Origin of the sequence: Kitasatospora sp. NPDC001540 (assembly GCF_042894345.1) — a bacterium.
GTDB classification, from domain to species: Bacteria; Actinomycetota; Actinomycetes; order Streptomycetales; family Streptomycetaceae; genus Kitasatospora; species Kitasatospora phosalacinea_C.
In genome coordinates this window covers 1-42,321 of sequence record NZ_JBIAVO010000055.1, presented here as the reverse complement: position 1 = coordinate 42,321, position 42,321 = coordinate 1, and the positions used below count along the sequence as shown (strand labels likewise).

The 42,321-nt window shown below is 75.3% G+C and carries 36 protein-coding genes and 3 pseudogenes; 24 read left to right on the top strand and 15 right to left on the bottom strand.

Translation table 11 applies throughout. From position 1 onward, the window contains the following. Positions 1-139: 139 nt before the first annotated feature. Positions 140-394, bottom strand: coding sequence for a hypothetical protein (locus ACFY00_RS36150; RefSeq protein ID WP_388037958.1), 255 nt, complete (start codon positions 392-394; stop codon positions 140-142). Between the two features lie 104 nt (positions 395-498). Here ACFY00_RS36150 and ACFY00_RS36145 point away from each other — a divergent pair, with 104 nt between their 5' ends. The 7 genes from ACFY00_RS36145 to ACFY00_RS36115 all read left to right on the top strand — a co-directional run bounded on the left by ACFY00_RS36145 (position 499) and on the right by ACFY00_RS36115 (position 7,970). Beyond that, positions 499-1,158: a cupin domain-containing protein gene (locus ACFY00_RS36145; protein WP_388037956.1), complete on the top strand. Its 660-nt coding sequence runs from the start codon at positions 499-501 to the stop codon at positions 1,156-1,158. Positions 1,159-1,376: 218 nt separating this feature from the next. Beyond that, complete coding sequence (locus ACFY00_RS36140; protein ID WP_388037953.1) at positions 1,377-2,555, top strand: hypothetical protein; 1,179 nt, start codon at positions 1,377-1,379, stop codon at positions 2,553-2,555. Beyond that, positions 2,552-3,367: a hypothetical protein gene (locus ACFY00_RS36135; RefSeq protein WP_388037950.1), complete on the top strand. Its 816-nt coding sequence runs from the start codon at positions 2,552-2,554 to the stop codon at positions 3,365-3,367. The genes ACFY00_RS36140 and ACFY00_RS36135 overlap by 4 nt, the downstream gene beginning before the upstream one ends. 19 nt (positions 3,368-3,386) lie before the next feature. After that, positions 3,387-3,983, top strand: a complete 597-nt coding sequence (locus tag ACFY00_RS36130; protein ID WP_388037947.1) for a hypothetical protein — start codon at positions 3,387-3,389, stop codon at positions 3,981-3,983. Further along, complete coding sequence (locus ACFY00_RS36125; RefSeq protein WP_388037945.1) at positions 3,976-5,784, top strand: asparagine synthetase B family protein; 1,809 nt, start codon at positions 3,976-3,978, stop codon at positions 5,782-5,784. The genes ACFY00_RS36130 and ACFY00_RS36125 overlap by 8 nt, the downstream gene beginning before the upstream one ends. 13 nt (positions 5,785-5,797) lie before the next feature. Continuing rightward, positions 5,798-7,120 carry an aldehyde dehydrogenase family protein gene (locus ACFY00_RS36120; protein WP_388037942.1) on the top strand — a complete coding sequence of 441 codons (1,323 nt, stop codon included), beginning with the start codon at positions 5,798-5,800 and terminating at the stop codon, positions 7,118-7,120. A 52-nt stretch (positions 7,121-7,172) separates the two neighbouring features. Further along, positions 7,173-7,970, top strand: coding sequence for a phosphotransferase (locus ACFY00_RS36115; protein ID WP_388037939.1), 798 nt, complete (start codon positions 7,173-7,175; stop codon positions 7,968-7,970). 51 nt (positions 7,971-8,021) lie between these two features. Here ACFY00_RS36115 and ACFY00_RS36110 read toward each other — a convergent pair whose 3' ends face one another. The 4 genes from ACFY00_RS36110 to ACFY00_RS36095 all read right to left on the bottom strand — a co-directional run bounded on the left by ACFY00_RS36110 (position 8,022) and on the right by ACFY00_RS36095 (position 11,942). Continuing rightward, the gene (locus ACFY00_RS36110) at positions 8,022-8,510 is read right to left on the bottom strand and encodes a GNAT family N-acetyltransferase (protein WP_388037936.1); all 489 of its coding nucleotides are present in this window, start codon (positions 8,508-8,510) and stop codon (positions 8,022-8,024) included. Positions 8,511-8,583: 73 nt separating this feature from the next. Continuing rightward, positions 8,584-9,918: an amidohydrolase gene (locus tag ACFY00_RS36105; RefSeq protein WP_388037933.1), complete on the bottom strand. Its 1,335-nt coding sequence runs from the start codon at positions 9,916-9,918 to the stop codon at positions 8,584-8,586. 78 nt (positions 9,919-9,996) lie between these two features. Beyond that, complete coding sequence (locus tag ACFY00_RS36100) at positions 9,997-10,662, bottom strand: response regulator (protein WP_388037930.1); 666 nt, start codon at positions 10,660-10,662, stop codon at positions 9,997-9,999. Beyond that, a complete protein-coding gene (locus tag ACFY00_RS36095; RefSeq protein WP_388037928.1) occupies positions 10,659-11,942 on the bottom strand; it encodes a sensor histidine kinase in 1,284 nt (427 codons plus the stop codon). Before ACFY00_RS36095 ends, ACFY00_RS36100 begins: the two co-directional genes overlap by 4 nt. A gap of 228 nt (positions 11,943-12,170) precedes the next feature. Here ACFY00_RS36095 and ACFY00_RS36090 point away from each other — a divergent pair, with 228 nt between their 5' ends. After that, entirely contained in the window at positions 12,171-13,655 is a 1,485-nt protein-coding gene (locus ACFY00_RS36090; RefSeq protein WP_388037925.1) for an alpha/beta hydrolase family protein, read from the top strand. Here the strand turns inward: ACFY00_RS36090 and ACFY00_RS36085 are convergent. Then, positions 13,652-14,041: a DUF2071 domain-containing protein gene (locus tag ACFY00_RS36085; RefSeq protein ID WP_388037922.1), complete on the bottom strand. Its 390-nt coding sequence runs from the start codon at positions 14,039-14,041 to the stop codon at positions 13,652-13,654. The genes ACFY00_RS36090 and ACFY00_RS36085 overlap by 4 nt on opposite strands. Before the next feature lie 103 nt (positions 14,042-14,144). Here ACFY00_RS36085 and ctaD point away from each other — a divergent pair, with 103 nt between their 5' ends. Together ctaD and ACFY00_RS36075 are read left to right on the top strand one after the other, a co-directional pair. Then, a complete protein-coding gene (ctaD, locus tag ACFY00_RS36080) occupies positions 14,145-15,854 on the top strand; it encodes a cytochrome c oxidase subunit I (RefSeq protein WP_388037919.1) in 1,710 nt (569 codons plus the stop codon). Next, positions 15,851-16,231 carry a hypothetical protein gene (locus ACFY00_RS36075; protein WP_388037917.1) on the top strand — a complete coding sequence of 127 codons (381 nt, stop codon included), beginning with the start codon at positions 15,851-15,853 and terminating at the stop codon, positions 16,229-16,231. The genes ctaD and ACFY00_RS36075 overlap by 4 nt, the downstream gene beginning before the upstream one ends. A gap of 55 nt (positions 16,232-16,286) precedes the next feature. Here ACFY00_RS36075 and ACFY00_RS36070 read toward each other — a convergent pair whose 3' ends face one another. The 5 genes from ACFY00_RS36070 to ACFY00_RS36050 all read right to left on the bottom strand — a co-directional run bounded on the left by ACFY00_RS36070 (position 16,287) and on the right by ACFY00_RS36050 (position 24,274). Continuing rightward, positions 16,287-17,285, bottom strand: a complete 999-nt coding sequence (locus ACFY00_RS36070; RefSeq protein WP_388037914.1) for a helix-turn-helix transcriptional regulator — start codon at positions 17,283-17,285, stop codon at positions 16,287-16,289. 278 nt (positions 17,286-17,563) lie between these two features. After that, entirely contained in the window at positions 17,564-18,904 is a 1,341-nt protein-coding gene (locus ACFY00_RS36065; protein WP_388037911.1) for a PP2C family protein-serine/threonine phosphatase, read from the bottom strand. Continuing rightward, positions 18,904-19,707 carry an alpha/beta fold hydrolase gene (locus ACFY00_RS36060; protein WP_388037908.1) on the bottom strand — a complete coding sequence of 268 codons (804 nt, stop codon included), beginning with the start codon at positions 19,705-19,707 and terminating at the stop codon, positions 18,904-18,906. The genes ACFY00_RS36065 and ACFY00_RS36060 overlap by 1 nt, the downstream gene beginning before the upstream one ends. Positions 19,708-19,793: 86 nt before the next feature. Beyond that, positions 19,794-20,099 carry an STAS domain-containing protein gene (locus ACFY00_RS36055; protein WP_388037905.1) on the bottom strand — a complete coding sequence of 102 codons (306 nt, stop codon included), beginning with the start codon at positions 20,097-20,099 and terminating at the stop codon, positions 19,794-19,796. Further along, positions 20,099-24,274 carry a SpoIIE family protein phosphatase gene (locus ACFY00_RS36050; protein ID WP_388037902.1) on the bottom strand — a complete coding sequence of 1,392 codons (4,176 nt, stop codon included), beginning with the start codon at positions 24,272-24,274 and terminating at the stop codon, positions 20,099-20,101. The genes ACFY00_RS36055 and ACFY00_RS36050 overlap by 1 nt, the downstream gene beginning before the upstream one ends. A 170-nt stretch (positions 24,275-24,444) precedes the next feature. Between ACFY00_RS36050 and ACFY00_RS36045 the strand changes: the two genes are divergently transcribed. The 3 genes from ACFY00_RS36045 to ACFY00_RS36035 all read left to right on the top strand — a co-directional run bounded on the left by ACFY00_RS36045 (position 24,445) and on the right by ACFY00_RS36035 (position 26,877). Beyond that, complete coding sequence (locus ACFY00_RS36045) at positions 24,445-25,767, top strand: PP2C family protein-serine/threonine phosphatase (RefSeq protein WP_388037900.1); 1,323 nt, start codon at positions 24,445-24,447, stop codon at positions 25,765-25,767. Further along, positions 25,764-26,126: an STAS domain-containing protein gene (locus ACFY00_RS36040; protein ID WP_388037897.1), complete on the top strand. Its 363-nt coding sequence runs from the start codon at positions 25,764-25,766 to the stop codon at positions 26,124-26,126. Before ACFY00_RS36045 ends, ACFY00_RS36040 begins: the two co-directional genes overlap by 4 nt. Before the next feature lie 250 nt (positions 26,127-26,376). Next, entirely contained in the window at positions 26,377-26,877 is a 501-nt protein-coding gene (locus ACFY00_RS36035; protein ID WP_388037895.1) for an ATP-binding protein, read from the top strand. Between the two features lie 215 nt (positions 26,878-27,092). Here the strand turns inward: ACFY00_RS36035 and ACFY00_RS36030 are convergent, their stop codons facing one another. The 3 genes and pseudogenes from ACFY00_RS36030 to ACFY00_RS36020 form a co-directional block, all read right to left on the bottom strand. Continuing rightward, positions 27,093-27,770, bottom strand: coding sequence for a cellulose binding domain-containing protein (locus tag ACFY00_RS36030; protein WP_388037963.1), 678 nt, complete (start codon positions 27,768-27,770; stop codon positions 27,093-27,095). Between the two features lie 3 nt (positions 27,771-27,773). Beyond that, positions 27,774-27,932: pseudogene (locus ACFY00_RS36025) on the bottom strand (glycoside hydrolase family 66 protein); the annotation flags it as partial. Between the two features lie 72 nt (positions 27,933-28,004). Then, positions 28,005-28,563, bottom strand: a pseudogene (locus ACFY00_RS36020) (glycoside hydrolase family 66 protein); the annotation flags it as partial. 310 nt (positions 28,564-28,873) lie between these two features. Between ACFY00_RS36020 and ACFY00_RS36015 the strand changes: the two are divergent. The 8 genes and pseudogenes from ACFY00_RS36015 to ACFY00_RS35980 all read left to right on the top strand — a co-directional run bounded on the left by ACFY00_RS36015 (position 28,874) and on the right by ACFY00_RS35980 (position 35,919). Beyond that, positions 28,874-30,075 (top strand): annotated as a pseudogene (locus ACFY00_RS36015) (PP2C family protein-serine/threonine phosphatase). 176 nt (positions 30,076-30,251) lie between these two features. Beyond that, positions 30,252-30,440 carry a DUF1508 domain-containing protein gene (locus tag ACFY00_RS36010; RefSeq protein ID WP_033218853.1) on the top strand — a complete coding sequence of 63 codons (189 nt, stop codon included), beginning with the start codon at positions 30,252-30,254 and terminating at the stop codon, positions 30,438-30,440. Positions 30,441-30,639: 199 nt separating this feature from the next. Next, on the top strand, positions 30,640-31,719 hold the full coding sequence (locus ACFY00_RS36005) for an NUDIX domain-containing protein (RefSeq protein WP_388037892.1): 1,080 nt from the start codon (positions 30,640-30,642) through the stop codon (positions 31,717-31,719). A 130-nt stretch (positions 31,720-31,849) separates the two neighbouring features. Further along, positions 31,850-32,230 (top strand): DUF6188 family protein, encoded by a 381-nt coding sequence (locus ACFY00_RS36000; protein WP_388037890.1) that lies wholly within the window; start codon positions 31,850-31,852, stop codon positions 32,228-32,230. Positions 32,231-32,297: 67 nt separating this feature from the next. Further along, complete coding sequence (locus tag ACFY00_RS35995; protein ID WP_388037887.1) at positions 32,298-32,753, top strand: GNAT family N-acetyltransferase; 456 nt, start codon at positions 32,298-32,300, stop codon at positions 32,751-32,753. A 133-nt stretch (positions 32,754-32,886) separates the two neighbouring features. Next, on the top strand, positions 32,887-34,089 hold the full coding sequence (locus tag ACFY00_RS35990; RefSeq protein ID WP_388037884.1) for a DUF5685 family protein: 1,203 nt from the start codon (positions 32,887-32,889) through the stop codon (positions 34,087-34,089). 116 nt (positions 34,090-34,205) lie between these two features. Then, positions 34,206-34,736: a GNAT family N-acetyltransferase gene (locus tag ACFY00_RS35985; RefSeq protein WP_388037882.1), complete on the top strand. Its 531-nt coding sequence runs from the start codon at positions 34,206-34,208 to the stop codon at positions 34,734-34,736. Between the two features lie 400 nt (positions 34,737-35,136). Further along, the gene (locus tag ACFY00_RS35980) at positions 35,137-35,919 is read left to right on the top strand and encodes a DUF4232 domain-containing protein (protein WP_388037879.1); all 783 of its coding nucleotides are present in this window, start codon (positions 35,137-35,139) and stop codon (positions 35,917-35,919) included. Positions 35,920-35,954: 35 nt separating this feature from the next. On the opposite strand, the gene ACFY00_RS35975 is transcribed toward ACFY00_RS35980, so the two are convergent. Beyond that, complete coding sequence (locus tag ACFY00_RS35975) at positions 35,955-37,838, bottom strand: amino acid transporter (protein ID WP_388037960.1); 1,884 nt, start codon at positions 37,836-37,838, stop codon at positions 35,955-35,957. Between the two features lie 435 nt (positions 37,839-38,273). On the opposite strand from ACFY00_RS35975, the gene ACFY00_RS35970 reads away from it, so the two are divergent. The 3 genes from ACFY00_RS35970 to ACFY00_RS35960 form a co-directional block, all read left to right on the top strand. Further along, the gene (locus ACFY00_RS35970) at positions 38,274-38,735 is read left to right on the top strand and encodes a hypothetical protein (protein WP_388037876.1); all 462 of its coding nucleotides are present in this window, start codon (positions 38,274-38,276) and stop codon (positions 38,733-38,735) included. A gap of 197 nt (positions 38,736-38,932) precedes the next feature. Further along, the gene (locus tag ACFY00_RS35965; protein ID WP_388037873.1) at positions 38,933-39,613 is read left to right on the top strand and encodes a response regulator; all 681 of its coding nucleotides are present in this window, start codon (positions 38,933-38,935) and stop codon (positions 39,611-39,613) included. Positions 39,614-39,721: 108 nt separating this feature from the next. Continuing rightward, on the top strand, positions 39,722-42,321 hold a 2,600-nt coding region (locus ACFY00_RS35960; RefSeq protein ID WP_388037871.1), incomplete at its 3' end, for a WGR domain-containing protein.

Below are 42,321 nucleotides of genomic sequence, written 5' to 3'. Positions count from 1 at the left end.
CAGGCCTTCCGGTTGTACTGCAACGACCCCGGGGGGGGGGGGGGCCGGGGGGCGGGGTGGGGGGGGCGGCGGGGGGGGGGGGGGGGGGGGGGGCGGGGGGGGGGCCCCCCCCGCCCCCCCCCCGCCCCGTCACCGCAGGTCAAGCGGCACGGGCGTGCGGGTGGGCGTGTTCGTGGCGGCCGATGAACTGGGCGACGAACGCGACGATGGTGACGGCCCACACCACCGAGAACACGATCAGTAGCCAGAGCTGGTTGATCTGCGCCGCGACCAGGCCGAGGCCGAGCGACAGCCCGAGCAGGAGGACCAGCGAGGAGTTGTGCTTGGCGGTCAGCAGGGCGACCAGCCGGTGGAACGGGCCGGGACGCGGCGTTCCGGCAGCGATCGTGGACATCGCTCTCACCTCCGCAGAGTTCGGCGTCCGTTCGAGTATCCCGCTGGTCAGCGCCCCCGGCAGCCCGGGTAGCATCACGGCGAACACCGACCGGGGGGACGTTGATGGCGAAGCACGGGGGGCTGCGGGCCCTGGAGCGGCTGGCGTCCGGGCTGCCGGACGGCGCGGAGCTGTACCGGCTGCGCCCGGACGGGCGGGTGCTGCGCGCGGACCGCACCGGCGGGCGCGAGCTCGGCCCGCAGGACCCGGACAGCGGGCTGCTGCGCTTCATCGACGACCGGCAGTGGGCGCACTACTTCATCGGGGACGCCGCGACCTCCCCGGAGCGCCCGTCGAACGCCACCTACAAGCTGGGCCTGGTCGCCCCGCACAGCGCGTTCACCCCGCACGCGCACGGCGGTGAGCACCTGGTGCTGGCGCTGGGCCCGGCCTCCTGCGGCCTGTACGACGCGCGGCGGCGCCGGGTGGTGGAGGTCCGGCTCGTGCCGGGCACGCTGATCCGGATCCCCGAGCTGATGCCGCACTCCTTCGGCAACCGGGGCGGCGAGCGGCTGGCGATCCTGGCGGCGAACACCGGCTACGGCATCGACCACGAGGACTACGCGATCACCGCGGAGGCCGCCGAGCGGCGCGGCGACCCCGAACTCGCCGCCGCGCTGCGGGAGGTGACGGCCGCCCGGCGGCCGGGTACGGTCACCCTCCGGGAGCGGGTCGCGCACCGGCTGCGGCTGGCGGCGGCCGCGCTGGAGGACGGGGGCCGGTGAGGCGGCCGCCGAGGCGTCCGGGGGGAGGCGCAGGTGGCGCCCGCGCCCGCGTCCGGTGCAACGCTCCGGCTGTCGTCCGCGTCTGAGCGGGTGTCCGACCACGGCGCTCCCGCCCGTCCACCACTCCCCCGCCCGTTGCGCCGCCCGCTCCGTCGCCCGCTCCGCCGCCCCGTTCCCTTGCCCGACCGAGGACGCCCGTCGACCTGGGAGGACGCCCGATGATCTGCCCGCACTGCCGCCGCAACCGCCGCCAGCGGGAGCGCACCGGCCACACCTGCTCGCACTGCCGGAAGGTGTTCGCACTCGACCCGAAGGTCGAACCGGGGCGCCTGCACGACCTGAAGTTCCGCGAGCTGGTGGCGAAGTCCGCCCCCGACGGGCTGCGGATCACCGTCGAGCAGCTGTACTGGATGAACGAGCGCCGCCTGTACCGCTTCCCGACCGGTCAGGAGCGGAGCGGCAGCGTGACCGCCGGAACGGTGCTGGGGGTGCTCACCGTCGTCACGGCCTCGCTGGCCGTCGGCATCGGCGGCCTCGCCCACCTGCTGCTCGGCCTGCCCGCGCTCTTCTTCGGCTGGCGGTCCTACCGGCAGTTCCGCAATTCCGGCCGCTACCGGCCGCCGCAGCCGTTCCGGCACTCGATCACGCTCACCACCTTCCGGCAGCGGGTCGTCCCCCGCTGGCTCCGGGTGTACGGGTCGCTGCCGGACGGGCTGGTGGACGGCGCCCCGTCCGCGGCCGCCTTCGCCCGGCCGAAGGATCCCCGGGTCGTGGTGCTGTGCGAACTGCCGGGCGTGGTCGCGTTCCTGCGGGCCAACGGCTTCGCCGAGCGCCACGGGGTGCTGCTGCTGCAGGAGCCCGAGCAGGTTCCGGACGGGCTGCCCGTGGTGCTGGTGCGCGACCTGTCGCTGGCCGCGCTGGTCCGGGCGGTGGAGCTGCGGGCGCAGTTCACGGGCCACCGGGTGGTGGACTGCGGGCTGCTGCCGCGCTCCGTCGAGCCGCCCGCGCGGATGGTCCGGCTGCGCGACGCGAGCAGGCCGCGGCAGGAGCCGTCGGCCGCCCTGGCCGACTCCCGGGCGTGGCAGCGCCTGCCGGAGAAGGAGCGGGACTGGCTCTGCGACGGCTGGTCCTCGCCGCTGATCGCCCTGCCGCCCGTGAAGCTGATGGCGCTGCTGGACAAGGCCGTCGAGCGGGCCCTCGCCGCCCCGCCGGTCGCGGCCGCCCCGCCCGTCGCGCTGACCAAGGCGACGAGCCCGGCCGAGCGTCCGGCCGAGAGCGCGGCCGAGACCCGGCGACGGGCCGAGCGGATCGGCTTCCTCACCTGGCCGCAGGCCGTCCCCGCCCCGCGCGCCGCCTCCGACGCCCCGGCTCCCCACCCGAAGGACGGCGGTCGATGATCCCGATCCCTGAGCGGCTGCTCGACCGAGCCCTGCGGCAGGCCGCCGAACGCTGCGCCCGACCAGGCCAACTCGCCTACACGGCAAGGCAGTTGTACTACGAGACGGACCGGGTGCTGTTCTCGCTGCACCGCGGCCCGCACCGGCTGCGGTACACCACCCGGCCGTTGCTGTCCGAGGCCCGGTTCGCGGCCGCGCTCGCCCGCCGCCCCGAGCTGGACGTCCTGCCGGACGCCCCGGCCGCACCGCCGCACCGGCCGGGGCCGGAGGGCGACCTGTACGACTACGCCTTCCCCCGGCTGCTGGTCTGCCAGGACCCGGGGATCGCGGGCATGCTGCTGGCCAACCGGCTGCACCTGGAGGGGGCCTGCCCGGTCCTGACCCCGGAGCGGTTGCCGCTGGACGAGCGGCTGCTGGCCGCGGTGCGGCGGGCCGACGGGGCGGTGGTGCACGTGCTGCACGACGCCTCCCCGGCGGGGCTGGCGCTGTTCCTGCGGGTGCGCGAGCACGCCGGGCCGCGGCTGCAGGTGCGCACCGCAGGGCTGCTGCCGCGGCACGCCGCCGCCCTGCACCTGGCCGCGCTGTCCGGCCACCCCCGGTGCGCGGTCGGGGAGTTGCCCGCGGAGCTGCCCGACGCCGAGCGGCTCTGGCTGGCGGGCGGGCGGGTCGCCGAGCTGGCCGCCGTCCGCCCGGCCCGGCTGCTGCGGACCGTGCTGCGCACCGTCCGCGGCGGCGGCTTCGCCCCGCCCGCCCGTCCGGCCGCGCCCACCCGGGCCCGTGACACCGGCTTCCTGACCTGGCCGACGCCCTGACCCCCCGAGGACGAGGACGATGACGCAGCCACCCGAAATCACCTACAGCGACGAGCTGTTGGCCGACGACACGGTGCACCGCAGGTACTCCGACGGCCGCAGCGAATGGCGCAGCCGCGGCGGCGACGGCCGGATCCACTGGCGCGACGACCGGGGCGACTCCGGCACCGACGAGCGGCTGGGCCGCGACCTGGTCAAGCGCGTCCACGCGGACGGCCGGGTCGGCTACGGCCGCGACATCGGCTACGGCCGCACGGTGTGGGGGCAGGGCCGGTACGTGCTGGTCAACCGCAGCTCGTTCCCGGGCCGGGTCGGCGTGGTGCTCGGCGCCCTCGGCCTGGGCGCGGGCATCGCCGCCGCGCACTACGCGCCCGAGTTCCTCTCCGACGACGAGGAGGAGGAACTGCGCCGCCAGGCGGCCGAACGCGCCCGCTCCGGGGGTGACGGCGGCGGGGACGGCGGCAGTGGCGGGGACGGCGACTTCGACGACGGGGACGACCGGGACGACCACCGGGGCGACGACGGGTTCGACGCGGACGGGTTCGGGAGCGCCGGGGACGGCGCCGACGGCGGCGACCCGCTGGACGACGGCTGGGACGGGGACGACTTTGGCTGAGCAGCGACCGGAGACGACCGTCCGCACCGCCGACCACCGCCGCGCGGCCCCGCACCGTCCGGCCCGCTACGCGGTCAGTTCGCTGCCCGCCCCGGCCCGCACCCCCGAACCCGGCCTGGTGGCCGGGCCGTTCGAGGCGGCGGGGCGGCAGGTGTCGGCGTCCCTGCTGGCCGGGGTGCCGGGGTACGCGGACGGGCCGTTCACGGTGGACGGGCGCACCGCGGTCGGCGAGGTGACGCTGCACAACCGGGGCGAGCTGCTGGCCGCGCTGTCCGCCGCCGGGCGTCCGGCCGAACCGTCCTGCCCGGACGGGGAGTTGCTGCTGCGCTGCTGGCTGGCGCTGGGCGCGGACGGGCTGCGGGCCGCGGACGGGATGTTCACCCTGGCGGTGCTGGACGGGCCGGACCTGGTGCTGGTGCGCGACCACGTCGGCGCCCGCACCGCGTTCCACTGCCGGACGGGCGACGGTGGTTGGGCGGCGTCCAGTTCGCTGCGGGCGCTGCGGAAGCGGCCGGACGTGGACACCGGGCTGGACCTGGCGGCGGTGCGCTCCTTCCTGACCTTCGCCTACCTGCCGGGCGAGGAGACCCTGCTGCGCGGCGTCCACGAGCTGCTGCCCGGCCGGGTCACCCGGCTGCGGCCGGACGGGCGGGTGGACGTGGAGGTGTTCTGGGAGCCGCGGGCCGGGTCGGTGGGCGGCGAACTGACTTATCGTCAGTATGCCGACTTGCTCCGGGAGTTGCTGGAGCAGGCGGTGTCCCGACGGCTGCCGGAAGGCGGGCGGGAGGTGGCGGTGCTGCTGTCCGGCGGGGTGGACAGCTCGCTGGTGACGGCGCTGGCCGCCCGCCTGCACCCGGGGACGGTGCGCACGTACTCGATCAGCTTCGGCTCCGAACTGCCCAACGAGCTGGGCTACTCGGGGCTGGTGGCGGCGCACTGCGGGACGGCGCACCGGGTGCTGACGGTGCCCGGGGAGCAGGTCGCGGCGCGGCTGGCGGACACCGTGGCGCTGCTGGACAGTCCGGTCGGGGACCCGCTGACGGTGCCGAACCTGATGCTGGCGGAGGCGGTGGCGGGCGACGGGATCGCGGTGTCGCTGAACGGCGAGGGCGGCGACCCGGTGTTCGGCGGGCCGAAGAACCTGCCGATGCTGGTGTTCGAGCTGATGCGGGAGGACGGTGCGGCGCGGGCCCGGGCCGACGCCTACCTGCACACCTACCGCAAGTGCTGGGAGGACCTGCCGGTGCTGCTCACCGGGGAGGCGCTGGCCGCGCTGGAGGCGGCCCCGCACCCGCGGCGGCACGTCGAGCCGTACCTGTCGGACCACCGGATGCCGTCGCTGCTGGACCAGTTGCTGCACTGCAACCTGCGGACCAAGGGCGCGCACCACATCCTGACCAAGGTGGAGCGGCTGACCGCCTCGCAGGGCGTGCAGGGGCGCTCGCCGCTGTTCGACCGGCGGGTGGTGGACCACGCCTTCGCCACCCCTCCCGCGCTCAAGCTGCACGGCACCGAGGAGAAGTGGATCCTCAAGGAGGCGGTGCGGGACCTGCTGCCCGGCACCGTCACCTACCGGCCCAAGAGCGGCATGCGGGTGCCGGTGCAGCAGTGGCTGCGCGGCCCGCTCAGCGAACTGGCCGCCGACCTGCTGCTGGGCCCGACCGCCCGGGCCCGCGGCCTGTTCCGGGCCGACACCGTGGAGACCTGGATGCGCGGCGGCGGCCTGCTGCTGCCCCGCCAGGGCGGCAAGCTGTGGCTGCTGCTCACCCTCGAACTCTGGCTGCGTGCCTACGACTTGTGACGGAGAACTGCTGATGGAACTGATCGACCCCCGCACCGGCGAGGTGCGCGGCACCCGGCGGCCCGGCCGGGACGACGAGGTGGCGGCCGCGGTGTCCGCCGCCCGGTCCGCCCGGACCGGGTGGGCCGCGCTGACCCCGCGCGAGCGGCAGCGGCGGCTGGCCGCGCTCGCGGAGCTGATCGAGCGGCACGCGGACGCGTACGTGGCGGCCGAGTGCGCGGGCACCGGGAAGCCGTCCGCCGAGGCTTCGGACGAAGTCGCCGAGGTGGCCGACCTGTTCCGGTTCTACGGCGGTGCGGCGCGGGCCGCGACCGCGCCCGCCGCCGGTGACTACCTGGCCGGGCACCAGAGTTGGGTGCGCTGGGAGCCGGTCGGCGTGGTGGCGGCCGTGGTGCCGTGGAACTACCCGCTGCTGATGGCCGGTTGGCGCTGCGCGCCCGCGCTGGCCGCGGGCAACCCGGTGGTCCTCAAGCCCGCGGAGACCACCCCCGACAGCGCCCTGCTGCTCGCCGAGCACGCCGAACAGGCCCTGGGGCCGGGCGTGTTGACCGCGCTGCCGGGCGACCGGGAGACCGGCCGCCTGCTGGTCGGCGCGGGCTGCGACCTGATCGCCTTCACCGGGAGCCCGGCGGGCGGCGCGGACGTGGCCGCCCGCGCCGGGCTCACCCCCGTCAGCCTCGAACTGGGCGGCAACAGCCCGGTGCTGGTGCTGCCCGACGCCCCCGCCGACACCTGGCGGCAGCTCGCCGCCGCCTGCACGTACAACGCCGGGCAGAGCTGCGCGGCGCCCGCCCGGGTGATCGTGCTGGGGCCGGGGTACGAGCGGGCGGTGGCCGAGCTGGCCGCGGCGATGGCCGAGCGGCACTCCGGACGGGACTTCGGGCCGCTCAACAACCCCGACCAGGCGGCCCGTTACGACCGGATCGTGGCCGCCTCCGGCGCGAAGGCCGTGCACACCGCACCCGGCCGCGGTGACGGGCTGTGGCGGCCCGCGACCGTGCTGGCCGACCTGCCCGACGACGACCCGGCCGTGGTGCAGGAGGTGTTCGGCCCGCTGCTGACCGTCCAGCGCGCCGAGACCCTGGACGCGGCCGTGGCGCTGGCCGAGTCCGTCCCGCAGGCGCTGGCCGCCTCCGTCTGGACCACCGACCTGTCCACCGGCCTGGCCCTCACCGACCGCCTCTCGGCCGGCGAGGTCTGGCTCAACTGCCACCTCGCCCAGTCCGCCGAACTCCCGCACAGCGGCCGCCGCTCCTCCGGCGCGGGCACCGACCTGTCGGTACTGGCGCTGCGCGAGTACCAGCGTGCGAAGACGGTCACGGCCCGGCTGGTCTGAGCAACTCCCGCGCGGAGGAGGCTGATCGGGGATGACCGGGGATGATCGGGGGATGGACGACGAGGAGTTGCTGACCGGCGGCCTGGCGAACGCGGGCGCCGTGCTGCGGCGCGGGCGCGCGGTGGAGCGGCCCGCGCCGCCGCACGCCGGGGCGTTGCACGGGTTCCTGACCCGGCTGCGGGCGGGCGGGTTCGCGGGGGCGCCGGTGCCGCTGGGGCCGGTGGCGGACGGCCGGGAGCGGCTGGAGTTCCTGCCCGGGGAGGTCGCGGTGCCCCCGTACCCGGGGTGGGCGCTGGGCGAGGACGCGCTGGTGTCGGTGGCCCGGCTGCTGCGCCGCTGGCACGCGGCGAGCGCCCGGACGCCGTTCGACCCGGCGGCCGACTGGCCGACGGAGTTCGCCGACCCGGAGGGCGGGCCGCTGCTGTGCCACAACGACGTGTGCGCGGAGAACGTGGTCTTCCGCTCCGGTGAGGCGGCCGCACTGATCGACTTCGACTTCGCCGCCCCCGGCCGCCCGCTCTGGGACGTCGCCCTGGCGGCCCGCTACTGGGTGCCGGTGCTGGACCCGGCGACGGCCGCCGAGACCGACCGCGCCCACCTCGAAGTACCGCACCGGCTGGCCCTGTTCGCCGACGCGTACGGCCTGCCACCGGGTGACCGGCTCGCCCTGCCGTCCGTCCTGGAACAGGCCACCGCGGTCTGCCGCGGCTTCGTCGCCCGCCGGGTCGCCGCCGGGGACGCCGCGTTCACCGCCTATTTCGAGGCGTACGGCGGCTGGTCCCGCTGGGACCGGTTGCAGTCCTGGCTGGCCGGTCAACGGCCGCTGTTGGAGCGGCGGTTGAGGGCTTGACGGAGTCGCCCGGGCGGGCGGCGGCCAAGGCGTTCCGGGTGCGAGGAGCCGTCAGGCCAGGGATTTGCGCATCAGGGTGCAGACCGTCTCGTACCGGCGGAGCGTGCCGTCCTCGTCCTCGACGTCCCAGCCGTCGGGGGCGTGGCCGAAGGGACGGTAGCCGAGGCGTTCGTAGAGGGCGCGGGCGCGGGGGTTGGAGTCCTCGACGGCGAGTTCGGCGGTGGTGAGGCCGCGGGCGGTGATGCGGTGTTCGGCGGCGCGGATCAGCAGGGTGCCGATCCCGCAGGACTGCAGGGCGGGGTGGACGCCGAGCTGCCAGAGCGTGCCCGCGCCGGGCGCGGGCACGTAGTCGACGCCGCCGATCGCGACGGGGAGGCCGACCGGGGTGCACACCGCCAGGTAGTCGACCTCGCCGGCCTCGGCGCGGCGGATCTGGTGGACGAGCTCGCGCACGTGCTTGGGCGAGCCCGCCCAGCCGCAGGAGGGCAGGTCGGCCTCGGTGAGGTCGCGCACCGACAGGCGCAGCGTGACGTCGTCCATCCTCGCCCTCCCGGTTCGCGGCGGTGGCCGGCTCCCATTGCAGCAGGTGAACTCCCCCGGTGTCCAAGGAGTTTCAGGAGTCGGTGGCCGGGACCAGTAGGCCGTTCAGGTGGTCGACGGCGAGGTGGGCGTGCAGCCGGACGCCCACCGGGAGGGTGTCGTCGTCCAGGTAGAAGCGCGGGTTGTGGTTGGGGACGAGGCCGCGGCCGCCGGGGGTGGGGACGGGGGTGCCCGCGGCGTCGAGTTCGGTGTCCTGGGCGCCGAGCATGACGTACAGGCCGCCGTGGGCGTTGACGAACTCGGAGACGTCGTCGTAGCCGAGGGTGGCGGAGGTCTCCAGCACGCGGTCCGCGCCGACCACCCGGCGCAGCGAGGGCAGCGCGGCGTCCAGCCACTCCCGGCGGTTGTTGACGGCGGGGACGTCCTGCAGGTGTTCGACGGTGGCGGTGCAGCCGTACGCCTCGGCGGTGTGCTCGGCGAGGCGGGTCAGGCGCCGCTGGACGTCGGCCATGTCGGACTCGACGGCGCAGCGCACGGTGCCCCAGAGGGTGACGTGCTCGCCGATGATGTTGAAGCGCCCGACGTCCTCGACGTGGCCGATGGTGACGGTGACGGGGTGGTAGGCGTCGAGCTGGCGGTAGAGCTGGCCGATGCCGGTGACGATCGCGGCGGCGGGCGGCATCGGGTCGACGCCCTGCCAGGGGGTGGAGCCGTGCACCTGGCGGCCGGTCACGGTGATCTTGACCAGGCAGGAGGCGGCGTACTGGTTCCCGACCCGGTAGCCGACGTGGCCCTTGGGGAGCGGGGTGAGGTGCATGCCGAACACCATGCTGGGTTCGGGGTCGGCGAGGGCGTGTTCGGCGAGCATCCGGCGGGCCCCTCCGGTTTCGCCGACCGGCGGGCCCTCCTCGGCCGGTTGGAACACGAACAGCACGGTGCCGGGCAGCCGTTCGCGCACCCCGGCGAGGACGGTGGCGGCGCCGAGCAGCATCGCGGTGTGACCGTCGTGGCCGCAGGCGTGCGAGACCGGGAACGGGCCGCCGGGGTAGTCGCGGTCCACGGTCGAGGACGCGAAGTCGGTGCCGCACAGGTCGACCACCGGCAGCGCGTCGGTGTCGGCCCGCAGCGCCACCACCCGCTCGCCGCCCCGGCCGCCGCGCAGCACCCCGACCACGCCGTGCCCGGCGATGCCGGTGCGGACCTCGTCCAGGCCGAGCGCGGCCAGGTGCTCGGCGACCAGCGCGGCGGTGGCGCCCTCCCGGTTGGACAGCTCGGGGTGGCGGTGCAGGTGGCGGCGCCAGGCGATCACCTGCTCGGCGGCGGCCGCGCTGCGGCGGTCCAGCTCGGCGTACAGGTCGGCGAACGGCTCGACGGACGGCGCTGCGGACGGGTCGGCGGTCTCTGCCACGGGTCTCCTCCCGGTCGGTGTCCCCCCGTTGCGGCCCCACCCCGGTCGAGCGTACGCCGCGCGCCGCCCGGCGGGGCGTCACCGGGCCGGGGGGACGAGGCGGTTGTGGTGGGCGAGGACCACCGCCTGGATCCGGTCGCGGAGTTCGAGCTTCTGCAGGACCCGCCCCAGGTGGGACTTCACGGTGGCCTCGGCGAGGTGCAGGACGTCCGCGATCTCGCCGTTGGACAGGCCGCGGCCCACCTGGACGAGCACCTCGTGCTCGCGCGGGGTGAGGCGCCGCAGCCGCGGGTCCGGGCCGGGGGCGTCGGGGTCGGGCAGGTGCGGACGGGCGTTCTCCAGCAGCAGGCGGGTGACCCGCGGGGAGAGCGCCGCGTCGCCCGCGGCGACGTTGCGCACCGCGGCGAGCAGCTCCTCCGGCCGGGTGTTCTTCAGCAGGAAGCCGGAGGCCCCGGCGGCCAGCGCGGCGTACGCGTACGCGTCGAGGTCGAAGGTGGTGAGCACCAGCACCCGGCTGCCCGGGGCGGCCCGCAGCAGTTGCCGGGTCGCCTCGATGCCGTCGGTGCCGGGCATCCGGACGTCCATCAGCACGACGTCGGGCCGCAGCTCCCGGGCCAGCCGGACGGCCTCGGCGCCGTCCGCGGCCTCGCCGACCGGGGTCATGTCGGGCTGGGCGTCCAGGATCGTGCCGAAGGCCAGCCGGAGCAGCGCCTCGTCGTCGGCGACCAGGATCCGGATCGTCATGCGTCCGCCGCCGCGCCGTCGTCGCCGCCGGGACCGTCGCCGTCGCCGAGCACGAGGCGGGTGTGCACGCCCCAGCCGCCGCCCGGGAGCGGCCCGGCCCGCAGCTCGCCCCCGTGGGCGGCGGCGCGTTCGCGCATGCCGGGCAGGCCGTGGCCGGACGCGGAGGTGCCGGACGCGGGGGCGCCGGGGCCGTCGTCGGTGACGTCGACCGTGACGGCCCCGGGCGAGCAGTGCACCCGGACCTCGGCGCGGGTGCCGGGGGGCGCGTGCTTGAAGGTGTTGGTCAAGGCTTCCTGCACCAGGCGGTGGACGGTCAGCTGCGCGGTCGCCGGGACGCGCCCGGGGTCGCCGCGGAGTTCGAGGCGGGTCGGCAGCCCGGCGGCGGACATCCGGTCGGCCAGGGCGGCCAACTGGCCGAGCCCGGGCGGCGGGTGGCGCTCCGCGTCCGGCTCCACGTCCGGCTCCGCGCCCAACGCCGCGCCCGGCGGCCCGGCCCGCAGCACGCCCAGCGAGCGCCGCATGTCGGTCAGCGCCTGCCGTCCGGTCTCGGCGGCCCGCAGCACCATCTCGGTGGCCCGCTCCGGCGACCGGGGCTGGGCGAGGACGGCCGCGTCGGTCAGCGCGACCATGACGGACAGGTGGTGGCTGACGATGTCGTGCACCTCGCGGGCGATCCGCGCCCGTTCCTCGGCGACGGCCAGCCTGGCCTGCTGCTCCTGCTGCCGCTCCAGCCGCTCGGCCCGCTCCCGCAGCACCGCGAGGTGGGCCCGCGCGGTCCGCGCGTTCACCCCGAGCAGGGCGGCGACCAGGGCCGTCGCGGTCACCGCGACGAAGAGCACCGGGAACGCCCCGCCCGCCGACCAGCGCAGGCAGGCCAGCAACGCCCCGCCCACCACCACCGCCCCCGCGACCGCCGCGGCCCGCCGCCCCGCGTACCCGGCCACCGCGTACAGCGCCACCAACAGGGCGACGTCCGCAGGCAGTTGGACGTCCAGCAGCCACTGGACGAAGGCAGCGGCCGCCACCACCCCGAACACCGCGCGCGGGGCCCGGCGCCGCCACGGCAGCGGCAGCACCAGCGCCACCGTGAGCGCGGCGGCCACCGCCCGCTCCCCCGGCGGGTACGCGGTCGCGACGTGCAGCAGGAGCAGCGCCGGCAGCAGCGCCTCCGCCGCCGCGCGCGGCAGCCGGGCCCGGGCCCGCACCCCGTCGGGGCGGCGCAACGGGCGGCTGCCGCCGGCTCCCGCCGGTCCCGCGAGCTGTTCGGCGATGCCGCGCACGTTCCCCCGCCCTCGTCGATCCGTTGCCCTCCGCGCGGGCGCCGTCCTGCCACCGTAGGCGGCGGGCCGGGGACCGCGCATGGGCCCGGCGTCGGAGCGGCCCGGGCCGGGGTACGACCGCAGGAGGAGGGCGGTCACCTCCCCGGGTCGCAGGGCGGCGGCCGGTCCGGCGGGCGGGGCTGCGACCGGGGGTGGAGCGGTGGGCGGGCGGGTGGCGACCGCAGGGCGATGTGGCGGCGCCGGCCGCGCGCCGACGATGGCCGGGTGACCGAGATCGTGCCGGGACCGCAGCTGTCCCCCCTGGAGTTCCTCGTCCTGCTGAGCGCCCTCGCCCTGGTGGTGGCGCGCTGGCTGCCGCCCGCCGCCCGGCCGCCGGTGACGGTCGCGGCGGGGGCGCTGTGCGTGCTGTCGGCGGGCGGGCTGGGGGTGGTGGGGGTGCGCTGGCAGCTGTGGCCGGTGCTGGCGGGGGCCGCGCTGGCGCTGCCGTTCGCGCTCGTCCCGCTGGTGCGGGGGCGGGCGGGTCGGCCGGTGCGGCGGGCCCGGTGGTGGGTGGCGCTGCCGGGGTCGCTGGCCTGTGCCGGGCTGCTGGCGGCGGGGCCGGTGGCGGCCTGGGCGTTCCCCGTACCGGAGTTCCCCGCGCCGACGGGCCCGTTCGCGGTCGGGACGAGGGTGGTGCAGTGGACCGACCCGGACCGTCCCGAGACCGCCACGCCCGACCCCGCGGACCGGCGCACCGTCGTGGTGCAGCTCTGGTACCCGGCGCAGGACGCCCCCGCGGACGCCCGGCGCGCCCGGTACCTCGGCCGCACCGAACAGGAGGCGCGCACCGTCTCCGCGGCGCTGGCCCGCTACGCCGGACTGCCCGGGTTCCTGGTCGACGGCGTCCCGTCGGCCCGCAGCCGGGCGGTGCCGGACGCCCCGGTGGCCCGCGACGGGGGGCGGTTCCCGGTGGTGCTGTTCTCCCCCGGGCTGGGCGGCGTGCGGACGCAGAACACCGCCTGGGCGGAGGAGCTCGCCAGCCACGGCTACCTGGTCGCAGCCCTGGACCACCCGTACGACTCGGCGGCCGTCGTCCTCGCCGACGGCCGCACCGTCGGCACCCGGGTCGCCTCCACCGGCGACGACGCCGCGGACGAGGCGCGGGCCGTCGAGGCGGCGGACGTCCGGGCCGCGGACCTGGGCTTCGTCCTGACCCGGCTGGGCGACCTGGACCGGGGCGCGGGCGGCGACCCGCTGGCCGGACGCCTGGACACCGGCCGGGCCGCGGTGACCGGCCACTCCCTCGGCGGGGCCGCCGCCCTGTGGGCCGCCCGCCGGGACCACCGCTTCGCCGCCGTCGTCGACCTGGACGGCTACCCGCGCGACCCCGACCCGCGCCCCTTCCCGCAGCCGGTCCTGGCCCTCACCCAGGACCTCGGCCCGGCCACCGACCCGCGCTACCTGCCGCGCCTGACCGGGGTGCTCGCGCTCGGCACCGCGACCGGCTACCGCCTCACCGTCCCCGGCGCCGCCCACCTCACCTTCACCGACGCCCCGCTCTACCTGCCGCCCGTCCCCTCCCTGGTCGGCTCCCTCGGCCGCACCGACGGCCCGCGCCGGACGGCCGCAGCCACCCTCGCCTTCCTGGACGCCACCCTGCGGCACCGACCCGGCGACCTGTCCGCGGCCCTGTCGGCGTACGGCGAACTGACCGTCCACCGCCCGGGTTCCTAGGTCCCGGCCCGGCGGTCCCGTGCGGGGCGCGGGGGGCCGAAGCGCACCCGGTGCACGCCGTTGGAGAAGTGCGCCAGCGGTGGTCCGGCGGGGGCGGGCAGGCCGGCCGCGGTGGTGAGGTCCTGGACGGCCTCCTCGCAGGTGGCGGCGCGCAGCGGCCACGGTTCGTGGTCCACGGAGGTCTCCCAGAGCAGGCCCGCGTGACGGGTGTAGGCGCGCCAGCGGGAGGTCAGCCAGAGCTCCAGGTCCGAGGGGCGGACCGGCTCCCCGGGGCGCAGCCGCACCCGGTAGCCGGCGGTGCTGCCGGTGCGGCGTCCGGTGTACCGGCCCGCCCGCGCCGACCGGTGGGCTCCGGAACCGCTCGGCCAGCCCGGAAACGAAGACACCGGCCCTTCCGGCGAGGAGTCCCCGGACACGCTGCCGCGCGGCCGGGGGCGGACGCGGGGGCGCTGCTAGAGGTGGTGGGTTCACCCCGACTAGGAGTCTCCCTTGACCGTCCTCGCCGACAACGCCCCGCCGCCCGCGCCCGCACCCGCACCCCGCTCACCGGCCCGTCCCGGGCACGCGATCATCCGCTGGATCACCACGACCGACCACAAGACGATCGGCAGTCTGTACCTCGGAACCTCGTTCGCGTTCTTCCTCGTCGGCGGCGTGCTGGCCCTGGTCATGCGGGCCGAGCTGGCCCGTCCGGGAACGCAGATCCTGTCGAACGAGCAGTTCAACCAGGCGTTCACCATGCACGGCACGATCATGCTGCTGATGTTCGCCACCCCGCTGTTCGCGGGCTTCACCAACTGGATCATGCCGCTCCAGATCGGCGCCCCCGACGTCGCCTTCCCCCGGCTGAACATGTTCGCCTACTGGCTGTACCTGTTCGGCTCGCTGATCGCGGTGGCCGGCTTCCTCACCCCGAACGGGGCCGCCGACTTCGGCTGGTTCGCCTACACGCCGCTGTCCGGCCCCGACCACAGCCCGTGGATCAGCGGCGACATGTGGGTGATGGGTCTGGCCTTCTCCGGCTTCGGCACCATCCTCGGCGCGGTCAACTTCATCACCACGATCATCTGCATGCGCGCGCCCGGCATGACGATGTTCCGGATGTCGATCTTCACCTGGAACGTGCTGCTGACCTCGGTGCTGGTCCTGCTGGCCTTCCCGGTCCTCGCGGCCGCGCTGTTCGCCCTGGAGGTGGACCGCAAGTTCGGGGCGCACGTCTTCGACCCGACGAACGGCGGGCCGATCCTGTGGCAGCACCTGTTCTGGTTCTTCGGCCATCCGGAGGTGTACATCATCGCGCTGCCGTTCTTCGGCATCGTCTCCGAAGTCCTGCCGGTGTTCTCCCGCAAGCCGATGTTCGGCTACTCCGGCCTGATCGCCGCGACCATCGCCATCGCGGGCCTGTCGGTCACCGTCTGGGCGCACCACATGTTCGTGACCGGGCAGGTGCTGCTGCCGTTCTTCTCCTTCATGACCTTCCTGATCGCCGTGCCCACCGGCGTGAAGTTCTTCAACTGGATCGGCACCATGTGGAAGGGCTCGCTGAGCTTCGAGACCCCGATGCTCTGGTCGATCGGCTTCCTGGTCACCTTCCTGTTCGGCGGCCTGACCGGCGTCCTGCTGGCCTCGCCGCCGATCGACTTCCACGTCTCGGACTCGTACTTCGTCGTCGCCCACTTCCACTACGTGGTGTTCGGCACCGTCGTCTTCGCGATGTTCGCCGGCTTCCACTTCTGGTGGCCCAAGTTCACCGGCAGGATGCTGGACGAGCGCCTCGGCAAGATCTGCTTCTGGACGCTGTTCGTCGGCTTCCACACCACCTTCCTGGTCCAGCACTGGCTGGGCGCCGAGGGCATGCCGCGCCGCTACGCCGACTACCTGGCCTCGGACGGCTTCACCACCCTGAACACCGTCTCGACCATCGGCTCGTTCCTGCTCGGCCTGTCGATCCTGCCGTTCCTCTACAACGTCTGGAAGGCCGCCAGGTACGCGCCCAAGGTCGGCGTCGACGACCCCTGGGGCTACGGCCGCTCGCTGGAGTGGGCGACCTCCTGCCCGCCGCCGCGGCACAACTTCACCACCCTGCCGCGGATCCGCTCCGAGTCCCCGGCCTTCAACCTGCACCACCCCGAGGTCCCCGACGAACTCCAGGACGCCGCCCACCAAGGCGGCCCCGGCGGGGAGAGCGCGCAGCGATGAACGACCGACCCGCCACCGGCAGGACGCGGCGCCTGCCCGCCGAAGCCGCACCCGACACGGAGGCGGGCCTGCGCAGACTCGAGGGCTACCTGTACTGGCAGGCCCAGACCCGGATCGCCCAGGAGGCGGCCGGCGAGTTCTCCGCGCTGCTGCCGTGGCTGACGGACGGCCAGCGCGCGGACGTGGAAGCCAACTTCGCCCGGATCCACACGGCCGCCACCCGACGACGACTCGAACAGTTCCGGGAGGACCGCGACCGCCTGCGGGAGCAGTACCGGGACCGCTACCGCCGACTGCGCCGCCGGTGCGTGCTCGCCGCCCTGCTCGCCACGGGCACCGTCTGCGCGCTCCTGAGCCTGGCGGCCGGGCCGCACTGATCCGCCGTCCGCGCCCGCCCGGCCGCCGGCCGACCGGTGGTCGGGCGGGCGGACGTCAGGTGCCGAGGGTGGTGCTGGGCGCGCAGTGGTAGGCGGCCCGGTAGCGGGCGGCGAAGCGGCTGGGGTGGGGGAAGCCCCAGCGGGCGGCGATGCGGTGGACGGTGTCGCTGCAGGGGTCGGCGTCGAGGAGGTCGAGGTGGGCGCGGTGGAGCCGCACGTCGCGCAGGTGGGCGAGGGGGGAGGTGCCGAGGTGGTGGCGGAAGGCGTACTGCAGGGCGCGGGGGGTGAGGTGGACGTGGGCGGCGATGTCGGCGAGGGTGATCGGTTCACCGGCGTGCTGCTCGACGAAGGCGGCCGCGCGGCGCACGGACGGGGGCAGGTGCGGCCGCTGCGTGCTGCCGGGGGCGGTGTGGGTGTTGGGGAAGAGGGTCAGGACGGCGGCGGCCAGCAGGTGGCCGGCGCCCGCGGCGAGGTGGTCGGTCAGGAAGCCGGGCCCGGTGCGCAGCAGGCCGGTGAGGTAGTCGGTGGTGGCGTGCCAGTGCAGGCGGGCGGCGCCGGTGTCGGCGCGGCGGGTGTGGAAGACCAGCGGGCCGGGACCGGCGCTGGCGCGGGCGGCGTGGTGCAGCAGGGGCATCGGCAGGGCGAAGGAGCGGGTGCGCAGGTCGCGGGTGCAGTGGGTGAACGGGATGCCGGGGACGGCGGCCAGGACGACGTCTCCCGCGGTGCACGGGCCCGGCCCGGTCCCGTCCTGGGCGGGGACGAGGCAGTGGACGCGGCCTTCGAGGACCTCGGTGACGATCAGGCGGTCCGGCGTGCCTTCGAGCAGCCAGCGGCCGGGCAGCCGGGTCTCGCACACGTCGAAGGCTCCGGCGGCGGTGTGCTCCAGGCCCAGCGGGCCGGTGGACGGGGGCCCGGCGGTGCGGCGGGCCGGGGCGGTGAGGCACAGGGTGGCGTGGAGGGCGGAGCGGGCGGAGCGGGCCCAGTGCTCGGGGTCGCTGGTGGCCAGGGCGTTTCGTGTCGGGTCCTGTCGGCCGGGGGCCGTGGCTGCGGACACGGGCTTCCGCCTCTTCTCTAGGGGGTGGAGGTGCCTCGGGGCCTCGACCGTCGTGCGCGGTGAAGGGGGAGCTGTCGGACCGGGCGCGTCCGATCCGGGCAACCTACTGCGTCCGGTCGCCCGTCCAGGGCCGTCGGTCACCCGCAGGAGTGTCGGCGGCCACGGATCCTTCGTTTTGCGGCCAGCGCACGGCCGCCGCCGGGGCGCGCACCCACCGGCGCGCGCCCCGGCGGCGGTGGGCGGGCGGATGGTGAGGGCCCGGTCGAGGCCGACGACGGTCAGGAGGCCCGGCGTGCGGGGTCGGGGACCGGACGGGCCGGGCGGGTGGGCTTCACGCCGAGGGCGAGGAGGGCGGTGTCGTCCTCCAGGCCGTCGCCGAAGCCCTTGAGCAGGCCGGTCAGGGCTTCGACGAGACGGCCGGGCGTGGTGGGTGCCCGGTCGGCGGCGAAGGCGAGCAGGGCCTCGTCGCCGAAGAGGCTCTCCCGGGTGGGGCCGGTGCGGGCCTCGGTGAGCCCGTCGGTGTAGAGCAGCAGGGTGTCGCCGGGGGCGAGGACGGTCGTCGCGGTGGTGAAGGGCGCCTCGGGCAGGATCCCGACCAGGAGGCCGCCGGGCGTGGGCAGGAACTCGCTGCGGCCGTCGGCGCGCAGCAGCAGGCTCGGCGGGTGGCCGCCGGAGGCGACCTTGACGGCGACGTGGCCGTCCGCGCTCTCCTCCAGCAGGCCGTAGACGACGGTGCAGTACCTCGGGTCACCCGCGGCGGTGTAGTGCTCGTGCAGGACCGCGTTCAGCGTGCGCAGCGCCGCGGCGGGTTCGGGGTCGTGCAGGGCCGCGGCGCGCAGGGTGTAGCGGGTCAGGGAGGTGAGGGAGGCCGCCTGGGGGCCCTTGCCGCACACGTCGCCGAGGAAGAACGCCCAGCGCCGGTCGCCGACGGGGAAGAGGTCGTAGAAGTCGCCGCCGAGCCGGTCGGGTGAGGCGGTGTGGTAAGAGACGGCCGTCTCCAGGCCGGGAACCGCGGGTAGCGCGGAGGGCAGGAGGGACTTCTGCAGGACGCCGAGGGCCTCGGTCAGCCGCTGCCGGTCCGTCTGCGCCTGCCGCAGGGCCGCGTCCGCCTGGGCGCGGGCGCGTTCGGCCTCGGCGCGGGCCTGCTCGGCCTCCTGGCGCCGGCGCAGCAGTTGCGCTTCGTAGGCGCGCCGGTCGGAGGCGTCGAAGACGGTGGTGCGGATCAGCAACGCCTCGCCGTCCTCGCCGTGCTTGACGGCGGAGGACACCAGGGTCGGCAGCCGCCCTCCGCCCCGGACCTTCATCTCCAGGGCGATGCCGTGCACCTGGCCCTGCATGCGCAGCAGCGGGGCGTAGTGCGTCTCGTGGTACAGCTTCCCGCCGACGGTGAGCAGGTCGGTGAAGCGCATCCGGCCCACCACCTCGGCGCGCTCCAGCCCGAGCCAGCCCAGCAGGGTGGCGTTGATCTTGGCGACGGTGCCGTCCATGAGCGTCGACAGGTAGCCGCAGGGCGCCCGCTCGTAGAGGTCCTCGGCGCTGTCCTCCAGCAGGGCGGCGAACGCCGCGTCGGTGGCCGCGCGCCCGTCGGGCGGGCCCGCGTCCTCGCCGACCCTGCCCATCAGCGCAGGCCGTCCAGGAACGCCAGGACGGCTTGGGCGGTGGCCTCGGGGGCGCTCAGCTGCGGGCAGTGGCCGGTGGCGTCCAGGGTGACCAGCCGGGAGCCGGGGATCGCGGCGTGCACGTACGCGCCCACCTCGCGGGGTGCGATCACGTCCTGCGTGCACTCCAGCACCAGCGTGGGGACCGTCACCTTCTTCAGGTCCTCGCGGCTGTCGGACAGGAACGTGGTGCGGGCGAAGACCCGCGCGATGTCGGGGTCGGTCGCGCAGAAGCTGTTGGTCAGCTCCCGGCCCAGCTCGGGCCGGTCCGGGTTGCCCATGATCACCGGGGCCATGGCCGAGGACCAGCCCAGGTAGTTCGACTCCAGCGTGGTCAGCAGCTCCTCGATGTCCTCGGCGCTGAACCCGCCCCGGTACCCCTCGTCGTCCACGTAGCACGGCGAGGGCGTCACCAGCACCAGCGCACCGATGCGCTCCGGCGCCGCCTCGGCCGCCAGCACCCCCACCATCGCGCTCACCGAGTGCCCCACGAACACCGCCTCGCGCAGGCCCAGCTCCTCGCACACCTCCACCGCGTCCTGCGCGTAGCCGTGCAGCGAGGAGTACCGCCGCTGGTCCCAGGCCGCCAGGTCCGACCCGCCCGAGCCCACGTAGTCGAACAGCACCACCCGGTGACGCTCCGCCAGGGCGGGCACCACCGGACGCCACATGTTCTGGTCACAGCCGAAGCCGTGGGCCAGCACCACCGCGGGCCCGTCGACGGGCCCGAGAAGCGTCACGTTGTTCCTGCGCAGAACGTCCATGGTCACCATCCTCCCACCCCGCCCGTCCGCGCCGGGAGGGGCGGGGGTGGTCGTTGCGGAGGCTCACGACGGAGCGGGCCGGGGGTTCAGGGCGCGGTTCCCTCCCCGGTGATGGACACGGCGGCGAGGTCGGCCAGGCCCGAGACCGAGAGGATCGGCGCCAGGAGGGGGTTGGCGACGAGTTCGATGCGGTCGGCGTGGGAGAAGAGCACGCTCAGCCCGGCGCTGTCCAGGTACTCGACCGCGGTGAGGTCGAGGACGACGGGACCGGCCGTCCCTTCGAGGGCGGCGGCCAGGTCGTGCGTGTTGCTCATGTCGATCTCGCCGATCGCGGTGAGCACGGGGGTGCCGTCCGGCCGCCGTCCGGGGGTCAGGGTCAGGAGCGTGGTCATCAGGCGATCCTCGTGTGCATGTCGACGGTGGTTCCGGTCGGGCCCGGGGTGACGGTGACCTGCTGCATCAGGGCGTGCATCAGACCCATGCCCCGGCCCCGGTGGGCGTTGCGCTCGGGCTGCGGGGTCTTCCAGCGCCCGGTGTCGGCGATGGTGAGGTGCAGCTTGTCGACGAACGCCTCGGCGCGGAAGTGCACCGTGTTGCCGGGGGTGTCGCGGTGCCCGTGCTCGATGGCGTTGGCACAGGCCTCTCCGGCGGCCACCAGGATGTTCTGCACGGTGGTCGGCGGCAGGTCGCACTGGTTGAGCCAGCCGCGCAGGGCCTTGCGGACCGGGGCGAGCTGGGACGACTCGGCGGGGAAGGACATCTCCAGCGGCGCCGGGTGGCGGTACAGCAGCAGGGCGACGTCGTCGTCGTAGCCGTCGGCGGGCGCCAGGCGGGCCATGACGTCGGTGGCGAGGTCGTCGACGGCGGTGTTCCGGCCGTCCTTGAGCACCTCGCCGGCCTGGTCGATGCCGGTGGTGAGGGGACGGCGGCGGCGTTCGACGAGGCCGTCGGTGTACAGCAGGAGGGTGGAGCGGGCCGGGATGGTGCAGGTGCCCTCGGAGCGCTCCCGGCCGGGGCGGACGGCCAGCGGCAGCGAGCGCCCGTCCTCCAGGAGCTGGGTGGTGCCGTCGGGATGGGCGAGGATGCCCGGCGGGTGTCCGGCGCTGGAGTAGGTCAGGTGGCCGGTCCCGGGGTCGAGGACCCCGCAGAAGACGGTGGTGCACCTGCCCCCGGGCACGCCGGCGGCGAACTGGTCCAGCGCCATGAGGACCTGGGGGGGACTCGCGTCCTGCAGCAGGAGCGCGCGGCAGGCGCTGCGCAGCTGCCCCATGACGCTGGCGGCCTCCAGCCCGCGGCCGACGCAGTCGCCGACGACGATGCCGATGCGGCCGTCGGGCAGGGCCACGGTGTCGTACCAGTCGCCGCCGACCTCCAGGGGCTGGGTGGCGGGCTCGTAGCGGACGGCGAAGCCGGCGGGCAGGTGGGAGGGGCCGAGGATGGCCCGCTGCAGGGCGATGGCGGTCTCGCGCTGCTGGTCGATCTGGTGCGCGCGGGCCAGGCCCTGGGCGAGCTGGCCGGCCAGCAGGGACAGCAGGAGCTGGTCCTCGCCGGTGAAGGGGCGCTGTTCGCCCAGGTCGATCCAGAGCGCGAGCGGGCCCTCGGGGTGCTCCAGCAGGATGCCCGCGCCGCGCCGGTCGGCGACGGGGGTGAGCGGGGGCCGGTCGCGCAGGTCGGCGAGGAACTCTTGGTGCTCCGGGGGCAGTTGCTGCCAGGTGAGGGCGGGGTCGGTGGCGGTGAGGACGGGCTCGGTGTCGTGGCCGAAGACGGTGGCCGCGACGTGCCGGGCGCTCCACAGCCGCTTCAGCTCGGCCAGGCTGCCGGTCACGGCCTCGGACAGGCTGGTGGCCCGGGACAGGCACGCCCCCAGGGCGGCCAGGGCGCTCTCGCGCTGGATGGCGTAGTGCTCGGCGGTCACGTCGCGGAAGGTGCCGACGATGGCGGTGCGGCCGGTGGTGGGGTCCTTGACCTGGTTGTAGGTGGCGCTGGCCCACAGCCGGTGCCCGTCGCGGTGGGTGACGGGGACGGTGTAGCTGCCCCGGTTGCGGTCGATCAGGTGCGCGAACGCCTCGGCGACCTGGCGGTGGGCCTCGGGGTCGGCGGCGGCGTCGGGCCACCAGGGGTGGACCGGCCGGTAGGGGAGGTCCTCGGGCCCGTAGCCGAGGATGGCGGTGAACGCCGCGTTGATCTCGGTGACGGTGCCGTCCTCGTCGCAGACGAAGAACGCCTCCTGCAGGGAGTCGACCAGCGCGGTGCGCCACCGGGCGTGGTGGTTGCGCAGCCGGGAGAGCTCGATGTTGGCGCGGGCCCGGGCGAGGAGTTCGGCGGCGGCGAACGGCTTGACCAGGTAGTCGTCGGCGCCCGCCTGCAGGCCCTCGATGGACGCTTCCTGCCCGGCGCGGGCGGACAGCAGCAGCACCGGCACGGAGGCGGTCCGGGGGTCCTCGCGCAGGGCGCCGACCAGGGCCAGCCCGTCCAGGTGGGGCATCATGACGTCGCTGATCACCAGGTCGGGCGCGTCGGCGCGGACGGCGTCCAGCGCCTGGCGGCCGTCGTGGACGGAGCTGACCTGGTAGCCGGCGCCGCGCAGCAGCCGGGTGAGGTACTCCCGCATGTCGGCGTTGTCGTCGGCGACCAGCACCCGGGCCGGGAGCCCCTGGCCGGGCGGGGACGGGTCGGCCCCTCCGCTCGGGGTGACGTCGCGGACCTCGACGGGTGCCGGGCCGGACCGTTCGTCCGGCAGCCAGCGCATCGCCTCCTGCAGGTACGGGTCCGCGGCGCCGCCGGGTGCGGTGCTCGTCCCGCCCTCCGGGAGGACGGAGCCGGCGGGCAGGTGGGCGGAGCCGAACGGCAGGCGGATGGTGAAGCAGGTGCCCCGGCCCTCGGTGGAGGTGGCGCTGATGCTGCCCCCGTGCAGCTCGACGAGCTCCTTCACCAGGGCCAGGCCGATGCCGCTGCCCTCGTTGGAGCGGGACCGGGCGTTCTCGATGCGGTGGAAGCGCTCGAACAGCCGGGGCATCTCCTCGGGGGCCACTCCGATCCCGGTGTCGGCGACGGTCACCACGGCCTCGCCGTCGCGGGCCCGGACCGCGACCCGGATCGACCCCTCGAAGGTGAACTTCAGCGCGTTGCTGAGGAGGTTGAGGACCACCTTCTCCCACATGCCCCGGTCGATGTAGACCGGAGCGGGCAGCGCGACGCAGTCGACGTGGAAGTCCAGGCCGGCCCGGTCGACGGCGGAGCGGAACACGCTGGCCAGCTCACCGGTGGCCGTGGAGAGGTCGACGGGCTCGTAGCTGGCCTGCATCCGGCCGGCCTCGATGCGGGAGAAGTCCAGCAGCGTGTTGACCAGCTTGCCGAGCCGCAGGCCGTTGCGGTGGATGACGTCCAGTTCCTCGCGCACCTGCGGGTCCGCGTCGGCGAGGCGGTGCTGGAGCTCCTGGAGCGGACCCATGATCAGGGTCAGGGGGGTGCGGAACTCGTGGCTGATGTTGGAGAAGAACGTCGTCTTGGCCCGGTCCAGTTCGGCGAGCTCCTCGGCCCGCCGCTGCTGGGCCTGGTAGCTGCGGGCGCTGGCGATGCCGCTGGCGACGTGGCCGGCGACCAGCTCCACGAACCCGCGGTAGCCCCCGTCCAGTGCGCGGTAGCGGTTGAGGCCCGCCACCATGAACCCGTACGGGCGGTCCCCCTGCTGCAGCAGCGGGACCACCAGCGCCTCCGCGGGCCCCTGCTCCCAGACGCCGGTCGGCAGGTCCGCGAACCGCGGCCCCTCCAGGGGCACGACCACGCTCTCCGCGCGGGCCACGGTCTCCAGCGGCCACAGCGGCTCGGCGTCCGCCCGCAGCGAGGTCGGCGCGGCGGGGTGGCCGGCCGGTATCCCGGTGGACGCGGCGAGGCGGGCGCCGCCGTCGCCGTCGAAGAGGTAGGTCAGGGTGAACGGCAGGTCGTGCGGGTTGCGGCCGAGCTGTGCGGCGGCGAAGTCGAGCATCTCCTGCTCGGTGCGCACCACGCTGGGGTCGGAGCCGAGGTCGCGCAGCGTGGCCATCCGGCGCTCGCCGATGACCCGTTCGGTGTCCTCGCTGACCACGCACAGCATGCCCGTCGGGCGGCCGTCGTCGTCGCGCAGCGGGCTGTAGGAGAAGGTGTGGTAGCTCTCCTCGGTGTAGCCGGAGCGCTCCAGGAAGAGCAGCAGTCCCTCGTCCCAGGTCGCCTCTCCCGTGGTGAGCACGGTGTCGATGCGCGGGCCGATGTCCCCCCAGATCTCCGCCCACACCTCGCCGGAGGGACGGCCCAGGGCCCAGGGGTACTTCTGGCCGAGGGTGTCGCGCCGGTAGGCGTCGTTGCAGAAGAACGTCAGCTCCTCGCCCCAGGCCATCCACATGGAGAACTTCGACGACAGCAGGATGCTCACGGCCGTGCGCAGGCTCTGCGGCCAACTACCGGGCTCACCGAGGGGCGTGGCCGACCAGTCCACCCGGGCCAGGTCGCCGCCGATCTTCGCGTCGGCGGTGAAGACCCCGGCCCCGGCCGCCCCCAGCACGGCCCGCTCGCCGTCGTCCGCCTGCGTCACTGGGCACCCCTTCGTCCGTCCGAACCGTCTGCGCGGGGCGTTCCGTCCGCGGCCCGACCGAGCCGGGCGACCGCGGTGGAGGAAATCCTTGACGCTGTACGTAGGATAGGACAACCGTTTCTCGGGTCCGTGAGGGCGGTGGGTCTACGAGGGGCGGAAGCGGAACAACGGTGCTCTCACACCCCCTCCCCGACCAGCGACCCGCCGGGACCGGCGAATCCCGGCGCCTGGCGGCCCTGCGCCGCTACGAAGCGCTGAACCTCCCGTCCGACCGCGCCTTCGACCGGATCGTGGCGCTCGCGGCCCGCATCTTCGACGTGCCCATGGCCGCCGTGGCGCTCGTCGACGGCGACCGCGTGCGGTTCCAGGCCACCCACGGGTTCGACGGCCTCCACGAGGCCCTCCGCGACAGCAGGCCGTGGGCCTGCGCGATCACCCACCCCGGGCCGTGCGTCGTCCCCGACGTCCTCGCCGACCCGCGCACCGCCGACGGCACGGCCCTCGGCCCCCTCGGCGCGCGCTTCTACGCCGCCGCCGCCGTCACCACCGCGGACGGGCAGCGGCTGGGAACCGTCGGCGTGCTCGACACCCGGCCCCGCACCCCCACCGCCGACCAACTGCGGGCGCTGGAGGACCTGGCCGCCCTCGTCATGGACGAGCTGGAGCTGCGGCTGTCCGCCCTGCACACCCTGGCTGCCGAACGGCGGCGGCGCGCCGAGGCCGAACGCCTGGCCCGCGCCCTGCAGCGCAGCCTGCTGCCCCCGGCCCTGCCCACCGTTCCCGGGCTCAACGCGGCCGCCGCCTACCACACCGCCTCCGCCGACGAAGTGGGCGGCGACTTCTACGACCTCTTCCCCCTCGACGACGGCCGCTGGGCCTTCTTCCTCGGCGACGTGTGCGGCAAGGGGGCCGAGGCGGCGGCGCTGACCTCGCTGACCCGCTACACCCTGCGGGCCGCCGCCATCTACGACCCCGACCCGCGCGCCGCCCTGGCGAACCTGGACGCCGTCCTCAAGGGCGAGTACCAGGGGGAGACGCCCCGCTTCTGCACCGCCGTGTTCGGGGTCCTCGACGCCGCCCCGGGCGGAGCCTTCGACGTCACCCTCGCCGGCGGCGGCCACCCCCCGTCCCTGGCGGTGCGGGCGGACGGCCGGATCGAGCCCATCTCCACCGCCGGCGGCCAGCTCATCGGACTGCTCCCCGGCCCCCGCTTCGTCCAGACCACCACCCGCCTGCGCCCCGGTGACGCGCTCCTCCTCTACACCGACGGGCTCATCGAGGCCCGCACCGCCCGAGGGGGGCTGCTCGGCGAGGACGGACTGGTCCGGCGCCTGACCGCGCGCGCACCGCGGAGCGCGGACGAGGTGCTCGCGGTGGTGGAGGAACTCGTCACCGAGCTGGGCCCCGGAGTCAGCGACGACACCGCGCTCCTCGTCCTCTCCGTACCGCCGGACAACCTCAGCATCCCGTCCCACTCGCAGGAGACCAGGTGACCGACCGCACCCTCATCGTCGACCGACTCCAGCACCCCTCCGGGGTGGTCGTGCTGTCCGTGACGGGCGAACTCGACCAGCACACCGCACCGGAGTTCACCCGGGTCGTGGAGGAGAGCCCCTTCGGTCCCGACCGTCCCGCCGTCATCGACCTGACCGAACTCACCTACTGCGACTCCACCGGGATCACCGCCCTGGTCGTCGCCTACAACCACGCCCAGGACGCCCGGGCCCCCTTCGTCATCGCGGGCCTGAACAGCGACCTGACCCGGGTCTTCCAGATCGTGGGCCTCGACCAGCTGTTCACCTTCCGTCCCACCCTCGCCTCCGCCCTCGGCTCCCTGGAGCGCTCCGGCTAGAAACCCGAACCGCCCGCCGGAAGGCGGGCGAGACCGCCTTCCGAATTCCGGTCGACCTCGAAGCCCCCGGTACGACGGCCGCCCCGGCGGCGGTCCGCCACGGCGGGCGACGCGTCTCGACGGGACGGCGCCCGGGTGCGATCCGCGAGGGAATGTCCTTTTTGTGCGGGGGCAGCCGACCTGTGGACCGGGTCCGCCGGAGGGTCCCCGTCGCGCACCAGGAGAGCCGCACGTCCGAGGAACCGCTGCCATGACCGACACCCGCACCACCGTCTTCGACCCCGACCCGCCCTCCCCCGGGTCCGCTGCGGCCCCCGACGGCCCGCCACCGGCGGCGCCCCTGCGGGAAAGGGCCCCGGACGCGCCGGTGGCCACCGCCGCCCAGGCCCGCCGGTTCGTGCAGCAGCTCCTGCACGAGGCCGGCCCGGTCACCGCCGCGGGCGAGGCGAACGCGCTCCTGGCCGTCAGCGAACTCGTCACCAACGCCAACCGGCACGCCGGCGGCGTCACCGCCTTCAGCGCCCGCACCGAGACCGCCCACCCGGCCGACGGCCGCCCACCCGGCCTGCGGCTGCGCATCACCGTCGAGGACGCCGACAGCCGCCTGCCGCACTCGCCCCGGCGCGCCCTGCTCGACCCCACCCGGCCGGGCGGTCGCGGCTGGGCCCTGGTGGTGATGCTCGCCACCACCTGCGAGATCTCCGTGCTGCCCGGCGGCGGCAAGCGGATCAGCGTCACCCTCCCGCTGTAGCGGCGGAGGCGGCCGGGGCGGGGGGCCACCCCGGGCAGTGGGCGGTGCTCAGGCGGTCCCCGGACAGTAGGCGCCGAGGGCCTGGCGGGTCGTCCCCCTCGGCACTCTCGTAGTCCCAGACGCCCCTGGCCACAGCAGCCTCCCTTCCCGTCGATGCACGGCTCACCACTGCTCCCGGGCCCCGCCGTGCTGGCGGGGCCCGGTGGTGGGGTGGGTCAGCCAGTGATGGCGGGGTCGCCGTTGACGGTGAAGGCGGTGGGCGGGCTGTTGGTGCCGGTGTAGGTGCCGGAGAACCCGACGGTCACGGACTGGCCGGGGGCGAGGGTACCGTTCCATCCGGCGTCGCTCGCGGTGACGTTGGAACCGGACTGGCTCCAGGTGCCGCCCCAGCCGCTGGTGACGCGCTGGTTGCCGGGGAAGGCGAAGGCCAGGCTCCAGTGGTCCAGGGTCTGGGTGCCGGTGTTGGTGAGGGTGACCTGCGCGGTGAACCCGGAGCCCCAGTCACCGGTGGTGGCGTAGGCGACCTTCGCGCTGCCGGTAGGCTGGGCGCTTTGGGTCGTCACCGACACCGCGGCCGACGCCGGGGAGACCAGCCCCGTACTGTCCTTGGCCTTCACGTAGAACCGGTACGCCGTGGCCGGGGACAGACCGGTCACCGTCGCCGACAACGTCCCGGCGCCGGTGCTCGCGACCACCTTGTCGGGGCTGCCGACCTGGTACACGTCGTACCCCGCCAGCGGGTTGGACCCGGCCGGAGCCGCGGTCCAGTCCAGCTTCACCGAACCCGACGTCACACCCGACGCCACCGGAGCACCCGGAGCGCCGGGGGCCGTGGTCTGGGTGCCGGGGAGCTGGGGCGCGTCGCCCGGGCCGGTCTGGCTGGTGTAGACCATGTCCCAGTAGGTGAGGCTGGGCAGGGTGAACTGCACGTACGGGCCGTCCGCGTCGGTGCCGGTGGTGAACGGGACCTGGTAGGTGGTGCCGTTGTTGTAGTCCGGGGAGGCGAACAGCAGGGCCTTGGGCAGCGTGCGGTAGTGGTACTTGACCGGCACGTCGGTGGTAGACGCCCCATTCCGGGCTGATGCCGAGGCCCTGGGTGTGGTAGTCGGATGCGCCGCAGCACTTTCCGTTGTCGGCGGAGAAGATGGCGTTGTACGGCATCGCCACGGCGTTGGCGTCGTGGGCGGCGTTGACCAGGTTGGTGACCGCGGAGGCGTAGACGGTCTGCTGGTTGCCGTCGTCGGTCCACGACGAGCACGGGGAGGCGACGGTGCCGCACAGCGGCTGGTCGTGGTTGTACTGCCAGTCGTGGAACTGCAGGCCGTCGATGTGGTACTTCGTCAGCGCGCTCATGGTCGCGGCGGCCTGGGCGGGCGTCAGGCCCGCCTTCCCGAAGGAGTTGCCGGTGAAGTAGCCGTAGCGCGGGAACCGCGTCCAGTTGGAGGAGACGTCCACGGCGGTGTTGATGGAGTCCACCGCCTTTCCGGAGGCGTCCGTGACCACCGCGCTGACGAGGTAGCCCGTGAAGTCCTCGGACGGGGCCGTCCAGTGGAAGGTGAGCGTCGCCGTGGCCCCGTTGGCGACGGTGAGCGGCTGCGACACCGGGGGGCCGGCGGCCGACTGCAAGGTCATGAAGTACAGCGTCACCGCTTCGCCGTTGATGTCCTTGCCGCTCTGGTTGGCGATGGTAGCCGTGAAGGTGACCGAGTCGCCGGGGGCGTAGCGGGACTTGTCGGTGGTGAGGTCGGAGAGGACCTGTCTTTTGTTGCTTATTGAACGAAAGAGACGGACGAGGCGAGTCTCCTGACCGGTCGATGCGCGTACTGCCTGCCTGCGCGTCTGCGAAGGCCGCAGCCCGCTCCGGATCCCACCCCGACGGGGATCCGCAGGAGAGCGGCGGTGCGGCCGCAGCGCGGGGAGCTGGAATTCTCCGAGCGATCGGGGGAATGTGGGAACCCTGTGGATCTCCGAGGAGGCTGGTGTGGCACGGGAGCGAATGGTCCTGGGAGAAGTGCTCGCGGCGGCCGAGGCGGCAGCGCCGGTCGACTCGCTGGACGTGGTGGCGAACCACCTGCGCGAACGGTTCGGCGCGCGGTACGTCTCCTTCCTGTTCCTCGACCTGGTCGGCCAGAGCGTGGTGCGGGTCGCGGAGGACGCCACCACCCTGGACGGGCGCAGTGCCGAACGGATCCGGCTCGACGGCAGCCTCTACGAGGAGGTGCTGCGCACCCAGCACCTGGTCCGCGCCCCGGAGGACGCCGACGGGCACGGGCACCGCGTGATCGCCCCCGTCACCAACCGCGGCGACGCCATCGGCTTCCTGGAGCTCTCCCTCCCCCCGGTGCCCGAGGTCACCGGGGACACGCTGGAGCAGGTGGAGCAGGCCGCCCACGCCCTCGCGTACATCGTGGTCACCGACCGCCGCTTCACCGACCTCTACCACTGGGCCCGGCGCACCGCCCCCGTCAGCCTGGCCGCCGAGATCCAGCGTCAGCTCCTGCCCGACGCCCCCTGCTGCGAGGCGGCCCAGTTCACCCTGGCCTGCGCCCTGGTGCCCGCCGAGAGCGTCGCCGGGGACACCTACGACTACGCCCTGGACCGCGAGACGCTGCACCTGTCCCTGACCGACGCCATGGGCCACGACCTCAACGCCGCGCTCATCGCCACCCTCCTCGTCAACGCCTCCCGGGGCGCCCGCCGCGTCGCGGCCTCCCTGGACGAGCAGGCCGAGCACGCACACCGCTCCCTGCTCGAACAGAAGCCCGGCATCCTGGCCACCGGCCAGCTCCTGCGGATCCCCCTGGACGGAGGCCGGGCGCAGCTCGTCAACGCCGGCCACCCGCGCCCGCTGCGACTGCGCGAGGGCACCGTCGAAGAAGTACCCCTGCACGCCGACCTGCCCTTCGGCGTCCCCGGGCAGGACCGCTACCGGGTGCAGGACATCGACCTGCGGCCCGGTGACCGGCTGCTGCTCCACACCGACGGGATGTGCAGGAGCGCCGCGCGAAGTCCGTCGACCTGCCCGCCCTGCTGGCCGCCACCGCCACCGACCACCCGCGCGAGGTGGTGCGCGCCCTGGTGGCGGCCGTCACCGACGCCTGCGACGGCAGGCTCCAGGACGACGCCACCGTGATGTGCCTGGACTGGCACGGCCCCACCGCCGGGGGCCGCCGGGCCCACGCCGGCGCCAACGCCTGAAACGGCCGCCTAGGGTGATCGGGCCGGTGGGCGGGCTTCGAGTGCAACGTCGGCCCGGGGGCTGTCTCGCTGCGGGTCCGGCCGCGCACTCGAATGGCACATCCGGGAGGCGTGCAAGGGCAGTTGACCCTACGTTGACTGCCGGGGGGCAACCCGAACGAGAGGTGTGCATTTCCATGGCTGGGAAGTTCGAGCTGTACGTGGACGAGTCGGGCAACCACCGCTTCCGCCTCAAGGCGAGCAACGGTTCGGTCGTGGTGACCGGCGAGCCGGAGGAGTCCCGCGAGCAGTGCCTGAAGAACATCGAGTCGATCCGCAAGCTCGCGCCGTACGCGCAGCTGCTGGAGGCTCCGGCGAACGCCTGACGACGCGTCGGCCGCCCACCGGCCCGGCAGGCCCGCGACGGGCCGTGACGCGCCGGGGCCGACGGGCCCGTGACGACCTTCCCGGTCCGTCACGGGCCCGTCGGCCGTCGCGGTACCGGTTCGGGCGGGGGGCGGTGGAGCGGGGGCCGGGTGGGGCATGCTGGGCGGGAGCGGGCGGAGACGGACGAGGGGGTCGCGGTTGAGCGGGCGGGAGATCATGGCGGCGGCGGGGGTGCTGTTCCCCGACGCGGACGGCCGGGTGCTGGTGGTGCGGACCTCCTACCGGGCCAAGCACCCGATCGCGGTGCCCGGCGGCGGCTGGGACGCGGCGGACCCCTCGCCCCGGCACACCGCCGTCCGGGAGATCCGCGAGGAGCTGGGCGTCACGCCCGTCCTGCGCGAACTCGCCTGCCTGGACTGGTCGCGGGACCACGACCGGCCGCCGATCGCGGCCTTCCTTTACTGGGCCGAACCGCTGACCGCCGAGCAGCGGGCCGCCGTCCGGTTGGAGGCCGCGGAGCTGGACGCGATCGTCCACCTGCCGCCCGAGCTGCTGCTGTCGGCGGTGCCGCCGCTGCTGTCGCGCCGGATGGGCGCCTGCCTGCGGGCCCCGCGCTCGGCCGCGCCGCTGGAGCTCGCGGACGGCCTCCCCGTCGGCCACTCGGCCCTGCACCTGCCGCCGCGCCCCGCCCCCGCGTACCTCGGCGCGGCCGCGCTGGCCGGACTGCTGCCGCCCGCCGGCGGGCGGGCCGCGCCGCCACCGCCGATGGACAAGCAGACGTACTACGCCAGCCGCCCGCGGATCCGGGTCAAGGCCCGGATGCTGTTCACCGACCCGGACGGGCGGGTGCTGCTGGTGCGGCTGAAGCCGTGGCGGGGCGAGTCGCCGTGGGTGCTGCCCGGCGGGTCGGTCGAGGCGGACCGGGAGCTGCCCCGGGAGGGCGCCCGGCGCGAGGCCCTGGAGGAGTTGGGCTGGCGGCGCGAGCCGGGGCGGCTGCTCGGCATCGACTGGGTGGCCGCCCGCCCCGACGAGCAGCCGTACCTGACGCTGGTGTACGACGGCGGGACGGCCGGGCCGGACCTGCTGGCGGCGGTCCGCGTCCAGGAGGAGGAGATCGCCGAGTGGCGGCTGTTCGCCCCGCAGGACGCCGCGCCGGTCCTGACCCCGTCCTCGGCCCGGCGGTTGGCGGCCTGCCTCGCGGTGCGCGCCCTGCCGCCGACCGCCGGGCCGGCGGAACTGGTGAACGGCGCGCCCGCGGCGGGCCCGGCACCGGCCTGAACTCCTCCCCCGCTCGCGCCCGTTCCGCCCCGGTCGGCGGTTCGCGGCGGGTACCGGGGGTCGCGCCGGGTATGAATAGGCAGGTGGGGACGGTGTCCGCCGGTACGGCGCGAGGATCGGGAGGTGCGGGGTGGCGCGGTCGGTCGGGTCCGAACTGGACGGTCGTGCGGTGCGGTCGCTCGGCATCAGCAACCGGCTGCTGCTGCACCTGGACGGCGAGTTGCTGCTGACGGTCGAGAACGACTTCCGGCTGCGGCACGGCGCGGAGGTCGAGCACTTCTACCCCGCGCTCGGCCTCTCCCCCTCCGGCGCGCTCGGGCGGCTCGCGGACGCGGTCATCACCGCGACCGCCGTCACCCCGGCCGGCGGCCTGCAACTCGCCTTCGACACCGGCCACGTCCTCGCCGTCGCCCCCGATCCGGCCCCTGGCGGCCCGGCCCACCCCTGGCAGCTCTCCTCCCCCGCCGGCCTGCTGTGCACCGGCGGCCCGGACGGCTCCTTCGCCCCCTGAGGGCGGTCGCCCGCCAGGATGCGGCACCCGGGTGCGGAAGCCGTTCGGCGCGGTGAACAATGGCCGGATGGAACTGATCGCGAAGGACGTGGACGTCCCAAGTCCGGCACTGAACCGGGATGTTGAGCCCCTGCTCCGGTCCCTGCGCCCCGCCCTGACCGGGCCCGGCTTCACCGCGTTCGCCACCGAAGCGGCGGGCCAGGGGCTGGTGTTCACCGCGGCGTACGACAACTCCGCCGCCGGGAAGGGCCGTTGCGTGGGCGTGGCGACCCACCGGACGCTGGCGACCAGCCGGGGCCGGGTGCTGTTCGTCGACGACCTGGTGACCGATCCCGCGCTCCGCTCGCACGGCGTCGGCGCCTGGCTGATGGCCGAGTTGGAGCAGCGGGCGGCCCGGTCCGGCTGCGCCCGGGTGGAGTTGGACTCCGGCGTGGTCAACCAGGGCGCGCACCGCTTCTACCACGCGCGGCGGATGTCGGTGGTGGCCTTCCACTTCGCCCTGGACGTGCCGCAGCACCGCTGAACCCGACCGGGAACCTCCGGGGCGGGACGGGCCGGGGCGGGGCGGGGGGCGGGCCGGGAACCTCCGGGGCTGGCGTCGCGTCACTAGGATGGCCGCCGGTCACAGCGGGTGGGCGGGGACGGAAGGGGCGGGCGTGTTCGGAATCATCAGGCCGTGTCGGCATCGACTTTCGGAGCGCCTGCACGCCTCCTGGACGGCCCACCTGTGCGGCCTCTGCCTCGCCCTGCGGGACGACCACGGGCAGTTGGCGCGGACGGCCACCAACTACGACGGCCTGGTGATCTCCGTCCTGGTCGAGGCCCAGTCCTCGGAGTCCGCGGACCGTCGCACCGCCGGGCCCTGCCCGCTGCGCGGCATGCGCACCGCCCCCGTGGCCCGCGGCGAGGGCGCCCGGCTGGCCGCGGCGGTGTCGCTGGCGCTCGCCTCCGTGAAGGTCCGCGACCACGTCCAGGACGGTGACGGCCTCTTCGCCCGCCGCCCCGTCGCAGCCGGGGCGCGGCGGGTGACCCGGCGCTGGGACCGGCAGAGCGCGGACAGCGCCGCCGTCGTCGGCTTCGACACCGCCGTCCTGCTGACCGCCGCCGCCCGGCAGCAGGACGCCGAGTCCGCCGTCACCGCGGGCGGGCCGCTGCTGCTGGCCACCGCGCCCACCGAGGAGGCCACCGCCGCCGCGTTCGCCCACACCGCCGTCCTCGCCGGACGCCCGCACAACGCCCGGGCGCTCGCCGAAGCCGGGCGCCTCTTCGGACGCCTCGCCCACCTCCTCGACGCCGCCGAGGACCGCGCCGACGACGAAGCCCGCGGGCTCTGGAACCCGCTCACCGTCACCGGCACGCCCCGAGCCGAAGCCGAACGCCTCTGCCGCGACGCCGTCCACGGCATCCGACTGGCGCTCAAGGAAGTCGAGTTCACCGACGGGGCCCTCGTGCACCGGCTGCTCGCGCACGAGACCGGGGAGGCGGTGGACCGGGTCTTCGGACGCCGCGGCCACCACGCCTGCGCCAACGCCCACGCCCACACCTCCCCGCCCGGTGCCGACCCGCACGCCCCGTCGCCCCCGGACCACTCGCACGACTTCGCGAAGCCGAAGCGGCCCCGTTCGCTGATCCCGGGCTGCGCGGTGTGGCTGACGATGGCCTGCACCTGCCAGTTGCTGTGCTGCGACCACGACGACCCGTTCTCGCGCGAGCGGCGCGAGGGCTTCTGCCAGCGCCACGACTGCGACTGCAGCGGGTGCGACGGGTGCGACGGGTGCGGCAGTTGTTGCGGTGACGACGGGTGCTGCAGCAGTTGCGACTGCTGCGACGGATGTGACGGGTGCGGCTGCGACTGCTGATCCCCCCGCCGCCCTCCGGTCGCCCTCCCGGCGTCCTCCCGGCGTCCCGCGCGTCACTAGGATGACCGGCGATCAGCCCGGACGGGCGGGGACACGGGGCGGGACGGGGCAGGACGATGACGGACCGGCAGGGGTTCACGGCGGCGGTCGAGTTGGCGGAGTGGGGCGGTTGGCCCGCGCTGCAGGAGTTGGGCGAGTCGGCCGATCCGTTCGAGGTGGCGGCGGTCGGGGGCACCTGGCGTCCGAAGGACCGGCACTTCGGGGTGCTCCTGGACGGCCGGGTGGTCGCCCACTCCGGGCTGGTGGTGGCACCGGTGGAGGTCGGCGGGCGGCGCTTCGAGGTGGCGGGGATCGGCGGGGTGCTGGTCTCGCCGCACTGGCGCGGCCACGGGCTGGCGCGGGCCGTGGTCACGGCGGCGCTGGACGCGGCGCGGGCCGACGGGTTGGAGTTCGCGATGCTGTTCTGCCTGCCGGACCGGGCCCCGCTGTACGCGCGCCTGGGGTGGACGGCGCTGCCGGGCCCGGTGACGGCCGAGCAGCCGGAGGGGCCGGAGACGGTCCGGCTCGGGGCGATGTGGATCGGGCTGGTGCCGGGGGCGGTCTGGCCGGAGGGCGGGACGGTCCGGCTGCACTCGCTGCCGTTCTGAACGGGAACGGGGACCGGGGGTCGAGCAAGTACCGTCCCTGGAGCGGCCGTTGGTGATGGTGATCCGGTGTCGCCGCCCTGCTGACGGGGTGCCCCGGAGGAGTTCCGTCGGCCCGCGCCTGACGGATGGGCAGCGGGCGACCGTTGCAGGGCTGTTGCGTGCGGCGTGATCCGGGTCACGGTCGGCGGCGGGCGGTTCGTGATCGACTCTCCGGATGGTTCTGATGCGGGCGGTTCGGGTGGGTGCAGGCGTCGTGGTGGCGACGGTGGCGGTCGTGGGCTGCGGGTCCTCGGTGGGCGCGGGGAGCGCGGGGGCTCCGGCGGCCTCGGGGAGCTCGGGGCCCTGCGGGGCGGCGCCGGGCGCGGCGCCGGAGGGCTGGGTGCGGGACGGGGTGCGGGTCGTGGCGGTGAACGGGGAGTGCCTGGAGTACGAGGTGACCAACCGGGGGACGGAGACCGCCGACGTGTCGGTGCTGTTCGGGTGGTCGGGCAGCGGGGAGCGGCCGGCGGACAACCTGTCGGCGGTGCAGCGGGGGCTGGCCCCGGGGGCGTCGGTGCGCGGGCAGCTCCCGCTGACGGGCGCCACGGTGCAGCCGGACCTGCCGGTCGGGGCGATGCCGAGCTTCCGGCAGGCACCGGACGGCGTGCTGCCGCGCTCCGCGGGCCCGTCGGGTTCCGCCCGGTCGGCACCGGGGGTGAAGGTGGCGCGGGTGCGCAGCGTGCCGACGGCGGAGGCGCCGTCGACGGGCGGGGCGTGTCCGGCCTCGGGGGTGCGGGTGTACGCGGACCGGGGGGACGCCGCGATGGGGCTGCGGGTGGTGGGGCTGCACCTGGAGAACTGCGGGACGGCGGACGTGGTGCTGAACGGCTACCCGCAGGTGCAGGTGCTGGACGAGGCGCACGCCCCGGTCGCGTCGGTGCGGGTGCTGGAGGGCGGTGCGGCGATCGCGACGGGCACGGGTGCGGACGCGTCGCCGCGCCGCTTCACCGTCCCGGCGGGCGGGAAGGCCGGCTCGACGCTGGTGTGGCGCAACACGAACGACGCCTCGTCCGACCCGGTGAACGCCCCGTACGTGCGGGTGCGGGCGACGCCGGGCGCGGCACCGGTGACGGTGACGCCGGAGCTGGACCTGGGGACGACGGGGCGGCTGGGCGTCGGGGCCTGGGCGCCGGAAGGGTCCTGACCGCCTGCACCCCCCCGCGGCCGTTCCGAGGGGCGTCAGCCGACGTGGACGCGGGGGCGGCGGGCCCGGTCGGGTTCGGCCTCGCGGAGCACTTCGCGGGTGACGGGGGCGACTTCGCCCTGCCCGAACAGGAAGAAGCGCAGGATCTGGGCGAAGGGGCTGCCCTCGGTCCACTCGAAGTAGATGTGCGGGAGTTCGCCGGTGGTGTCGCGCACGTGCAGCAGTATCGCGGCGAGCGCGTTGGGGATGCTGGAGTGCTCCAGGGTCAGCACGCGGTAGCGGTCGTGCAGGACCTCGCCGCGGACGTGCAGTTCGGCCTCGAAGTCGGACGGGTCGAGGACGGTGACCTCGACGAAGACCAGGTCGTCCTCGGGCGGGATGTCGTTGTCGGCCCGGATCTGGTGCACCTTGTCGCGGTACTCGGCGAGGTCGCGGCCGGCCGGTTCGTTGGCGATGAAGCGGATGGTGCGGTGCGCGGTGTCGCGCACGAAGCGTTCCGCGACCTCGTCCAACTGCACGTCGATGACCCGGAGTTCGAAGGCGCGGGCGATCCGGGAGGCGAGCGAGACCAGCACGATGCCCGCGATGAAGCAGGCGCCGATCTTCACGCCGTCGGGGCGTTCGGCGATGTTGACCGCGGTGGTGTAGAGGAAGACCGCGGCGATCACCGCGAAGCCGACGGTCCAGCCGCGCTGCCGGGCGGCGCGGGCGGCGATGGTGACGGCGATCGCGGCGGAGGTGATCAGGACGAGCACGCCGGTGGCGTACGCGCCGCCCTGCTTGTCGACGTTCGCGTCGAACAGCCAGGTGACCAGGAAGGCGATCGCGATGAGCACCAGCACCATCGGGCGCACCGCGCGGGCCCAGTGCGGGGCCATGCCGTAGCGGGGCAGGTAGCGGGGCATCAGGTTGAGCAGTCCGGCCATCGCGGAGGCCCCGGCGAACCACAGGATGGCGATGGTGGAGAGGTCGTAGACGGAGCCGAAGGCGCCGCCGAGGTAGTGGTGGGCGAGGTAGGCCAGGGCGCGGCCGTTGGCGGGGCCGCCGGGCTGGAAGTCGTCGGCGGGGATGAGCAGGGTGGTGACGAAGCTGGTGGTGATCAGGAAGCAGCTCATGATCACGGCGGAGGTGGTGAGCAGTTTGCGGGCGCCGCGGATGCGTCCGGTGGGGTGCTGCTCGGTGTCCTCGGGGTCGCCCTCGATGTGCGGCATGACGGCGACGCCGGTCTCGAAGCCGGACAGGCCCAGGGCGAGCTTGGGGAAGACCACCAGGGCGACGCCGATCATCGCGACCGGGTTGCCGTGCTCCAGGGTGAGGGCGTGCGTCCAGTCGGTGACCAGGGAGGGCGCGGTGGCCACGTGCCACAGGCCGACGGCGACCACCACCACGTTCAGCGCCAGGTAGACGCCGACCAGGACCACCGCCACGCCGATGGCCTCGCTGAAACCCTTGAGGAAGACCGCGCCGAGGGCGGCGATCAGCAGCAGGGTGATCAGCACCTGGTGGCCGCCGAGCGCGCTGCGCAGGTGCGGGTTCTCGACCAGGTGGGCGGTGGCGTCGGCGGCGGAGAGGGTGATGGTGATCAGGAAGTCGGTGGCGGCGAAGCCGAGCAGGGCCAGGACGAACAGCTTGCCCTTCCAGAACGACAGCAGGCGCTCCAGCATGGCGATCGAGCCCTCGCCGTGCGGGCTCTCCCGGGCGACCCGGCGGTAGACCGGCAGCGCGCCGAACAGGGTGACCAGCACCAGCACGACGGTGGCGACCGGGGAGAGCAGACCGGCCGCGAGGGCCGCGATGCCGGGCTGGTAGCCGAGGGTGGAGAAGTAGTCCAGGCCGGTCAGGCACATCACCTTCCACCAGCGTTGGCCGTGCTGCTGGTCGGTGGCCTGGGCGTGCGGGCCGGGGTGCTGCTTGGCCATGTCGGCGAGGCCTTCCAGCAGCCAGGCCCGCAGCCGCTGCCGGGCTGTTCCTGCGTCCGCGGGGGCGTGGTCGACCACGGTACCGGCTCCTGTTCGTGGGGTGGGGCCCCGGGCTCGCCGGACGCTCCGGCCCGCCGGGCGAACTCCCACGTCAATGTAGGTGACGTCCGCCGTCGTCCGGGGCAGGCCGGAGCGTAGCCCCACCCTTTGGCCCAGCAGCGCACCGGCCCCGGGGCGTTGACGGACCCTTGGGGCGGGGTTGGCGTACGGTTTGCCGCCGTGCCGGGATTCGTGCCGGTTCGTCCGGTTCGGGACCATCGGCCCCGCGGACGGGACCGCCCGGCCCTGTCCGCGCACCGCGCCGCTCCGGGACGCTGCCAGCGGCGCGACCGCCCACGGGGGGCCGGTCGCGCCGCCGAGGAGAGGAATCCGCGCGTGCCCCACCCGCGCCGCCCGTCCGTGCGTCCGCTGACCCGCCGCCGCTCCGTCCGCCGTCAGCAGGTGCACCACCGGCGGGGCCGGGGCGCGCGGTGCAACCCGCTCCGCCGCGGGGTGGACCGGGCCCGGCGGCGGGCGGTCGCCCTGGCGTGCTGCGTGCTCGCCGCGGCGGTGGCGGCCGGTGCGGCGGCCTGGCGCGTCCCGGCGCGGCTGCTGCCCGGGTGGGTGCTCCCGGCCGACCTGCCGGCCGTGCCGTACGAGGCGGTGGACCGGGGGCTGCTCGGGCTGCTGGTGTTCGGGGCGGTGGCGGGCGGCGGGGCGGCCGGGCTGCGCTGGCGGCTGCGGGTGCTGGAGCGGCGGGCGGCGGACTCCTGGGAGCGCGCCTGGCGGCGGGTGGAGCCGCTCTGGTCGGGGCGGGCGCTGCCCTGGTCGGACGGCGGAGCGGGCGGGGGCCGCTGAGCCGCCGAACGGGGTGGCCGGGACGCGGGCGGTTCGAGCACGTCCGGGCAGCGGGCGTCAAGGGCCGCTCGGGACCACGGCGGGGGCCGGTCGGGACCGGGTCCGGGGCCTGGTCGGGGGCGGGTGGCCCTGTCGGCGGGCGGACGGGGTTTGGCAGACTGCCGGGTGTCGGGGGTCTGCGAGGAGGAGTTGCTGCCATGTCCGAGGGTTCGGCGCCGATCAGGGTGTTCCTGCTGGACGACCACGAGGTGGTCCGCCGCGGGGTGCACGACCTGCTGGACTCGGAGCCGGACCTGCAGGTCGTCGGCGAGGCCGGGACGGTCGAGCAGGCGCTGGCCCGGGTGCCCGCGCTGCGCCCGGACGTCGCGGTGCTGGACATGCGGCTGCCGGACGGCGACGGCGTGACCGTCTGCCGGGAGCTGCGTTCGCGGATGCCCGACCTCGCCTGCCTGATGCTCACCTCCTTCGACGACGAGGAGGCGCTGCTGGACTCGATCATGGCGGGCGCGGCGGGCTACGTGCTCAAGCAGATCAGCGGCACCGACCTGGTCACCGCGATCCGCACGGTCGCCTCCGGGCAGTCGATGCTCGACCCCGGCGCGACGACCCGGCTGATGGCCCGGCTGCGCGGCGAGGCCCCGGCGCCCGCGCCGGAGTTCCCGCACCTGACCGACCGGGAGCGGGAGATCCTCGCGCTGATCGGCGAGGGGCTGACCAACCGGCAGATCGGCGAACGGGTGTACCTGGCCGAGAAGACCGTCAAGAACCACATCTCCCGGCTGCTGGCCAAGCTCGGCGTGGAGCGCCGCGTCCAGGCCGCGGTGATCGCCACCCAGACACTGGCCGCCCGGCCCGGCGGCGCCGAGCGGGGGTGCTGAGCGGGGTGCTGAGCCCCGGGGGTGTCCGGGCCGCTCGCTAGGGTGCCGCCAGGTGGCCGACCGGTTCGTGGTCGGTCGGTGGGTCGGTCGGTGGGTCTGGAGGGGCGAGTGCGGCGCTGGGAGTCGGTCGAGGGCGGTTCGGCGAAGTTCTGGGAGGCCGGGGCGGAGGGGGCCGCGGTGCGGGTGCGGTACGGGCGGATCGGCACCGAGGGGCGGCTGCTGGTCAAGGAGTTGGCCGATCCGGCGGCGGCTGCGGCGCACCTGGCGAAGCTGGTCGCGGAGAAGGAGCGCAAGGGCTACCTGGCGGTGGACGGCGGTGGCGCGGACGAGGGCGCCGCCGCGGTGGCCGAGGTGTCTGCCGAGCCCGTCGGCCTTCCGGACGAGGACGCGTTCGTGCTGCCCGAGGCGTGGCGCGAGCGGGTGGTGCCGCGCCGTCGGGGCGGGGTGCCGGTTCCGCTGCCCGGGTGGTGGCCGGTGGTGGACGCCGCCGAGGTGGCTGCGGTGGAGGCCGGGCGGGTGGCCGAGCGGCGGGAGGCGGTCGAGCGGGTGCTGACCGCCGGGGAGTCCGATCCGGGGCCGGTGGCCGCCGTCCGGGCGTACCTGGCCGGGGAGGTGGACCCGGCGGGGCTGATGGCGGTGACGGCGATGATCCGCCCACCGGCCGAACCGTACTGGCAGGAGCGGGAGTTCGCGGGCTGGGTGGCGCGCTTCGGCCTGGGCGTCGCGGTGCGGGCCGCCGTGGCGTCCTTCGAGGTGGACACCACCTGGGCGCGGACGGGCCGGTGGCAGAGCAGGTTGACCGTCCTCGACCTGAACGACCCGCGCCGCCCCTCGCTGCTGCTCGAGTTCCAGCTGCTGGCACTCGCCCGCCGGGCGCTGACCGCCGCACCGGAGGGCGAACACGCCGCCGCAGTCGCGGAGTTGGCCGCGCTACGGGACACGCCGTTGCGCCGGGCGGCCGGTGCGTTCCTGGTGCCGGAGCGGACGGAGTGGGTGGAGGCGTGCCTGGGCGAGGCGTCCGGGCACGGGCAGGCGGCGGACGCCGTGCTCCAGACGCTGCTGCTGTCCGCGGTCGGCGGTGTCGAGCAGGCGCGGCGGGTCGCCCCGACGGATGGCTGGGCGTGGCTGCACTGGACGCCCGAGCTGGTGGCCACCCTCGCCGACGGGGTCGGGCCGGCCGCCGCGCCGCTGCTGACGGGGGCGCTGGAGCGGTACGGGTACGACGGGGACCGGATGGGCGAGTACGCCGGGTACGTGGCGGAGTTCCCGACCGACGAGGCGATGGGCGAGCTGGTCGACCGGATCGCCTCGAAGCCCGTCCGGTTGGTGCTGCTGGAGGCGGTGCGACGCTTCCCGGTGCGGGCGGTGCGGGTCCTGTCGGCGGCGGCGCGGCGCGGTGGCCCCGACGCGGCGGCGGCCCGGCAGATGCTCAACGGGCACGTGGCGGTGGTGCGTTCGCGGCTGCCGGAGGTGCTGGCGCTGCTGGACGGGGAGGTCGCCGCGTTCGTGCTCGGCCTGCCGGGGGCGCGGGAGCCGCTGCCGGAAGCGGCGCCTGAGCGGCTGCCCGCGCTGCTGGTCGACCCGCCGTGGGCGCGGCGGCGGACCGTCCGCAAACCGAAGGTGCTGACCGGTCTCACCGCCGACGAGGGGTCGGAACTGCACTGGGAGGAGGGCGAGTCGGCCGCGTTCGCGGCCACGGCCGAGCACTACTGGGCGTATCCGGCGGACACCGACTGGGCGGCGGAGGCGCAGCGGGTGCCCCTGCTCGGCTCGTCCTGGCAGTGCTGCCGCCTGCTGACGCAGGGCCCGGCTGAGCTGGTGGCGCCGTTCCTGGACTCCTGGGACGCGAACGCGCTGGCGGGCGGTGACGTGCAACTCCCGCCGGTGCTGGCGAAGTACGGCACGGCCGCGCTGCGGCTGGTGCACGCCGCGGTGCTGGCCCGGCCCGCGCACGCGGCGCAGGTGCTGCTGCCGGTGCGGAGCGCGGTCGCGGCGGGCGTGATGGCGGACGCCCTGGTGCGGCTCAAGTCCGTTCAGCCGGTGGCCCGTTCGTGGTTCGCCCGGCACGGGGTGGCGGGGGCGCTGCTGCTGGTTCCGGCGGCGGTCGGCAAGGCGGGCCGGGCCCGGCTGGCGGCGGAGAACGCGCTGCGGCTGGTGGCCCTCCGGGAGGGCGCGGAGGTGCTGACCGCGGCGGTGGCGGAGCGCTACGGCGAGCAGGTCGGGGAGGTGGTCGCGGAGGTGCTGGGGTCCGATCCGCTGGAGACCGCGCTGCCCGCGAAGCTGCCCGAACTCCCCTCCTGGCTGCGGCTGGAGGTGCTACCGCAGATCCAACTGGTCGACGGGAGTGGCGCGTTGTCGCTCCAGGCGGTGCGCCACCTGCTGACCGTGCTGCAGTTGGGGAAGCTGCGCGAGCCCTACCCGGGCCTGGCGGTGGTCGCACCGGCGCTGCGGGCCGACACGGTACGGGCGTTCTGCTGGACGCTGCTGGAGGAGTGGCGTCAGGCCGGGATGCCGGGGCCGGACGGGTGGGCGCTGTACGCGCTCGGGGAGTGCGGTGACGACGACACCGCGCGGCGGCTGGCGCCGGTGCTGTGCGAGTGGCCGGGCCAGAGCGCCCACCAGCGGGCGGTGGAGGGCCTGGACGTGCTGGCCGCGATCGGCACCGACACCGCCCTGCTGCAACTGCAGGGCATCGCGCAGCGGGTGAA

Coding starts and splice junctions, on each gene's coding strand:
- ACFY00_RS36150 (WP_388037958.1), bottom strand. CDS start 394: ATGTCCACGATCGCTGCCGGAACGCCGCGTCCCGGCCCGTTCCACCGG.
- ACFY00_RS36145 (WP_388037956.1), top strand. CDS start 499: ATGGCGAAGCACGGGGGGCTGCGGGCCCTGGAGCGGCTGGCGTCCGGG.
- ACFY00_RS36140 (WP_388037953.1), top strand. CDS start 1,377: ATGATCTGCCCGCACTGCCGCCGCAACCGCCGCCAGCGGGAGCGCACC.
- ACFY00_RS36135 (WP_388037950.1), top strand. CDS start 2,552: ATGATCCCGATCCCTGAGCGGCTGCTCGACCGAGCCCTGCGGCAGGCC.
- ACFY00_RS36130 (WP_388037947.1), top strand. CDS start 3,387: ATGACGCAGCCACCCGAAATCACCTACAGCGACGAGCTGTTGGCCGAC.
- ACFY00_RS36120 (WP_388037942.1), top strand. CDS start 5,798: ATGGAACTGATCGACCCCCGCACCGGCGAGGTGCGCGGCACCCGGCGG.
- ACFY00_RS36115 (WP_388037939.1), top strand. CDS start 7,173: ATGGACGACGAGGAGTTGCTGACCGGCGGCCTGGCGAACGCGGGCGCC.
- ACFY00_RS36110 (WP_388037936.1), bottom strand. CDS start 8,510: ATGGACGACGTCACGCTGCGCCTGTCGGTGCGCGACCTCACCGAGGCC.
- ACFY00_RS36100 (WP_388037930.1), bottom strand. CDS start 10,662: ATGACGATCCGGATCCTGGTCGCCGACGACGAGGCGCTGCTCCGGCTG.
- ACFY00_RS36090 (WP_388037925.1), top strand. CDS start 12,171: ATGTGGCGGCGCCGGCCGCGCGCCGACGATGGCCGGGTGACCGAGATC.
- ACFY00_RS36075 (WP_388037917.1), top strand. CDS start 15,851: ATGAACGACCGACCCGCCACCGGCAGGACGCGGCGCCTGCCCGCCGAA.
- ACFY00_RS36065 (WP_388037911.1), bottom strand. CDS start 18,904: ATGGGCAGGGTCGGCGAGGACGCGGGCCCGCCCGACGGGCGCGCGGCC.
- ACFY00_RS36060 (WP_388037908.1), bottom strand. CDS start 19,707: ATGGACGTTCTGCGCAGGAACAACGTGACGCTTCTCGGGCCCGTCGAC.
- ACFY00_RS36055 (WP_388037905.1), bottom strand. CDS start 20,099: ATGACCACGCTCCTGACCCTGACCCCCGGACGGCGGCCGGACGGCACC.
- ACFY00_RS36035 (WP_388037895.1), top strand. CDS start 26,377: ATGACCGACACCCGCACCACCGTCTTCGACCCCGACCCGCCCTCCCCC.
- ACFY00_RS36030 (WP_388037963.1), bottom strand. CDS start 27,770: ATGGTCTACACCAGCCAGACCGGCCCGGGCGACGCGCCCCAGCTCCCC.
- ACFY00_RS36010 (WP_033218853.1), top strand. CDS start 30,252: ATGGCTGGGAAGTTCGAGCTGTACGTGGACGAGTCGGGCAACCACCGC.
- ACFY00_RS35995 (WP_388037887.1), top strand. CDS start 32,298: ATGGAACTGATCGCGAAGGACGTGGACGTCCCAAGTCCGGCACTGAAC.
- ACFY00_RS35985 (WP_388037882.1), top strand. CDS start 34,206: ATGACGGACCGGCAGGGGTTCACGGCGGCGGTCGAGTTGGCGGAGTGG.
- ACFY00_RS35975 (WP_388037960.1), bottom strand. CDS start 37,838: ATGGCCAAGCAGCACCCCGGCCCGCACGCCCAGGCCACCGACCAGCAG.
- ACFY00_RS35965 (WP_388037873.1), top strand. CDS start 38,933: ATGTCCGAGGGTTCGGCGCCGATCAGGGTGTTCCTGCTGGACGACCAC.